This window comes from Pelagibius litoralis (assembly GCF_011683915.1).
Taxonomy (GTDB): domain Bacteria; phylum Pseudomonadota; class Alphaproteobacteria; order Kiloniellales; family Kiloniellaceae; genus Pelagibius; species Pelagibius litoralis.
The window spans coordinates 1-56,938 of record NZ_JAAQPH010000022.1 but is presented as its reverse complement, the minus strand read 5'-3'; the positions used below and the strand labels follow the sequence as shown (position 1 = coordinate 56,938).

Below are 56,938 nucleotides of genomic sequence, written 5' to 3'. Positions count from 1 at the left end.
TGAGAGGTTGAAAGGCTGGTACCGATGCCACAGGCATCGATCGGTGCAGCCTCAGCCACGAAGCGCTGTAACGCCCACTCGTCGAGGCCGCCGCTGGCGAAAATCTGAACCTGCTCAAGGCCGCCGATGTCGAGAATGGCCCGCACCCGCCGTGCATGTTCGGCAAGATCGCCGCTGTCGAGCCTCACACCTTTGAGCTTGAGCCCTTGCTGAGTCAACCTCGGCGCCAGGGCCACGACCTTCCGCGCCGCCGCCTCAGTATCGTAAGTATCAATCAGCAGGACCACCCCCTCGCGCCGAGATTCGGCGAAGTGCACGAAAGCAAGCGCCTCGCTTTCGTGAGCCTGCACGAAGGAATGTGCCATGGTGCCGGAAACCGGTACGCCAAACCGTTGAGCCGCCAAAACTGTTGCCGAACCGGCAAACCCGCTGAGATAACTGGCCCTTGCTGCCAGAAGGCCGGCCTCAGCACCATGGGCCCGCCGCAGGCCGAAATCGGACAGCTGTATATCTCCCGCTGCCAGAGCCATACGGCTCGCCTTGGACGCAACAACTGTTTGGAAGTGTAGCAGGTTGATGATCCGCGTCTCGAAGAGCTGCGCCTCCGGCAGCGGTGCAGTCACGCGCAGGATCGGCTCGTCGGCGAAGAAGATTGTGCCCTCCGGCATCGCATCGACATCGCCGGTGAAGCGCAGCGCGAGCAGGCTATCGAGGAATTCCGCGGAGAAGCCCTGATGGGCCGCGAGCCAGTCGACCTCAGCCTGCGTAAACCGCGCATCTTGGAGAAAATCGACGACCTGCTCCAAACCCGCAGCAACCAGGAAGTTACGGTTGGATGGTAGTCTGCGAACAAAGAACTCGAAAACCGCGGTCTCAGTCATGCCGGCCCGTTGGTAGGCTTGCATCATGTTCAGTTCGTATAGGTCGGTGAGAAGAAGGCTGGTTTCCGTCATGAGATCCACTGTCCATATTGGCAGTCACAACACCCGCCCCACAATGCGCTGCCCTCGCATTGAATCAAGAAGCTGATCGCCGAGTCTTGCCGGATACCCCGGGCATGGCCTCGGCAATGACAATCACCGACAGTGCAAAGGCAGCGCCGGGCACAGCAGCACATAGGCGAGGGTTATCCCCTGCAGCAGACGGTTGCCGGCGAAATCAGCCGTAACCGGGCCTGCGGCGGTGGTGAACAATCGATATCCCCTATCCGCTGCTCTTGGCGGCCAGATAGGCGATGGCACCATCGACCGTCACCAACTCGCCATAGGCGGATAATGTCCATTAGAGGCTGGCTCCGGCGGTTGCGCATCGCGGATTCCAGTTGAAGCATCATCAGGTTCCCTTGACGTCTCATCCATGACCTAAATCAAGCCCCTGCTATCGGATGGCTTCATCAGACCCGCCATTGATCCCCCTCAATGCACAACAGCGACATAATCTCCACTGTTATCGCGCCACCGGCGGCCAGAGCAAAAAACTGAGTAGCATCGCAATGACCATCGCCCCTCTTTCGGCTGACAAACTCCGCAGAGACTGCGATGCCTCACGGTTTGACTTTGAGTCCACCGACGATCTGCAAGACCTGAACGATGTGATTGGCCAGGAGCGCGCGCTGGAAGCGATCCATTTCGGTGCAACCATCGACCAGGATGGATACAACCTTTTCGTCCTGGGGCCTCCAGGAACGGGAAAACACACCACAGTCGCAGGCATCCTTGAGGCGAAGGCCGCAAAGGAAGCGCCGCCATCCGACTGGGTCTATCTGAACAACTTTGAAACGCCACATAGGCCCATAGCACTCTGCCTGCCACGAGGCCGCGGTCATGCTCTTCAGACGGAAATACGTCACCTGACTGACGAGCTCCGCACGGCGGTACCGGCCGCTTTCGAGAGCGAAGACTACCGGAACCGTCGCCAGGTACTTGTTGATGCGGCCCGCGAGCGACATGACGGCGCGTTCGAGGCGCTTCGCAAAAAGGCGGAAGAAAAGAGGATCGCCCTCGTTCGGACGCCGCTCGGGTTTGGTTTCGCACCGATAAAAGACGACGCCGTCATGGAACCACAGGAGTTCAATGCGCTGCCCGCCGAAGAACGAAAACGGATCGAAACCGAGATCGAGGCACTACAGACGGAACTGGAAGCCGTCGTCAAGCGCATCCCGACCTGGGCCATGGAACAGCGCGACGCCTTACGCGATCTGAATCGCGAAGTGACGGCTCTGACCATCGACCAGCCGATCAACAAGCTGCGGGAACGTTTCGTCGACATCCCCGGCATCCAACAGCATCTGGAAGCGGTCCGCGAAGACTTGCTTGATAACGTCCATATGCTGCTGCAAATCGAGCACGCGTCCGAGGAAAACCCCTCAGCCGAAGGTCCCAGAAATCGGCATCTTGTGAACGGTTTCAAGCGCTACGAAATAAACCTGATGGTGAGCGGCGAATGTCTCGAGGGAGCGCCGGTCATCTTCGAAGACAATCCGACACTGCAGAACCTCATCGGCCGGGTCGAGCACATCTCGGAGATGGGCGCACTGATCACCGACTTTACCCTGATCAAGGCGGGCGCCCTGCACCGCGCCAACGGCGGATATCTCATCCTCGATGTCCGCAAGGTTCTGTCTCAACCCTTCGCCTGGGAAGCGCTCAAACGCACCCTTAAAGCCGGCAAGATTCGCATCGAAGCACCCGGACAGATGTTGAGCCTCATCAGCACCGTGTCGCTGGAACCGGCCGACATACCGCTGAAAGCAAAGGTCATTCTCTGCGGCGAACCCTTTTTCTACTATCTGCTGGGCATCTACGATCCGGAGTTTCCCACCCTCTTCAAAGTTGCTGCAGACTTTGACGACTCAATGGCGCGCGACGAAGATGGCGAACTTCTCTTCGCCCGCCTGCTGGCAACCATGGTCCGGCGGGAAGGTCTGCGGCCGCTGGAGGCCTCGGCCGTAGCACGTGTCATTGAACACAGCGCCCGCATGGCACAAGATGCAGAAAAGCTCTCCGTCGACCTGCGCACCGTCGTAGATCTGCTGAAGGAAACGGATTTTTTTGCCGGAACCGCCGGCGTCCGCAAGTCCAAGTCAGTTCATGTGCAAAAGGCCATAGACGCGCAAATCCACCGCGCCGACCGCTTGCGCGACCGCAGCTACGAAGCGATCCAGCGGGGTTTCGTCCTCCTGGAAACCGAGGGTGCTGCCGTGGGCCAGATAAACGGTCTCAGCGTCCTGCAGCTCGGTAGCTTTGCCTTCGGCCGTCCGAGCCGTATTACTGCCCGAGTACGCTTGGGTGCCGGGAAGGTAGTCGATATTGAGCGCGAAGTCGAACTGGGCGGCCCGGTCCACTCCAAAGGCGTGTTAATTCTCTCCTCCTACTTGGCCGGCCACTTCGCCATCGACCAGCCGCTTTCCCTCTCCGCCAGCCTGGTCTTCGAGCAGTCCTATGGCGGTGTGGAAGGCGACAGCGCATCCAGCGCGGAGCTCTACGCCCTGCTCTCCGCCCTCGCCCAGGTGCCCTTGAACCAGGGCCTGGCGGTTACGGGTTCGGTTAATCAGAACGGCCAGGTCCAGGCCATAGGTGGCGTCAATGAAAAGATCGAGGGCTTTTTCGACATCTGCAAGCAGCGCGGCTTGACCGGCGATCAGGGCGTTATGATCCCAGCGGTCAACCAGAAGCATTTGATGCTGCGCCAGGATGTCGTCGATGCCGTTGCCGAAGGCCGCTTCGCTGTCTATCCGGTCGAAACTATTGAACAGGGCATCGAACTGCTGACAGGAATGGACGCGGGGACACGGGATGCAGACGGCACATTCCCTGAAGGGTCAGTCAATCGCTTGGTCGAAAACCGTCTGCTCGCCTTCGCCACGGCACGTCGCCGCTTCGGGCAAGCCCACAAGGACTGCGGCGAGCAGGAGGCACGGAATGGCCACTCCTGACCTCGGCGATCAGCAGATCGGCCGGTTCCGCCGTGTGCTCGTCGTTCTGGACAGCACGGCGGCCAATGATGAAGTCCTCGGTACAGCCGCGACCATTGCCTCGGCCGAAGCCTGTGAGCTGACCGGCCTGTTTATCGAGGACCAGGATTTGCTACGCCTCGCCGCCCTGCCCTTCGCCCATGAGGTCCAGCTTGCCAGGGCGATAACGCGGAGACTTGAGCCTGAGCTTGTGCGGCAAGATCTGCGTGCACTGGCTTCGCAAGCCCGTGTGGCCATTGCCAAGCACGCGGCACTACACCGGCTGACTTGGTCGTTCCAGGAGGTTCACGGACGTACTGACGAGCAAATATTGCTAGCCGCCAACGCTGGCGACATCATCGCCATGACGCGCCGTGTGGGGCCGCTGGCATCCTTCACGCATGTCAGCGGTCAGGCGAGAACGATCGCGGCCAGAGCGCCTGGCCCCCTTCTCCTCACCGGCGAACTCCAAGCCGCACGCCGAGGGACAACCGTGTTGCCCTACGATGCCTCTTTGACAGCCGACCGGATGTTGGGCCTGGCCAGCAATCTCGCCAGCGCGCGCGGGGAGCCGCTGGAGATCATACTTCTTGGCGAAACGGCGAGAGGTATCAAGGACTTCGAAGAACGTATCCGATCCGCGACGGGAAGGGTCCAGGTTCCCCCTTTGCGTCTTTTGGTCCCGCGGGACAGGGCCATAGCCGTTCGCCGGCTTTGCGAGCTAGACCGCGGTCTCCTCATGCTGCCAGCTGACATTTCCTACTTCGAGAGCGCTCAGATTGGGCAGATCATCGAGAAGGCCCGGGTGCCGATCGTCCTACAAACCGAAAAGGAGGCTTAGCCCTTCCTGCCGCGCCGATCATGCCGGTACTCCCTCAAGCGCCTGAGTGCTTCTCACGATGAAGCGCACAAGAAGTCGATGGACCCGGGTTCCCAGCCTTACCTACTCCGTCAGATGGTGCTTTCCAATGAGCTTTACGGTGCTGGCCTGTGAGCCCTTCTCGCTCTCGCCTTCGGCGAGAACCAAGCGCACCTCTTGCCCCACCTCCAGGGCATCGAAATCCGCACCCACCAGGCTGTTTCGGTGGAAATAGACCTCCTGACCGTCAGAGGTCTCTATGAAGCCGTATCCCTCATAGGGAAACAGCCGAATGACCTTTCCATGCGGCGAGACCTCGTGGACCTTCACCTTACCGGCCCTGCGCCGTGAATGGTCTTCCAGCCGGCGCCGGGCGGCATCGAAGGCATCGCGCACCGCCACATAGACGTCCTCATGGGCATGCTTTTCCTTCGGATTCCGGTTGACTACGATCTGGTTACCCGGAACCCCCACCTCTATTTGCACATGATAGAGATTGCCTTTTGAGTGCCGTCGGTTACTTGCCTCGACCAAAACCCTGCAAGTCGTTATGCGCCCAAAGAACTGCTCGAGCTTGTTCGCTTTCTCCCGGACTCGGGTGGCAACCGCCTCGGAGCGATCCATATTGCGGAAGCTGATTTCAAGTGGCTTTTGCATTTGGGTTTCAGTCCTGGCTGCGGTGCTGGATCGTGCGGCGAAACCGTGGATCAGTTCGAATGAAGCCTAACAGGCCGAGACACTTCCTGCATTGAGATCGATCAAGAAGCGTCAGGGTCATTGCAGAACAAGACGAAACTACGTGTTGCCGCGAGTGCGCCCTGCCACGAAAGCAGCGGCGAGACATCGGGCCCCTGGCAACTGTGGCGGAGCGGGATGCGTTCACCGGAAGAGAAGGCAGTGCTTGAGATTTCCATGCTGCATCCCGTGTGCCGGTCAGGAACGGGACGCAAAAATGCGACAACGCAATAGCCCATGCCTTTACATAGATCAATGCTCATGACGCCTTATGCCGCTATGGTCCGGATTGTCTCCACGCTAGTTCACCTACGCACCCCATCCGCCTGCAAGGAGAGAACCCTGATGAATTCAGCAGCCAGCTCCGACCTCACCGAGGTCCAAGCCCAGATCGCCTATAACGAAAGAATGCTGAGCGATCTCAGCCAGGTTGTTGCCGACCAGGGCAAGGCAATCGAAAAAATGAAAGCGGAGATCGAAGTGTTGGGTCGTCAGGTCCTGCAAATCACAGAGGGAGAAGTCGGCTCGCATTAGCAGACAGCAAAGGATCACCCTTGTGACAATACGCGGCTTACGGCGCCCCTTGCTTTAGGTCAATGCGCCTTGTCTCCCATAATGATGTAATGAACCGTAATGGTAATCCAGGGCCCATTGCTCGGCGATAGCCATCACCAACGGGCCGACAAGGGAGTATTCGATGAGGAAAACACTACGCATCCCATCCATTGCAGGTGGCGCCCTACTACTTCTCGGAACTGCCGGCTGTGCAACAAGCGAACAACTTGAGGCGTTGCAGGCTGATGTGGTTTCGGCTCAAGAAATGGCCAGCAACGCAATGGATCGTGCAGACGCCGCCTTTGATCTGGCGACTCAAGCCAACACCAAGGCCGACCTAGCCAGTGACGAGGCGCAAAAAGCCATGTCCGAAGCCCAAGCCGCCCGGGTCGCTGCGGCGGCGGCCGATGCCAAGGCCGAGCGCATCTTTACGGAATCGTTGCGCAAGTAATCCCAAGTCCGCCGGCGGCGACGAAAACCAACTGAATGGGAAACTCTACGGCACCGGCCGGGCCGTTTAGGCACCGACGTCAACGAGAGATTCGCACCGCCAGGCCCAACCGCTCTTGCGCGACCCGATCGACCAGCGACCAATCGACATTGACGTTGTCCGCACCGGGGTAACTCTCGATCATCCCGCGAAGATAGGGCAGCGGCTCAGGTGAGAAACGGCCGCTGCGCTCGATCTCATCGGCCTGCCTCTGGCTGGGATGGACCTCGAGGTAAAGCTGACGACCAATCCAACCGAGCTTTACCGGCTGGTCGAGGACAGCGACCCTGTTGCCGACCGCCACAAGGTCGAACAACCGTTCAATATCTTCGGGATAGAGGCGCAGGCAGCCGTGACTGACCCTGCGCCCTATCCCTTCCGGTCTGTTGGTGCCGTGGATAACATAGTTCTCCCAGCCGAGATTGAGCGCATAGGCGCCAAGCGGATTGTTCGGGCCCGGCGGAATCGCGGCCGGCAGCTCGGGTCGCGCCGCGCGGATTGAAGCGGGGGGAACCCATGTGGGATTCCGGCGCTTGCTGACGATGTGTGTCGTGCCGGTCGGAGTCTCGCAACCGGCACGACCGGTCCCGATGGGAAAACTGACCGCAGACGCGCGCGAACCAGCGAAGAAGTAGAGCCGTTGGTCGGCCAGATTGACCACGATGCCGTTGCGCTCTGCCGCGGGTTCGAGATGCAGCGACGGCAGAACTACCTGTCGTCCCTCACCCGGCAGCCAGGGATCGACCGCGGGGTTGGCCGCCCGCAGCTCGACGAAACCCAGGTCGTACTGTCTGGCAACATCCATCAATGTCTCAGCGTCAGAAACGCGATGGGTAATGAAGCTGGCCGGCTCCGCCTCGGCATGCGCCGCAGATACCGCCCATGGCAGGGTAAGCGCCCCGGCCAGCGGAATCAGAGCCAAGAGGATCCTGGCGAACCCGAGACAAGCCCATTCAGCATGAGCTTTCTCCCAGGCATTCGCCCGGCACCCGGTTGCGCGCTGCAACGGCTCGATCGCGAAAGAAGGCTTGAACTTCATCGTCACTACCATCTGGGGATCGAATCGTATCCTTACGACCCCATTCGCGTTCTTTGCGCCGCGGTCGCCTGCTTTGATGCAAGTCAAAGTAACCTTCGGCCAAGGGCGCTAACAATTACGCTGGTGCTGCAATAGCGGCAGGGATAGATACCTCGGGGGCATGCTTGTGTTTAAACATATTATGGTTCCCGTCGATGGCTCTGAACATGCCAATCGTGCCGTTGAGATTGCGAGCGACCTGGCAAAGAAAGACAACACCCAATTCATGCTGCTGCATGTGCTCACACGAACCGGCAGCTACGACGTTCCAAAGGAACTCCGGTCCTACGCGGAAATCGAGCACATCAGAATCACCGAGAAAGATCTCGTTGAATTGGCCGGGAAGGAAATCCTCTCGAATGCCGCCAATAGGGCCCGCGAACATGGCGCCATCGACACCTCGTCTCGATTGGAAAGTGGTGATCCTGCCAGCCGGATCGCTGCGATCGCCAGGGAAAACGGCGTTGACCTGATCGTCATGGGCCGACGCGGGCTCGGCGATCTCGGCGGCCTGCTTTTTGGCAGCGTCTCGCACAAGGTAGCCCAAGCAGTTGAGTGTTGCTGCCTGACCGTCAAATAACACCCCAACTGGAACGCATCTTGAGACATCTTTCCTTTCTCAAACGGTATCACCGCTGCCATAGAGGCTGGCCGGCAGTGGGTCTGTGCGCATAACACAATGACCGCATGGCTTCCGCCCTGCGAAACCACCCCAAGTCAGCTAACGTTTGCAAGCAGCACAGCAACCGCCAGCGCCCGGTCAGAAGCAGGGCATCCAATGCGTGAATGCCCGCATAGCAAACCGAGCGGAAGCACCGGCACGGTACCATCGGCAGGGTCTTTATCGGTTTCTCCAGAACTTTTTATCTCACGTTCCTCGTTGCCTGGTTGAACTTGATCCTGGTTCCAAAAAGAAGCCCTGCGACAACACTGGAGGATTCGCTTTTTTTGTGCTGACCAGATGGAAATCTCACCCGCGGCAAGGGGCTACCGAAGCATGACTATTGGTCGCCTGAAAACACTCGCGCTTGCTTCCTGTCTGCTTGCACTGTCTTTGCCTGCTGCATCGCAGGAACCCGACCTCTCCGCCCAGGTCGGCATTCTCAAGCATTTTCCGCCCCACTACCTGATCGATGAGAAGAGTGGAAAACCGACCGGTTTCGCCATCGATGTCTTAGATGCGGTCACTTCAAGAGCGGGAATCTCCGTCACATACGTTGCCTTCGAGGCGTGGCCGGACCTAAACGCTGCTTTGCAAAATGGAGAGATCGACCTCGTTGCAAATCTTGGTGTAACCGAAGATAGGAGGGCCTACGCCTCTTTCACAAAGGCCATTGAGACGATCCCCATAAACCTTATCGTCCGCAGCGATACGAGCGAGATCAGTGGCGTTGAAGACCTGTCGGGCCGCCGCGTTTCGGTCGTAGAACTCAACATCGGCGCCCAGCTTGTGGGAACATACCAAAATGCGGTTCCAGTTATGCATGAGAGCCCGGAAGAGGCTTTGCTGACGCTGTTGTCAGGTGAAAGCGATGCCTTGATCTATCCCGGCACCGTGCTGCTGCAACTCGCGCGAGAGTCGGGTCTCGACGGCCGGATCGAAATCGTCGGTAAGCCGCTTCATGAAGTCAAACGCGCCATTGCAGTCCGAAAGGATCTGCCGGAGCTTTTCCGGCGCCTGGACAGCGCCGTGACAGATTTCACAAACTCGGTCGAGTACCGAGATATCTTTGCCCGGTGGCATGGAGAGCCGGCACCCTATTGGAGTGCTACGAGGATCGGCATCTTTATGGGCACTCTGCTGCTTGTCGTAGCCGGTGCCCTTGGGGTCTGGCACTACATTTCGGTGGTTCGGTTGAATCATTCCCTCGCTGCGACGCTGAATCGCGCCCGGCGAACGGAAGAAGCACTACACCTCCGCGAGCGGGCTATCGAAGCGACGGATACAGGTGTTCTGATCACCAATCCGCGGCTCCGAGACAACCCGATTGTCTATGTCAATCCTGCGATCATGCGCATGACCGGCTATCCAGCGGAAGAGATTATCGGCCGTAATCCGCGATTCCTGCAGGGTGGCGACAAGGATCAGGCTGCCCTCGACGAGGTCCGCGCGGCCATCAATGATGAAACTCCGGTTCATGTAGTGCTGAGAAACTACCGAAAGGATGGCGCCTGCTTCCTGCTCGACTTGCAGATAGCACCTGTGCGGGATAAAGACGGAACCGTCACACACTTTGTGGGAATTCAAAACGACATCACTGATCGGGTAGCGACCGAAGATCAACTGCGCCAGGCTCAGAAAATGGAAGTGATTGGCCAGCTCACGGGCGGTGTGGCACATGATTTCAACAATCTTCTGACTGTGATTGTCGGGAACCTCGAGCGCCTCGAGGGGCGTATTAAGGACAGCGAAAAGTCCAGGTCGTTGATCAGGCACGCTCAAGAGGCCGCTGACCTTGGCGCCGGACTAACCCACCAATTACTCGCCTTCGCCCGCCTGCAGCCGCTCAGCCCTCGGGCCGTTGATTTGAATGAGTTGGTCACCGATCTGAGCGAGTTGCTGCAGAGAACTCTCGGCGAGACGATCCAGATCAGCACGCTATTGGATAGCGATCTCCGGAAAACACTCGCCGACCCTGCGCAGGTGCAAAATGCATTGCTCAATCTCGCGATAAACGCAAAAGATGCCATGCCCCGCGGCGGCCGCCTCATCATAGAAACATCCAATGTCGAGGTCGATGAGTCCTATGCGACCGGCCAGAGCGATACCTTGCCCGGCCGATACGTCATGCTGTCCGTCACTGATACTGGCGTTGGGATGTCCAACAAGGTGCAAGAGCGCGCCTTTGAACCCTTCTTCACGACGAAAAAAGTCGGATCCGGCTCCGGCATGGGACTCAGCATGGTATACGGCTTTGTAAAACAGTCGGGGGGGCATGTCCGCCTCTGCAGCGAGCCGACATGTGGCACGACTGTCGGCATGTATCTTCCGGAGCTCCGCGGAGTCGCCAAAGCGGAGGAGCAATCTCCTGCCGCACCTAATGAGCCACGAGGACAGGGCGAAACCGTCCTTGTTGTCGAAGACAATGTCCGCGTCCGCTGTATCACTACCGATCGCTTCCAAGAGCTTGGTTACAGGGTGCTGGAAGCGAAAAACAGTATCGCAGCATTGGATCTGTTAGAGAAACTCGGACCTGTGGATCTGCTTTTCACCGATATGATCATGCCAGGCAAAATGGGTGGTCGTGAGCTTGCGAAAGAAGCGCAGGGGCGTTATCCGAAGATCAAAGTTCTGTTCACTTCAGGCTATGCTGAACCTACCATAGACGAGAGCCAAGCGACCGATGCCATGTGGCTTCGCAAACCCTACAGACAAGCTGATCTCGCCCGTGCAGTACGCCGAGTCCTGGACGCCGAGCCATAGCTGGCCTGGGCGGTAGCGGTCAAACACTCTTGAGTCGCTCAACGAAGGTGTAGCCGATACCACGAACGGTCTTGATGAGCTTAGGTTGACTGGGATCAGCCTCAATCTTCTTCCGCAAACGGCCGACCAGCGTGTCTATGCTGCGGTCGTAAGGCGTCCAATCCCGTCCGCGCACGGAATCCATGAGTTGGTCGCGACTAAGCACTCGGTTTGGGTTACGGACGAAAGCTGAAAGCAGGTCGAACTCCCCCGTCGTCAAAGGAAGCAGGGACCCGTCCTTCGCGCGCAGCTCCCGCTTGACGAGATCAAACGTCCATTTGTCGAATGCCACACAGTCCGTCTCTTCATGATGGCCAAGCGGTGGCGTGGCTTCCGCCTGGACTGCAGCGGGCGCACAGCGCCGCAGCACAGTCCTGATACGGGCAAGCACTTCCCGAAGATAGAAGGGCTTTACGATGTAGTCGTCAGCACCAACCTCCAAACCGACGACGCGATCTACCATTTCGCCCTTCCCGGTCAGCATGATAATGGGAAGAGATCGCTTTTTCCTGAGTTCCCGCGCCAGTGCCAAGCCATCTTCCCCCGGCATCACAACGTCCAGAAGGATGAGGTCCACCTCGACCTCTCTCAAGCAACGCCACATGGCCCGGCCGTCCTCTGCTGCGGTCGAAAAAAAGCCTTCATCCTCCAGGTAACCGCAGAGCATCTCTCGGATGCGCGGATCATCATCGACCACAAGAATGGAGACCGGGCCTCCCGCTCCTTTGAAATCACCTCTATTCTTGGAAATCAACACCACCTCATTGGTAAATTAACGCCCTCCTCAGCTTGCACAGAAAGCCGCCGCCATTCGTCACACTCCGTTACAAAATATCACACAAAATATCGGGCTGTGAGATAAAGAGATTACCATCGCCTGTCTCAATCCACCCCACAAGCGATAACGAGCACGACGGGTCAGGAGGGAGATGAGTGTGGATTCTGTGGCCAAGCATGATTCCTCACAGCCGAGATTAAAACTTCACCATGGCACGCCGGAAACACTTCAGTCAGAAGTGCATGACCATCTGTTCTGCCTGATGTCACGGCAAGAGGTGAATGCCAACCAGGTAATTTTCTTCGAGGGCGATCCCTGCAACAGCATTTTCGAAGTCGCGAAAGGCGTTGTCCGGATCTATAAGGTTCTGCAGGACGGTCGCCGCCAGATTACCGGCTTTCTGACCAGGGGTGACTTCCTGGGTTTGTCTCTGGATGATCACTATGTCTATACGGCTGAGGGCGTGACCGATGTCACGTTGTGCCGCTACCCCCGTGACCGTCTCGAAAAGATGCTGGAAGAGAACCCCAGACTTTCGAAGAAACTCTTTGGCTTGATGAATGGAGAGCTCGTATCGGCACAGTTTCAGATGCTGTTGCTCGGACGCAAAACCGCGACCGAAAAGCTGGCCACCTTTTTCGTTCAACTCCTTCAAAGACAAGAAGGGACCGAAGGCAGTGAACACATCTTAAACCTGCCAATGCCGCGCGGCGACATCGCCGACTATCTTGGGGTCACGACTGAGACCGTAAGCCGGACGATTTTCTGGATGAAGAAAGTAAACCTCATTGAGCTCAACAAAACCAATCAAGTATCAATCGAGGATCTGAACGGGCTGTTGATGTTGGCCGGCCCCTTTTGCAGCTCGCGACTAACCGGGACAATGCTGAACCGGGAAGACCGTAAGGGAATCACGGTCAAAGGTTAGGCAAGGAGGGCCAGGCGGCGACATTGCGCCAAAGCTGCTTAGGAGAAGATCTTGGCTGCCCCACTCAAATCAGAAAGAGTCCGATACGCAGTAGGGGCCTTTGCCGATTGGGAAAACTTGCGCATCGCCCTTGATGAATTGGCGTTTGCTGCAATTCAAATAGAGGCCATCGCCATGATGACAGGCCCAACAGTCTTGAACGCATCGCCTTTATTCGCTTCAGCGCCTTCGGATCATCGAATCTTCCGGTTGACAAACAACCTGACCGAGATGGAAATCTTGCGGAACGCCAACCCCGTCGTAACGTCAGCTGGGGCATTGTTTCCGCCTCTGACGACATCAGCAACAGATACCAGTCCACGTGGCAGGTTCGCTCTGCAAGACTGGCTTCCGAAAGGGTCAGCCGTCTATCTGCAACAACAAATCGACAAAAAAGCAATCCTCCTATGGGTCTGCGTAGGCAACAGCGACGAGGAGCATCATGCTTTAAGAGTGCTGCTGAAACACTGTAAGGGCCAGGTTCAGGTACATGATCTACTACACGCCTGAGGTTTGCTTCCATACCGCCTCAAAAGGCGCTGTCAGTCTAACGCGAATCTGTCTCTGAATTCCCGCATGATGCGAGCTTCATGCCGCCAACTGACGCCACTCGGCCAGCGCGGCGGAGCGGTTCTGCTTGAAGACTTCGCGGCGGGTGCGGTGACGGTCGAGATTGAAATGGTTGTGGATCGAGGCGTGAACGAAGGCAAACTTCTGTAGGGTCTTGATGCCCCTGAACTTCGTCATCGCACCCTCTCGTCGTCGAAACGGCTGGTGTGGGTTTTCAGCCCGATTGTTGAGCCAGCGCCCACATTCCTGGCGATCCGATACACCAACGACCCTCATCGCTGCATGGTATGATCGAAGTCGATCCGTGACGATCGAATACGGCCTGCCGTAGCGCTTCATCACACGTTTCAAAAACTTGACCGCAGCTCTGCGATCCCGGCGCTTCGTGGCAAAAACCTCATGCGCCTCGCCTTCGTGGTCCACGGCGCGCGAGGGGCGTGGCGGCGTGACCTGAAGGTCGCAGGCTCAAATTCCGCCCCCGCAACCCTGTGTGGACGGCCCCCTCGACCGGCGTCTGGGTGCCATGCCAGCTAGGAACGAATCGGGAAAGTGGAAAGAGAAAATTTTCCTATCCCGTTTTCTTTTTTATTTTCAGCGGGATATGGTGCGCCCGGGAAGATTCGAACTCCCAACCTCCTGATCCGTAGTCAGAGGCAGGAGAGCCCGGAATCGATGATTTATCGTTTTACCTCAACGCATTACAAAAAAGCGGTTTCCACTCTCAGTCTCTCAATCCGTCTCAATCATTCCAATAGCTTATCAGGCGGAGTGGAAACCGATTGAGGTGATCCTGGAGCGCTTCCCACCCCGAGACAGAAGTGCAACAACGGGCTTCCCGCACAAGTTCTAACGTTTGTAGCGAACACTATAGTATCGAACACTATAGAGGCTGGGGCGAGGGTCGCCACGCTGCCGGAAGCGTTCAGCAGTGGCAGACCAATCGTATCGAACAGCGCAGCAGATACGGACGCCCCCGCCGCGGGGAAACGACCACGCTCAGCGAAGCTCCGTATGGAGAGCGGCATAGGGGCCACCGGGATGGGGGTTCAAATCCCGGGCCCGCAACCCACGTGGTCAGCAATACCTTTTCCAATCAGCGGCATAGAGCGCCAATTAGGTCCAGTCATCACTGAATTTCGATTATGTTCCGCCCCTAGCCAATTGACAATAGATCTTTGGCGGAGGCGTCAGAGTTGGTTTGATTGTAAGGATACAAAAGCTCGCACATCGTGAGATACAGTCCAGGGTTTTGTATCGTCGCCGCTATGGTTTGGTCAGCGGTATGAGAGCATCAGTCCCAGATCGCTAGCCAGAATTCGTAGTCGACATCCCCGCCGAGAAGCTGCGGCTCCTCGAACCGCTTTTGCGAGTGCCCCTGCCGATAGCCCCGATGCGCGCCTCAATGTAGTTCTCGGGCCAGTCTACGTCATTGCTGCAGACAGCCTGGGAGCCGATAGCGGAAGGTCCATTCTTGATCCCAGTAACTTGGAGAGCTGCCGTTTTGCATCCGATCCAGAAGCGGACATCAGTGCCGCGACCATTCTTGGGCGAAAATAGGACGCTTGTGTCTACCTGCAAGGCGGCCCTCCCTATACAATGCCACCATTCGCACGCAGGGTTTGTCCGTTAACCCACTTGCCGTCCGGCCCCGCCAGAAACGCCACAACATTTGCGATATCGGCGGGCGTGCCCAACCGCTCCAGCGGGGGCATTTTTGCCATCCGGTCTACAACCTCCTGCGGTTTTCCATCGAGGAAGAGTTCTGTTGCTGTCGGCCCTGGGGCAACCGCGTTCACGGTTATGGCGCGGCCGCGCAATTCCTTGGCCAATATTGACGTCATGGTCTCGATAGCGGCCTTGATACCGGCATAAATACCGTAGGTTTCAAGATTCAATCCGACGACGCTTGTGGAGAAATTGACGATCGCGCCGCCGTCTCGGAGCCGGTTGGCCGCCTCACGCAGCGTATTGAACGAGCCTTTCAGGTTCACCGCGACTTGGCTGTCAAACAGTGCATCGTCACTGTCGGCTATGGAGGCCAGCTTCATGATACCTGCATTATTGACGAGGACGTCGACACCACCGAACGCCGATTCAGCGGAAGCGAACATGCGCCTGACCGCCGCTGCGTCGGAGACATCGGCTTGTGCGGCAATGGCGCTTCCGCCCGCTGCCTCGATCTCTTGAACAACCTCTTGGGCAGCGGCTTGGCCGCCCGCGTAGTTGACAATAACGTTAAGCCCGTCGGCTGCGAGGCGCCGGGCAACGGCTGCGCCGATCCCGCGTGAGGCGCCCGTGACAACCGCTGTTTTGTTTGTTGTATTTTTCATGTTTGTATTCCTTCAATGTGCGGACCCCGCATCACCATGGCCAGCCATCGCTGATCGTCATTGCTTTGTGTCTATATTCAAACGGGCCTTCGCCAGACCAACCGGCGCCGTCTGGAAACCGTACCTCGACGCCCTGTAGATCATCGGGATTGAAGATCCTCATGTTCACGCCCATCAGATCCACCCCTTCATTCTGTTCTCTGAACGATTTTGAAAATGTCCAATGCGTCGTGGTTCCGCAGCGGGTACAGGACTGAAGTTCGGCGGCGGCATTCTCTTTATCGCGGCGCAGGAAAGAGACCGTGTCTCCGGTCGTTTTCACTATAGCCGATGGAAAGTATCCCCAGGCTCCACCGGACTTTCGGCAAAGACTGCAATTGCAAACGTGGATAAATTCGGGCTTGGCGTCGATTGTGATGCTTACTGCGCCACACAGACAATTCGCCGTCATAATTCGCTCCTTGTGGTCGTTCAGGTCTCAACGCTCGTGCACCAGACAGATCTGTTGTCGGTTACGAAATCCGACAGCGGGCGTCCGGGTCGTCCGGCGATGCGCACCACTGCGTCGGTGACGCGGTCCTCAGAGCCCGCAGCGATATTCGTGTCCATTGCTGCAAGCGTTGTCGCATAGGCTTCCGGCAAACCAGCCGCGATGTGCCGTGCCGCGAGTTCCGCCTCGCTAAGGTGATGATGTGTGATCGGGTTCTCCAAGACATCGCTCAATGTGTTTGCCACATCGTCATAACTTAGCGCCGCAGGCCCAGTCAGGATCAGGTCGCCCGACGCAAACTCGGTCTGGCTTAGCGCTTCCACCGCGACGGCAGCGATATCTTCGGCATCGATGAACCCGATCCGACCGTTATCCGTCGCTGTATAGATCGCGCCCTCATCGCGGATGGGAGCAAGAAGTTGTCCCTCAGAAAAGTTCTGCATGAACCAGGTCGGGCGCAGAACCACCCATTCCGGCGCGTGATCGCGCAGCCACGCATGCACCATTCCCATCATCGGCCCACCCGGTTCCAACGAGGATGCGCTAAGCAGCACAAAGCGTTTCACACCGGTGCTGATCGCCAGTTCCATGAACGGGATCATCGCGGGCAGCGGCTCGGCAACGCCGCTCGGCGCGACCAGATAGATGCTCGCAACACCCTCTAACGCTGCCGCCCAGCTGGCTTCGTCCGTCCAATCAAATCGAATGTCATGTTCTGCTTTGGGGTTGCGTGTTGCAGCCCGATATCGAAGACCGCGCGCCGCAAGCTGCGCGGACACGCGGCGTCCGGTGGTGCCGGTGCCGCCAGTGACAAGGATGATATCAGGCACGGGTGAATCCCTCTCCTTCGGGTTCCGGAACCGCATCGCCGGTCGCGGCGAGCGTAATCCGAGGATCCCAATAGTCGGCGTAGTGAACGATCTTTCCGCCCCGCGTCTCGATCACGGAAATCCACTTCTGATTGTAGGGCGCGCCGGTGCGCCCTTCACCGCTGCCGCGAAACTCCAACACAACTTTGTTGGGGTCGGCCATTTCGCTGACCCGCAGATCGAAGAAATCGTCGATGCGGATGAGATCGGGCAAGACCATCAGATAGCGCTCCAACGCATCGCGACCCTCAATGCGGGTGATAAACCCTGGCGGTGCGTAAGGCGCCTCAAACACGCAATCCTCCGCGAACATGTCGAGGAAGCTTTCCGCGTCCGGGTCGATCCGGGGGCCCAGCCCCTCACGCAGAATATCGGTGAGGCCTTCAAAACGGGTTTGTTCAACAGTCATTGACAAATCTCCTTTTTGGACGGAACGATACCGTATCGACCATTTAGGGATTATTTGGATGGAACGCAAGAGTATCGACGATAATTTTGCGGCCAAGCGTTCGCCAAGCGGCGCAGCAGTGATGCGCAAATCTGTCACCGACGCACTCACCCGTGCCTTCTTTGAGGAATGGGCACAGAAAGGGTACGGCGCACTCAGTCTGGAAGCTGTGGCGAAGCGAGCCGGGGTTGGAAAGGCGGCGCTCTACCGGCGTTGGTCGTCCAAGCATGAGATGGCGATTCAGCTGATTAAAACGGTAGGTTTGGACCTCACGCCAATTCCCGACAGTGGAACGCTGATTGAGGATCTGCGGCTGATCCTTCTGTCTTTACGCCGGACACTGCGCCATCGGTTGATCCGACGAATTCTGCCCGACCTTCACGCTGAAATGGCGAGATCCAGCGCTCTTAGCGCTGAGATCCGAAGCACGCTGCAATATGAGCGCCGCGAACGCGGCAAAGTGATCGTCGATCGTGCCATCACCCGCGGTGAGTTGCCCAAAGACACAGACCGTGACCTCGCCAATGATGCGCTCGCAAGCATTCTCTATTGGCGGATCATTGTCACAGGCGGTTCCGTCAGTTCAACTGAGATTGACAAGATCGCACAGTTCATCGCAGCAGGCCTTGCGTCGGATCAGACATTCGAATCGGAAAGCTCACGCCCCTGAGAATACCGGCAAAGCTGGTAGCTCCTCTGAGACGTATGCTTCCCTATGCAGCTCGGTCACGCCGCAAGTGCTACGGCGTCAGCTCCGGCGGGCAGTCGCAGCGGACAGCTCGGATCCGTTACAGCGCGCCAAATGGCTTGTACGACATCCGCGGGCTTTGTCGGCTCCTGGGCCGCAGTATCCCCGAACGCGCTCATCACCTGGGCGACGAAGGGTTTGTAGTCCTCCGGCGTGTCGTCGGCTTGCCCCATCAATGCCATTGCATTGCTACCGAAACGCGTTGCTGGAGCCTGGCCTGGCAGCACCAGACGCGTTCGGATGCCCAAAGGCGCAAGCTCCAGCGCGAGACACTCGGTATAGGCATTCACGGCGGCCTTGCTGGCAGTATAGACGGGAAGCAACGCGAGCGCTTCCAAGGTCACGCTCGACGATACATTGACGATGACACCGTCACTCTTCGCGCGCATCTGTGGCAACACGGCGCGGATCATCTCGAAACTGCCAAACGTGTTGGTCTCGAAGATCCTGCGGACAGTTTCCTCAGACGTACCTTCAAAAGTGGACAGCCAGCCAATGCCGGCATTGTTGACAAGCGCGTCGATCGGGCCTGCCGCTTCGATCGCGTGAGCGATGCTATCGTGGTCAGTTACGTCCAAAGAGAGCACGTGCAAGCGTTCCGAAGCGGGCAAGAGAGACTCATCCGGTTTGCGCATCGTTGCGGCGACGGACCAGCCTCGATCGAGAAAATGGCGCGCGGTCTCAAGCCCGAAGCCTGAGGAGCATCCGGTTATCATGACGGTATTCATAGCAATATCTCCTTCTATTGAGTGTTCCTCATTTTGACAGGAGAAGAAGAACTATCTATAACGCATTGTCTTTAATTTATTATCGAAAGTCCGAAATGGCTGATCCGCTCTCCGAGATCATATCCCTTTTGCAACCGCAAGCGCCCTTTTCGAAACTGGTGGAGGCGTCTGGCCCGTTCAGGGTGCGCCGCGATGATGTGAATGAAGTGTTTTACTGCATGCTTCTCTCGGGGCGGGCCTGTCTGAAGGTCGACGGTAAAGCGCCCATAGAGCTAAGTACCGGTGATTTCGTACTTATCCCGGCGATCTCTCCCTTCACGCTTTCCAGCCTCGATCCATCACCGTCGCCCGGTCTGGTGAGCCGCCCGATTCCCGGCGACGACGGCATCGTCCGGATCGGGCCGCCCGAGGGACCCGCGGACGTACAACAGCTTATCGGGTATTGCAGTTTTGCCAGTCCGGACGCCGAGCTGTTAGTGTCGCTTTTGCCCGACAGAGTTGTTGTGCGCGGCGTAGGTCGTCTCGCGACATTGGCCGCACTGGTGCGAGACGAAGCGCGCGCAGATCGCCCAGCCCGAAATGTCGTGGTTGAGCACCTCTTGCAGGTCTTGCTGATCGAGGCATTGCGATCGTCCACGCAGTCGGAGGCGTCTCCCGGCCTGCTGCGCGGCTTGGCCGACGCGCGGATCGGCCCAGCGTTAAGGGCGATCCATGCGGAACCTCAACAAGCGTGGAGCGTGCCCGAACTCGCGAATGAGGCGGGGCTATCGCGCTCCGCCTTCTTTACACGGTTCAGCCGGATTGTTGGAGCGGCGCCAATGGGCTATCTGTTGAGCTGGCGGATGACGCTCGCAAAGCATATGCTGCGCTCCGGTCGCCACGCGATTGCAGAGATCTCAGACAGAATCGGTTATGGTTCTGCCAGCGCTTTTAGTACAGCCTTCGCCCGTCACGTTGGCGAACCGCCCGCACGCTATGCGAAGGCCACCGCCGGGATTTGATTCAACCGGCTCAGGATCGGGCACGAATTCCATCCGGCGAGCGTCATACTAAGGGGGCCGGGAGCGGTCGGTCCGGATTGAGAAAGCCCCAGCATCAAAGCGGTCAATAAGGTCGGGACGCGAAAGCGGGCGCTCAAAGCAAGGTCGCGGAAGCTTCAAGCTTCTGTGGCGGCGGCCTGCGCAATCTCTTCGTGCAGCTGCGCAAATGCTGCCTCGATCGTCGGTGGCCCTTTTGGTCGAGCATGCATCTCTTCAACGTACTGCGTCAAGTGTGGCGCATCGTCCAACATCCCCGCCTCGCGCGCCCCTGCGGGCGCTAAGCGGCCATCCATCGCACGCTCTGACAAACGTTAGGTTCGGCCTAGTGGGCCTGAGTATGTTGCAAGTGTGATTTGAACCGGCGCTTTAAGTCATTGATCTTCCGTAAAACGAAAAAGCCGGCCCATTGGACCGCCTTGGCTTGTCTTTGATGTCATTGGATTATTTTGGCTTGAATTGGTTGCGGGGGCACGCAAACACCTTTACCGAACAAAAATATGGATGTGATCAGGGGCCTGCAACCACCGAAACCAACATTCTCTTACTGTCTCAATATGATGGCGGCTGAGGATCTATCCCCACGCGTGCGGGGGAACCGTGTTTGGCGGTGGCGCCGACGGCCCGGCCCGGGGCCTTTCCCCGCGCGTGCGGGGGAACCGATAGAGGGGATCTCGGCTCAAGCTCTCGGCCAGGAGCAGTTCGAGCGTCTCGCTCGGGCGCCCGCGCCAACGGCTGAGCCTCGAGCGCTCGTGGCCCAATCCAGTCACACCAAACATCGTCCATCTCGGCCTTCATAGTCATATCATGCAGATAGACCGTTGCCTGAAGAATAGCTTTCTTATCACTATCCGCCTCCGCCAGTCTCTGATCGAGAAAATCAAGTGCGTTTTTTGTTTGTTCCTTAATATTAGGGGTTGGTACAGGATCATACGCAACCGCATATACAAGTCCTTCATATGAGGTGGCGAGACAACGCCCCTTTGCCGGTCCATGGACCCGTTCAATAACCAATCGATTTTCCTTCACATTTTTCTCCTTTCATCTTGGTGAGCATCTCGCATTCGCTTTGTTGAGGCTTCGATCAGGTCACGCCGAACTCAGCTCTCGAAGAGTCAATAGAAGCATCTCCAAAAGCAGTGTCAGAGAAAACCGGGTTGAGGCCGACAGGTTCCGCCCATAGTTTCTGCGGATGAAAATCCCTTACGTTGTTTCAACAGTTCACCCGAGGTCATTCGGCTCGCGGTGATGATGTACATTCGTTATCCGCTGTCGTTGTGGCAGGTCGAAGACCTATTGTTCGAGCGCGGCATCGACATCTGCCACGAGACGGTGCGGTTCTGGTGGAACCGGTTCGGCCCGATGTTTGCCAGCGCGATCAGGAAATACCGAGATCGCAAGGTGGCGCTCAATTTTCTGAAGCGTGCAATGAAACGCTACGGCCAGCCTCGGTCGATCGTAACAGACCTACTTCGTTCATACCGGGCGGCAATGAAGGTGATCGGCAACTCCGCCGACCAGATTTGCGGGCGCTGGCTCCACAGCCGGGCGGAAAACTCCCACCAGCCGTTCCGAAGGAGGGAAGGAGCGATGGCCAAATTCAGGGATATCAAGACCCTGCAGAAGTTCGCCTCCGTTCACGCCTCGATTCACAACCATTTTAATCTCGATCGCCACCTAAACCGCCGCGATATCTTCAAACAGAACCGTTCCGCCGCCCTGGCCGAATGGCATCAGATGGTGGCCTGAACGCCTCAGACCGGAGTTCTTCGCAGGTCGGTTCAGATTTCTTTGACAGCGCCAGGCGGCAATCTCCATGGCCGATCCCCGGGAACTGGGTAGCGACGTTCCCACCTCCATGGGCGTTCCGGCAGACCCGCAAAGCCGCGAAAGCCGGCCAGGACAACCTCGGCGGCCGACAAAGCGGGCCGTGACCTCGCGGTCCGCAGAAGATATACTCCCCACAGGAAATCTAAGCGATCGCTTCATGGTAATTTCAAGCGCCCCAACACAAAAAAAGTCCAAGCTCCAGCAGGACGAGTCCGCGCAGGAAAAGGACTACCGCTTCATGACCGCGCTGGAGCGTGGACTCTCGGTGCTGCGAATCTTCCCGCCCGGCAACCGCCCCCTCGGCAATGCAGAGATCGCCAAAGCGGTCGGCCTGCCCAAGGCGACGGTCACCAGGATCACTTTCACGCTGACTAAACTGGGCTACTTGCGCTACGACACAGAGCGGCGCAAGTACCAGCTCGGCCCGGGGGTATTGTCGCTCGGCTACAATGTGCTGGCGCAGATGGAGATTCGCGATACGGCCCGGTCGATGATGCGCGAACTGGCCGACTATGCCGACGCGTCGATCTACCTCGCGGTGCCCGACGGCACGGATATGGTCTATGTCGAGGCCTGCCGCGCGCCGACCTCGATGGTGATCCGCCTCGGCGTCGGCTCACGCGTGCCGATGGCGCAGACCAGCATCGGGCGCTGCTATCTGGCGGCACTGCCCAAGATTGAACGCGAGAAGCTGCTGGAGCGCATCGCCAAGACCTATCCCAAGACCGCATGGACGCGCGTCCGCAAGGAAGCGCTCGGTGAGATCGCGGCAGCCGAGAAGCGCGGCTATGCGGTCACCATCGGCGGCTGGATCTCCGAGTCCAATTCCGCCGGCTGCGTCATCCGTCGCGGCGACGGCTATCCGGTCTATGCCATCAACGTCGGCGGCCTGGCGTCGTTGGTGAACGAGCGGCGCATTCATAGCGATCTCGGCCCACGCCTGGTGAAGCTGGCCCGACAGATCGAAAAGGCCGCCATCTCGCTTGATTGAGCGGCCTCTTGGATCGGCCCCTTAGATCGACATGGCCTGGCCGCCGTTGACATCCAGCGTGGCGCCGTTGACGAAGCCGGCTTCCTCCGAGGCGATGTAGGCAATTGCCGCGGCGATGTCCTCAACCTGCCCGTGGCGGCGCACCGGAATGCTCTCCAGCACCCGGCGGCGTTCCTCTTCGCTCTGTCTTTCGGCCAGCAGTCGCTCGACCCGCGGCGTCACCACGGCGCCCGGGCAGACCGAGTTGCAGGTGATGCCGTTCGGCCCGAACTCCTGGGCGATCTGCAGGGTAAAGGCCTGCATAGCGCCCTTGGACGCAACGTAATTGGCGCCGGCAAAGAGGCTGCCGAAGCGCCCGGCCTTGGAGCCCATGTTGATGATGCGGCCGTAGCCCCGCGTCACCATGCCCGGCAGCACCGCCCGCGTCGTGCGCACGCAGGCGGTGACGTTTGCCGCCATGACCAGCTCCCAATCTCCATCGCTCTGCTCCAAGAACTTGAAAGGGGTATGCAGCGAGCCGCCAATATTGTTGACCAGGACGTCGGGGCCGCCGGAATTCTCTTCCAGTTCCCGCGCCGCCGCCGCGATCGCATTGGCATCCAGCATGTCGACGATCTGGATCTCGATGGACAGGCCCTCGGCGGCGGCCTCCTTTGCCGCCGCCTCCAGCAGTTCCACATCGCGGTCCCACAGCGAGACGCGGGCGCCTTCGCGTGCCAGGCGAAAACCGACGCCGCGGCCCAGGCCACTGCCGGCGGCCGTCACCAGCGCCCGGCGTCCCTCAAAGCGGTGCATGATCGCAGGCTTCGTGGTGTCTGGCTTCGGGGTCGACTTTGGCATCGATCACCACCGGCACGTCCATGCGGTGCGCTTCCTCCAGCGCGTCACGCAACTGGTCGGGGTGGCTGACCCGCATGCCGTGGCCGCCCATCGCCTGGGCCATGCCGGCGAAGTCGACCTCGCCGAAATCGACGGCGATCTGCGTGTCGCCGAGGTTGTCGCGCACCATGCCGAGGCCGGAGTTGTTGGACACCAGGAACACCACCGGCGCCTTCTGCTGCACGCAGGTGGCGATCACCTGCAGGGTCATCATGAAGCCACCGTCGCCGGCCAGGCAGGTGACGCGCTTGTCGCGGTGGACCAGCTTACAAGCCGCCGCGGCCGGCGGTCCCCAGCCCATGATGCCGGTGCCGCCGGGCACCAGCAGGCGCTCGCGGTAAGGCATGCGCAGGCCGAAGGTCGCCCAGATGCGGTTGGCGCCGGCATCGAGGGCGAGGTAGTCCTCCGGCGTGAGGAAGCCTTGGATGGCGCGCACCAGGTCGGCGTGATGCAGGTAGCCCTGGCGGGCGGAGACCTGGGGCAGCACGCCGTAGCCGGTTTCCTTCTGCACGGCGGCGATGGCGCCCAGGCGCGAACCACGGGTCTCAACCTTCAAACCGATCTCCGTCAAGAGGTCGATGACGTCGCGTACATCGGCGGTGATGGCGAGATCGACCGGGTAGACCCAGCCGGCGTTGCGCGCGTCGATGTCCACCTGCACCAGCGTCTGGTCGCCCGGGCGCACCATCGCCGGGTCGCGGAAGCGGGTGTAGTCCGGCCCCATGCTGGCGCCCAGCATGACCACGAGATCCGCCTGAGCCACGGCCACGTTGGCGCAGCGGTGGCCCCAGTTGCCGAGCATACCGACGGAGACCGCCTGGGTTTCCTCGATCACGCCCTTGGCATTGTAGCTCGTCGCCACGGCGATGCCGGCGCGGTCGGCGAGGACTTCCAACGCCGCACCGCTGCCCGACTGCAACACGCCGTTGCCCGCCACGATGACCGGGCGCTTGGCCGCGTCGATGAGGCGCGCCAGCTCAGCGACCGCTTCCGGGTCCGGCTTGGATGGCCGATGACGCAAATAGCCCGCGCTGTCGTAGAGCCGCGGCAAGGACTCCGCCTTCATCTCCTCGCGGATGATAGAGGTCTTCATGACCACCGCAGCCGGCCCCCTGCGCGGTAGGCTGGCGTGCTTGACCGCCATCTGCACGCCGTAGACCGCCTCCTCGGGGGTGTTGGCGTAGGTCGCATACTTGGTGATCGGTTTCAGGCTGGCCATCGCGTCGGCGCCGCCGTAGTCGCCGGTCATGGTCTGGTAGACACCCATCTGGCCGTAGCCGCCGTAGTCGGAAGTCTCGGTCAGGACCACCATCGGCGAGCCGGTGAAGTGCGCTTCCAGGATGCCGGCCGCGCCGACAGTAGTCAGCCAGGGACCCTGGCCCATCAGCACGGCGGGCTTTCCGGTCAGCCGCCCAGTGGTCTGCGCCATGATCGACGCGATCCATTCCGAGCGCGTCAGCACGACGTCGAGTTCGTCGCGGCGCTCGTAGAACGCCGGCAGCGACCAGGTCACCCCCAGCCCGGGCAGGGTAAAGGCGCGGGTGATCCCCGCGTCGATCAGCGTGTCGACGACATGCTCGCTCGTCTTGACCATATGATGACCATTTCTTTTCTCTGAGGGATAAGACTGTCTGTTCGAAAGATCGGCTAGGCGCCCTTGCCGATATAGAAGTCGTTGCCGGCACGGTCCTGGCCGCGCACCAGCCACAACGGACGCTTGGCGTAGTTCATCGTCGGCGACATCTCGGCCGCGTAGGCCGTGGCCGGATGATCGGAGCGGCGGTCGTAGAGCGCATCGGCCGGCATGTAGCGGATCGCGTAGTCGGCGCGCCGCTTGCCGGAGGTGTTCGGGTTGGAGCCGTGGATCACGTAGACGTCGTGCAGCGAGACTTGGCCGGGTTCCAGGATGCAGTCCGCTGCGCGACTCTCGTCCAGGTCGACGATCTCCTGCTTGATTGCGTAGTCGTCGCGCAACTGCACCGCGTGTTCCAGCAGGGCGCGCTCCTTATGAGAGCTGGGCACGTAGCGCATACAGCCATTCTCCGGCGTCGACCCGTCGATAGCGATGCGCAGGGTCACGGTCTTCAGCGGCGTGATCGGCCAGTACTGGCCGTCTTGGTGCCACGGCACCGCCTTGCCGGCGCCACCGGGCTTGGCGAACAGCATGCTGCCCCAAAGGATGATATCGGGACCGATAAGATCCTCCACCATGTCGAGCAGTTCGGGAAACTGGCAGAACTCGAGGAACGCCTCTGTGCCGAGGATCTGCGCCGACTGCCCCCAGGGATTGTGCGGGCCGGAGAGCTGCTCGGGCGGCACGTGGGGATGCCGCTCGATCAGATCGTCGACCGCCTGGCGCATCCGGCCGAGCACAGATTCCGGCACCCGGTAGTCCGGAATGACCAGCCCTTCCTCGCGGTATTGTTCGATTTCAGCCACGCTGAGGCGCTTGCCCGCCATGGTTCGTTTCCTCCGGGTGCTTTTGCTTTCGTTAAGCGGATCGTCTCATTTTTGGAATTGAGTTTCAATATCTGACATTATAGAAATTGAAATTCGCTTTCAGAAATGCGATGGTCTGGCCATAGCATGCCGGACGGCCGGGCGGACCCGACCCTCGCGAATGCCAATAAAAAGCACCGGGCAACACCGAATCTGTCCCGGCCAAAGAAAAAAACACAATGGGAGGAATGCATGAATTTCAGAATTTTCGTCGCCGCAGCCGTCAGCGGCCTCGCCGTGCTTGGCTTGGTCCAGCCGGCCAACGCCTTTCCTGACCGGCCAGTGACGATGGTGGTTCCCTTCAGCGCCGGCGGCGGCACCGACATCACCGCGCGGACGCTGGCCGGACCGATGGCCGAGGCACTGGGCAGCGAGTTGCTGGTGAAGAACACCGCCGGCGCCGGCGGCACCATCGGCACCGCCGAGGTCGCTGCGGCCCGCACCGTCGGCTACACCATTGGCATGATGCCGGTCGGCCCGATGACCACGCAGCCGCACCTGCGCAAGCTGCCGTACTCACCGGAATCCTTCGACTACATCTGCCTCGCCTACTCCGCGCCGTCGTCGATCGTGGTGCGCAAGGACTCGCCCTTCAACAGCCTGGCCGACATGGTCGACTATGCGAAGGCCAATCCCGGCAAGCTGAACTTCGGCGTCCAGGCGATCGGCTCCATCCCGCACGTCGCCGGACTCGGCCTGGTCGATGCGACCGGGATCGATATTGCGTTCATCCCCTTCAAGGGTAGCGCGCCGACCTTCAAGGCCATGCTGGACGGCAGCGTCGACATGTTCGTCGCCCACATCTCCTTCCTCACCCAGAACGCCGACCAGGTGAAGTCGATCGCCATGCTGTCGGACGAACCGGTATCGACGGCACCGGACCTGCCGACCGCCAAGCAGCAGGGCGTGCCGTTGAACTTCCCCATCTGGGGCGGCCTGGTCGCCCCCAAGGGAATTCCCGCCGAGGCGCGAGACACCTTGGAGTCGGCCTGCGAAAAGGGTATGAACTCAAAAGCTTTCGGTGATCGTATGGCGGATCTCCGCATGCCCGTCACTTTCATGAAGGGCAGCGACTTCGAGACCTTCGTGCAGGCGGAGTTCGCACGCAACGCCAAGCTGCTGGCGAAAGCCGGTCTGTCGAACTGACCCGGCCCACCTGAGTAAACGGGGAGCGGCCGGCACAACAGCCGCTCCCCTCACTCTTTGCGTGATCGAACGAAATGGCCAGCAAGACCCCCCGCCTGCCGGTGAACGGCACCAGCCTTGTCGCCTGCGTCACGCTCGCCGCATCGACGTTCATGCTCTGGCATACCTTCGATCCGGCCTACGACACCGCTTTCGCCTCCGCGGGCCGCGGGCCGGTGTTCTTTCCCCGCATCCTCCTGGTCATCATGCTGATGCTGAGCGCCGCGGTACTCGCCCAGTCGGTAACCCGCCCGCGCGTCCCGGAGACGGAAACCGCCGCCCTCGCCTGGCGCGCCCTTCTCTCGGTGCTGCTCGCTGCCGTGGCGACCGGACTCTATCTCTATCTGATCTACGTCATCGGCTACCTGCTGGCCTCAATCGCTTTCAGCTTCGTCCTGCCCGTGGTGTTCGGCTATCGGCGCTGGGTAGTCACGGCGACCTTCGCCGCGGTCTACGCGACCGCCACCTGGTACGTCTTCGAAATGATCTTCCGCATCGTGCTGCCGAAGTCTCCCTGGTTCATTTATTTCTGAAGGTTCTCTGCCGATGGACGTCGCGCTTCTTGGGTTGGAACAGATTCTTACCTGGCAGACCATGCTGGCGGTCGTGCTGGGCACCGCTTTGGGTGTCGCCGTCGGCGTGCTGCCCGGCCTCGGCTCGGTGGTCGGCATCACCATGGTGCTGCCCTTCACGCTGACCATGGGCCAGATGCCCGCCGTCGCGGTGCTGCTGGGGATCTACTGCGGCTCGGTCTATGGCGGGTCGATCACCGCCATCATCATCAACACGCCGGGCACGCCCCAGGCGGCGGCGACCGCGCTGGACGGCTATCCCATGGCCGCGCGCGGCGAGGCCGACCTGGCGCTGGGCTGGGCCACCACCGCCTCGCTGATCGGCGGCCTCTTCTCCGTCCTGGTGCTGATGCTGGCGGCACCGCAGCTCGCCGCCTTCTCGCTGAACTTCACTTCGGTCGAATACTTCGCCCTCGGCGTCTTCGCGCTGATCTGCATTGCCCAGGTGTCTCAGGGCTCGATGCTGAGGGGTCTGCTGTCGGGCGCGATGGGCATGTTCGTCGCCACCGTCGGCGTCGACCCGGTGATCGGCGACATGCGCTTTACCTTCGATAGCTTCGCGCTCTCCGCCGGCATCTCGCTGATCCCCGCCATCGTCGGCCTCTTCGCCCTGTCTGAGATGTTCGTTCGTATCGCCGAGCGCTATACCCCCACCGTCAAGGTCGACTTCAAGGTCGGCTTCAAGATGCCGCCCCGATCAGCCTGGCGCGGGCGCCTGGTCCTGCTGCTGAAATCCTGCCTCATCGGCTCCTTCATCGGTGCGCTGCCGGGCACGGGCGCGGCGACCAGCGCCTTCATCAGCTATTCCGAGGCCAAGCGCTCCTCGCCCAACCGCGCGCGCATTGGCAAGGGCGAGCCCGACGGCATCATCGCAGCGGAGAGCGCCAACAACGCCGTCACCGGCAGCGCCCTGGTGCCGACCCTGGCGCTGGGCATTCCCGGCGATCCGGTGACCGCGGTGATGCTGGGTACACTGATCGTCCAGGGCATCACGCCGGGCCCGCGCCTCTTCATCGAGCATCTCGATGTCGTCTACGCGATCTTTTTCATTCTCATCGCCGCCAACGTCGCCATGTTCGCGATCGGGGCGGTCGGCGCCCAGGCCTTCACCCGGGTGTTGCGCGTGCCGGAATCGCTGCTGATGACGGCGGTCGTGGTGATCGCCTTGCTCGGCGCCTACGGTGTGCGCGGCAATTCTCTGGACCTGGTGATCGCCTTCGCTGCCGGGATCGTCGGCTTCGTCATGCGGCGCACCGGTTTTCCCATCGCCCCGATGGTGATCGGCATGGTGCTATCGCCGATGATCGAGAACGCGCTGCGACAGTCGCTGATGCTGACGCGGGGCAGCTTCTGGGCCTTCTTCGAACGACCGATCACCCTGGCGCTCTTCGTGGTGACCGCTGCCATCCTGCTGTGGCCGTTGGTCCGCTGGCTGCTGCGGGCGGCGAAAACGCACAACGATGCCCAGGACCGCAGGACATGAGCCTCCGGGATGACAATAGGGGACGCCCGCTGCTGCTGACCGGCGCCTCCGGATTCATCGGCGCCTGGACCCTGCGCCGCGCCGTGGAAGCCGGCCAGCCGATGGTCGCCTGCGACCTGACCGACGACCGTCGGCGCTTCACGCAGATCGCCCCCGCCCTATCCGAGAGCGATCTCATCACCTGGCGGGCGCTCGACGTCACCGATGCCGAAGCAGTCTCCCGGGCCGTCGCGCAGCATCGTCCGCGCGCCATCATCCACCTCGCCGCCCTGCAGATTCCGGACTGCGCGCGCAATCCGCGGCTCGGCGCCCTGGTCAATATCCTCGGCCACCTCAACCTGCTGGAGGCGGCACGCGAGCAGGGCGGGCTGCCGTTGGTCTATGGCAGCTCCGCCGCGGCCAAGCCGCGCGGCCCGGCCGCCGCGCCGGCCAACCTCTACGGCGTCTACAAGAAAACCGGCGAGGAGATCTCCCGTCTGTACTGGCAGGACCACGGCGTGCCGTCGATCGGCCTGCGCCCCTACATCGTCTATGGCCTCGGGCGCGACCAGGGCGAGACCTCCGCGCTCACCCAGGCGATGCGTGCCGCTGCCAGGGGCGAGCCGTACGAAATTCCTTTCAGTGGGCGATTCTGCTTCCAGTACGCAAGCGACGTAGCCGATATTTTCCTGGGCTGCGCCAGCCGCAAAATCGAAGGCGCACGGACCAGCGACCTCTCCGCCACGTTGGAGAGTGTCGAAAATGTGGTCGCCGCCATTCGGGCCACCGTGCCGAAGGCCCGCATCACCGTAGCGGACCGTTTTCGTCCCGGGCCGGAAGGTAGTTTCGAAACTGGTGCCATCGAGGCGCTGCTGGGAAGCCTGCCGAGAACGCCGCTGGCCGAAGGCGTCAGGGCCACCATCGACTCGTTCAGAGTCGCGGCCGACTGTTGATTGGATCGCTAGATCTGGAAAGTAACGTTGGTGGTGTCAGGCTAATGCGCACCGGTCTCTAAAGTGGGAGGCATCGGTGCCATTAGGCTGCCAATTGACGCCATTCGGCCAGGGCGGCTGAGCGGTTCTGCTTGAAGATGTCGCGGCGGTTGAGGTGACGTTCCAGGTTGAAATGGTTATGGATCAAGGCGTGAACGGAAGCGAACTTCTGCAGGGTCTTGATGTCCCTAAATTTTGCCATCCCTCCCTCTCGTCTTCGAAATGGCTGATGCGAGTTTTCCACTCGGTTGTTGAACCAACGTCCACATTCCTGACGCTGGCATTGACATTTATGGACGCCCCCCTGATTGCAAGTGGTTTTGATGATTAGAAGCGGGCTGGGTTTGCAGTCATCTAATCCGGCCTTTCAGTGCAGCATAGTCTTTGCCGCGGGCCCTGATGGAATCCGAGGATCGACGCCCCATCACGTTAGCGAGCTCAAAGCTCGGACAATGCCTCGGGTTTGGCCGGTCCCGGTCACCCTGTTTCGCCATCAAGTCATCGTCACCCTCGCAATAGAGTTCGTTCCACTGTCCGTTATGCGGCCGCGCGAGCCTCGGCCCGGAATGTTTCGCCTCGGCTGAGCATTGCCCACACAACACGGGCCGTCTTGTTGGCCATAGCCACCAGAACGACATTTGTGGGCCGGCGCGCGCGCAGGGCTTCCTGCCATCGCGACCGTCCCTCCTTTTTACGCCTGGACCACAGCAGAACTGTTCGCGCGCCATGAACCAGGAGCTTTCCCAGATAGTCGTCTCCACGTTTCGATATTCGCCCGATCCGTTCCTTGCCGCCGCTGGAATACTGTCGGGGGACCAACCCAAGCCAGGCTGCATCGTCGGGCAGCGGCAGACCGGAGAGGTTGAAGGTGCGGGTCTCGGCACCGAAGCGACGAAGGATTCGCGCTGCTTCTTCGGTCACCAGCCGGCTGAAGGAGCGATTCCGGAGCGAGCCGTGGAGCAGCAGAATTCGCGGCCAGTTCGTGTTCGACGCCGAGGGTAGGAGACGCCCCCTTTCGACCTGGCGGAAGCTGGCGTCGTCGAGGTTCGGGAGAGTTTCGATCGGATCAGGCAACGCGCCGCCCCTCCGCGTCGACGATGAGCTCACCGTCTTCCTTGGCAAAAGGGCCCGGCGGAAGCTGCTCGAGCAGATCCAGCACCGCCTCGCTGGGCCGGCAGAGACGCACGCCTTTCGGGGAGCAGACGATGGGGCGGTTGACCAGCACCGGGTACTAGATCATGGCAGCCAGCAGTGTTTCGTCATCGACGGCGGGATCGAGCAGGCCGAGTTCCTCCGCCGGCGACTTGGTCGTGCGCAGGGCCGAGCGCGGAGTCAGATCCGCCGCGGCGAAGAGTCCGAGCAGTTGCACCCTCGTCCAGCCTTCCTTGAGGTACTCGATAACCACGGGATCATAGCCAGCCGCCCGGATGATCTGAAGTGTGTTGCGGAAGGTCCCGCAATCCGGGTTGTGATAGACGACGATCATCTGTTTCCCTTCCCTACAATCGTTCGAGCCCGACAGCCGAAAGCAACGCCACCTTCAGGCCGCCGCCGGCTCCGTGCCGGGGACCAGGAACACCGGCATCTCGTCCACCGGCTTAACGGCCAGTTCGGCCTCGGTCAGGCGCGCGTAGATCTCGATCAGCGTGCCGTCCGGGTCGTTCAGCCACAGCTCATGCAGCGGCGTGCCCTTCCAGGTCGTCCGTGGCGGCTTCTCCACCTGGGCGCCGAAAGCGATGGCGCTGTGATAGGCGTCGATCACCGCATCGCGGTCCGCCATGCCGATGCCGAGATGGTAGAGCGTGTCGTAATGCAGTTCTTTACCGTCCGACACCAGCAGGACGAAGTTCAGATTGAGATCCGGGCGGATGAAGGTGGCGTAGCGATGCGTCCACTCTTTCGGCCAGGTGCCGAGCAGCCAGGCATAGAAGCGCACGCTGGCCGGCAGATCGGCGACGCGGACGCTGCCGTGGAATTCGTTCGACGGCGGCCCCTGCGGCACGTCGAGCAGGCTTTTCAGGATCTCGATCCGCCCCTTGATCTGGTCGCGCGCGGTGCGGAAGCGCCGGCGCATTTCCTCTGGCGCAATCGAGCTGTCTTTCGAGGCGGGATCGGAGATCGGCCAGTGCAGGCGCCGGACCCGGCCCGGCAGCACCGGGCAGACCTCCTCGGCGCAGAGCGTGACGACGAGATCGACACTCCCCGGATCGATGTCATCGACCGACTTCGAATGCTGGCCCGAGATGTCGACGCCGATCTCGGCCATGGCCTCGACCACGTAGGGGTTGACCTGGGAGGGCGCCGAGCCGGCGCTGCTCACCCTTGCCTGCCCGCCGAGCAGGTGGCGCGCCAGCCCCTCGGCCATCTGGCTGCGTGCGGAATTGGCGACACAGAGGAAAAGGATGTTTATCGACGCTTCTCCTGAGCGTGCAGAGCGATGGGCGCTGATCCCGACGAGGCCTCGTGCTGAACGGGGAAATATCTCGTTGTGCGGTTGGCCAAGGCGACCAGGGACAACATCACGGGCACCTCGACGAGAACGCCCACCACCGTCACCAGCGCCGCGCCGGAGTTGAGGCCGAAGAGGCCGATCGCCACGGCGACCGCCAACTCGAAGAAGTTCGAGGTGCCGATCAGTGCGCAGGGCGCCGCGACATTGTGCGGCACGCGCCAGGCCCAGGCCGCGGCGTAGGCAATAACGAAAATTCCATAGGACTGGATCAGCAGCGGCACGGCGATCAGCGCGATCAGCAGCGGCCGCTCCAGGATTACTTGCCCCTGGAAGCCGAACAGCAGCACCACGGTGGCCAAGAGACCCAGGATCGAGAATGGCTTCACCCCGGCCGTGAAGCGGCTGACCGCCGCCTCCCCGCCGGCGCCGTTGGCATGCCGGACCAGGGCGGTCCGCGTTATGGCCCCCGCAGTCAGCGGAATGACCACGTAGAGAACGACCGAGAGCAGCAGCGTCTGCCACGGGACCTGCAGGTCGGTGACGCCAAGAAGAAGGGCGACGATCGGCGCGAAGGCGAAGACCATGATGATGTCGTTCAGCGACACCTGGACCAGGGTGTAGTTAGCGTCTCCCCGGGTCAGCTGCGACCAGACAAAGACCATCGCCGTGCAGGGCGCCGCGCCCAGCAGAATCAGGCCGGCGATGTATTGGCCGGCGTCAGCCGGGTCGATCAGGCCGGCGAAGATGTGCTCGAAAAAGAGCACGCCGAGCGCCGCCATGGTGAAGGGCTTGATGAGCCAGTTCACCACCACCGTGATGACGAGCCCCTTGGGGCGCCGGTGGACGTTCTTGAGACTCCCGAAGTCGACCGCCACCATCATGGGGTAGACCATGGCCCAGATCAGGACCGCGACGACGAGGTTGACCGAGGCGTACTCCCAACTCGAGACGACCTCGAAGACGCCGGGGAGGAGATTTCCCAGGATGATGCCCGCGACAATGCAGAGGGCAACCCACAGGGAGAGATAACGTTCAAAGGCGGACATGCAAATCTACTCCGAAAAGGCCGGTGCAGGCGCGGCCTCGACAAGCTGCAGGAACGCACGCAGCGGTGCGACGGCCTCGGGATTTAGGGAATAGCAGACCCGCGGCCGGGCGATCTCGCCGACGATCAGGCCGGCTTCCTTCAGGATACGCAGGTGCTCCGAGGTGGTAGAGGCGGCCAGGCCGATCTCCTCGACAATGTCGCAGCCGATGCAGCTGCGGCGGCGCAGCAGCGTATCCACGACCTTGACCCGGGCGGGGTGCGCCAGGGCCTTGGCCAGCATTGCAATACCCTCGGCGTCGAGGGAGTCCGTCTCACCGGAGGACCCTGCCGGCAGCTTTCGCGCGGGTTTGACAGCCATTCGGCGCTCCTGCTATTCGTTATTCGTCGAATTACGAATAGCAGGGCGGAAATCTTGGCGCAAGGGCATTGGAAAGCCGGTCTGAAGGAAGGATTTCTCGGCGCGGGGATCTTCCTCGCGGCGCTGCTCGGGGTCGGCATCGCCGGCGCGCTGGAATGGCGCTGGCCCCTGTTGCTCGCAATGGTCGCCACCCTGCTTCTGGTGGGCAGCGGCCTCTCACTGGGGCGCCGATTGCCATGGGAGCACAGCCTGTTTCGACGAGCCTCCTGGGTAAGGCCGGCCGTCGAGGTCGCCGCCTCGGCCGCAGGGCTCAGCCTTGCCGCCGCCTTCCTGCCGCAGATCCAGGCCTTTGTCTGCAGCCCTCTGGTGCCCTGGAAGATCTCCATAGCCCTTCTCGGCGCCTTCGCCACCTCCTGGCTCACAGCGACAGCCAACCGGGCGCCACGGATGAGAGAAGCCGCCCCCTATCTAATCGTGGCCGCCCTGTTCTGGATCGCGCCCTTCTACGGGTTCTTCCACGGCCCCTGGCTGCTGGGCCAGGGACTCGCCCTTGCCTGCGACGGAAGACCCTTGGCTTCGGTCATCCTTGCCGCTGCCGGCATGCTCATTGCGGCCGAGGCCGGCCGGTCATCGGCCCGCTGGCTTTGGGGCCAGAATCAGTGAAGCAGCCTTCGCCGGCGGCGCCCTGGCGGCTCACTCCCATTCCATCTCCGAGAACACCTGCTGGGCATTGCGGCCCGCCAGGGCGTCGAACTGCTCCAGGTGGGCGAAGGCCGACTGGTCAACCTCGACTGAGCCGATCATGTCGCCGCCGGCATCGATGTAGGCCCGCATCCGGTCCCGCAGGTTGACGAGGTAGTCGTAGGTCTCCGCCCGGGCCTGCCCCAGGGTGGCCAGGTGGCCGTGGCCGGGCACGACATGCAAGGGATCGAGGGCGGCCACCGCCTCGAAAGCCTGCAGCCAGAGCCGGGAACTGGACTGCGGGCCGACCCCGAGCAGGCGCTCCACATAGACGATGTCGCCAGTGAAGACGACCCGCCGCCCGGGCAGCCAGACATAGCTGTCGCCCGGGGTGTGCGCGGGGCCGGCGTGCTTCAGTTCGAAGCGCTCACCGCCGAGGGTGAAGGCATAGGTGTCCTCGAACACCTCATCGGCAAAGGCTTGCTCGGTACCCTCCAGAGCAGCTCCGAGCAGCTCGCGCAGGACTGTCATCTGCATCGAGGCCCGCTCGCGCTGATCGGCCACCGCGGCCGCGGAAGCGATGACCCTGGCACCCTTCGCCCGCCAATAGCCGTTGCCGAGCCAGCGGTGATCCTGTCCCCCGGTGTTGATGACGACCTTCACCGGCTGATCCGTCAGGCCCAGAATGACCCGGTCGATCTCCTCAGCGCCGCGCCGGCTGCCGCCCGGGTCGACCAGCACCACGCCCTCGTCGGTCACCACCACGCCAAAGGTCGCGTTGTTGGCGAGATTTTCTGAAGAACGCTGCTCCTTCTCACCGACCAGCGCATAGACGCCTTCAGCGACCGGCTGCACCTCCAACGCCAGGGCCGGCGTCGCGAACAGCAATAATAGGCCGCCGCCCCAGGCCAGCAGTTGGATCGATCTTCTCGTCATTCTCATTGTATTCCCGCCCCCCGATCCGTACTCCGCTTCTATGAAGCCCGCCGGCAGCACCGTCGTTGATCCGGGTCAATCCACCGATAAAGGAAACAGGCTGGATCGACGATGATCCCTTACTGTCAAAGGCGGAACTCAAGACCGAAGCGGAAGAGGTCAGCTATAGGCCATTGAGTCGACGAATCGGTCGCTGTCGACCGTTGGATGACGTTGGTTTAGGTTGGATTCAGGGGCACGCAACCACCTTTACCGAACAAGAATATGGATGTGATCAGGGGCCCACAACCATAGAAAACGACATTCTCTTGCAACATCAATCTGATGATTTTTGAGTGCTTAAGAAATCAGCGAATCCAGTTATTTAGGCCTGTCGGGATGGCCATTGCGTCTCATCCCCGGCAAGCAACCTAGGACCGCAGCCAGAACAAAAAACTCAACGGCACCGATTCCCTCTCAAATTGACCATGATCGACCGGATATCTGCCACTTGCTATGTTCCGATCCAGCCGGTCTCAGCACCCAAGGGGCCGTTGGAGAATCTTCCTCAAGGTAACGAGATCTCCTTCTCGCAATCGTCCGACAGCGTCGAGCAGGTCCTGTTGCTGCCTCGAAGTCATCATCCGCCGCGATGCATGCCGAAACTTGCCTTGGAGATCTTGCCAGGACAGTGGATTCGACGCTTCGCCGCGCGGCGCCGTCAGCGGCGATTCGAAACTGGCTGTCGCCGTTTTCACGACCACGCGGGCGAGACTTTCGGCCGGGAAGCGGTTGTCGATCTCCGGGTCCAGGTGAAGGCTCACTTTCCTGGCAAAGGCTGTCACCTCAAGTCGATTCAGCACTGCTTCCTCCAACGGTAAGAAGGCGTCACTCCCAACCAGGGCCGCTAAGCCCAGGCAGTAGGGTATGCTGTACTGCACATCGATCAGGTTTTCCGGCTCGGGGCGATTCGAAAGCCGCAAGGCGCCCCCGTAGGTGTACACCTCGACCGCCACGATTTCCCGCGGCGACAGCGCGTTCCCCAGGATCAAGGCTTCAAGAGCATCGACGGGCGCGTGGACATGCCGGCAACAGCAGAACGGCTTGAAGTAGGTCGAGCATATTGCCGGCGATCCTGCCAAGCTGTCCGCTATCTTTTGGCGCGCATAGTGAGGGGCATGGTCGAGCATATCCAAGGGACCGGTCAGGCCGGCCTCGGCCAGGCAGAGCGCCGTAACGGCATTGGCCGTCGCCCAGGCGATGCCCTCCTTCACATCGTTGCCCAGCGGCGCCGGAAAAGACGACCCATCGCCAACGCTCAGGAGGTTGGGGGCCGTCATCCCAGCGATCGCCAGCGCATGGGAGAGCTGCTCCGGTGGCGTATGCCGCAGATACCCGGCGGCGGCAACCGCCCCGAAGCCGCACCACATGCCGGAACGCGCATAGGAGCCGCGCGCCGCGGCAACCCCGACAGCGACCTGATAGCCCACAGCGATGGCGCCCAGCAGTTGATCCGCCGTCGCATCGGTCTCCGCTGCCACCGCAAAGGCAGCCGGAATCACGGCGGCGCCGGGATGCCCCCGCGCCAGCCGATGTCCATCATCGAGATCGAGTGCAGAGGCGGCGGCGGCATTGCAAAACACCGCCCCCGGCAGCGTCGTCTTGAGATCGGACAACCAGATCGCGGCTGTCCCCTCGCCGAAAAGCATAGGGGCCACCTGTCGCGCCCGGGCGGTACTCTGCACCGGAAACCCGGCAACCGCCGCCGCCATCAGATCGAGGATGCAGCGCAACGCCCCTTCCCGCGCCTCCGGTGACAAAGCCTCCCTGGTCTGGCTCTGTACGTAGTCCGCGAGAACCTGGGTAATGTACACCTGCCCTGACCTTCAATCGAAGAGGTGGCAGGCGACTTTGCGCCCCGGCGCCTGGGCCTTGAGTTCCGGCAACCGCTCGCCGCAAACCGGCATCCGGTGCGGACAGCGGGTATGGAAAGCACAGCCCCTCGGAGGGTCTGCAGGCGAAGGAATCTCGCCCTCGTTCTTGATAAGGGTCAAACGCCGGGTGGGATCCGGCACCGGTGAAGATTCACGCAGCAGCTGCGTGTAGGGATGTGCCGGCGCATCCAGCACCTCCTTCGTCGGCCCGGTCTCGACGATACGGCCGAGATACATGACGCAGACCGAGCCGCAGAAATGGCGAACCACACCAAGGTCATGAGAGACGAAAAGAAAGGAGAGGCCGCGCTGCGCCTTCAGCTTGTCCAGGAGGGTCAGGATCTGCGCCTGTACAGAAACGTCGAGGGCCGAGACCGGCTCATCGGCGACAACCAGTTCAGGATTGAGCACCAGCGCCCTGGCGATCCCGATGCGTTGGCGCTGACCACCGGAGAATTCATGCGGATAGCGGTCCAAGGCCTCCAGCGGAAGGCCGACTTCGGCGATCGCCGCCTCGGCCTTCTCGCGAATCTCGGCCCGGGTGCCGAGGCGGTGGACCCTCAGCGGTTCCTCCAGCGTTTTGCGGATGCTGCGCCTTTGGTTCAGCGAGGAATAGGGGTCTTGAAAAATGAACTGCAGGCGCTGCCGTAACTTGCGCAAGGCTGCACGCGACGCCTGGCGGATATCAACACCGTCGAAGACCACCTCACCCGCGTCCGGTTCCGTAAGGCGCAGAATGGCCCGTGACACGGTCGATTTTCCGCAACCGGATTCACCGACCAGGCCGACACTTTCCCCCGGCGGGACATCGAGAGAAACATCCGTCACGGCCTGGATTACCTGCCGCTTCCCGCTCAAAAGGCCGCCAAGCCGGAAGTGCTTGGTGAGATGGCGGACCGCAAGCCCCCCTGCAGATTCATCGCTCATACGGCTGCCTCCTGCCCGGCGCGGACAACACAACGTACTACGTGATCGGCCTCCGCGGCCAAGGGCGCCAGGGCCGGGTGGCGATCGCAGTCCGGTTGCCGCAACGGGCAGCGCGGCGCAAAGGCGCAGCCCACGGGCAGCGCCGTGATGCCCGGCACCTGGCCGGTGATCGGCTCCAGCCCGGCACTGTCCCGGTCGACCCGCGGCATCGCCTTCAAGAGCACTTCGGTATAGGGATGGGACGGCTGCTCGAAGATCTTGTTCACACTGGCAAACTCGACGATCTCCCCCGCATACATAACCGCCACACGGTCCGCCATCTGCGCGACCACCCCGAGATTGTGGGTGATGAAAAGGATCGACATGCCATAGCTCTGCTTCAGTTCGTTCAACAGCGCCAGGACTTGCCCCTGGATCGTCACATCGAGCGCCGTGGTCGGCTCGTCGGCCAGCAACAGCTTGGGCCGGCAAGCCAAGGCCATGGCGATCATCACCCGTTGGCGCATGCCGCCGGAAAACTGATGCGGGTAGTCGTTCAAACGTTGGCGCGCAGCCGGTATGCGCACCTCCTCCAAAAGGCGCAGCGCCTCTGCCATGGCGGAACGACGCGTACTGCCCCGATGGATCTCGATGACCTCGGCAATCTGCGCCCCAACGGTCATGGTCGGATTGAGAGAGGTCATCGGCTCCTGAAAGATCATGGCAATGGCCTCGCCGCGCAGGCGGATCATCTCCGCCTCCGACAGACGCGCCAGATCCTGCCCGGCAAACATCACGGAGCCCTTGGCGATCCGTGCGCCAACCGCCGGCAACAGGCGCAGAATCGAAAGCGCCGTGGCGCTCTTACCGCTCCCTGACTCGCCGACAAGGGCGACGGTCTCGTTGGCCTCTACCGCCAGCGTGAAGTCGCGCACCGCAGGATACCAGCGCCCGGCAATCCGGAATTCGCTTTGCAGCCCCCGCACGTCAAGCACCGGATCGGTCATGCCGCGTTCTCCGAGCGCAGCTTCGGGTCAATGGCATCGCGCAGCGCATCGCCGAGAATATTGAGCGCAAGCACCGTGACAAGAATGGCCAGGCTGGGGAAAATCGCCAACCACCAAGCAGTCAGGATGTTCTCGAAGCCCTCGCGGATCATACCGCCCCAGGTCGGCGTCGGCGGCTGCACCCCCAGGCCGATGAAACTGAGCGAGGCCTCCATGCGGATCGCACTGGCCATCCAGAGAGATCCCATGACCACCACATCGGAGGCCATGTTGGGCAGGATATGAACCCCCATGATGCGCAGGGGACCGAAGCCGAGGGCCCGCCCGGCCTCGACGAAATCACGTTCTTTCAGGCCGATGGTCGGTGCTCGTGCCACACGGGCGAAGGGCGCCATCTCGGTAAAGGCAATGGCGATGATGAGGTTCTCCAGATTAGCCCCCAGCATGGCGGCGATCATCAGGCCGAGAAGCAACGTCGGAAAAGCCAACATGACGTCGACGATGCCCATGACGATCTGGTCGAACAGCCCGCCGATGTAACCCGCCAGAATGCCGATGGTCGAACCCACGAACATGGCGATGGCGACGGCAACGAAACCGACCATCAGCGAAATACGCGCGCCGTAGATAAGCCGCGACAACACGTCCCGCCCGAAAGAGTCGGTGCCCAGGAGAAACTCGGCCGAAGGCGGCTCGAGGCGATGGATGATATTTTGTTGCAGCGGATCGTGAGGTGCCAAGAGCGGTGCGAAAACGGCCATGAAGACGATGGCGGCGAGCAGCGCAAGACCGACCCATGACAATTTATTCTGCCGCAGGGTCGCAAGGATCGCGTTGGAGCGTCGCGGCGCGGAAAGGGTGGTGGTATCAGCCATCAGTCGTAGGTCACACGGGGATCGATCAGGCCATAAGCCAGATCCGTCAGGGTGTTGACGGTGATGATGAAGGCGGCGAAAACAACCATCAAGCCCTGCAGCAGGGTGTAGTCGCGCGATGTCAGGGCGCCGAGGATGAGTTTGCCGAGGCCGGGCCGGGTGAAGACGATTTCCGTCAGCACGGAATTGCCGATCAACGTGCCGAAATAAAGCCCTACCACGGTGACTACAGGGACCAGCGCGTTCCTGAGTGCATGACGCAGGACCAGCCGGGTTTGGCTGACGCCCTTGGCGCGCGCCGTGCGAATGTAGTCCTCGCCCAGCACGTTCAGCATCGACGAGCGGGTGACGCGGGTTATGTAGGCAGCCATGATGATACCCAGGTTTAAGGCAGGAAGCGCCAGATTGCGCAGATGATCGACAGGGTCGCTGGCAGCAGCGCTCATGACCGGCAGCCAGCGAAGGTGAACGGCAAAGACCAGCAGCAGCAGAATGGCGGAAACGAAGCCCGGCAGAGAAAGGCCGGTCAGTGAGATAATCCGGCTTGCGTAGTCCGGCCAGGCATTGCGCCGAAGCGCCGCCCAGGTACCCAGCGGCAGACCCAGGAGCGCCCCGATGAAAAGAGCCGCCGCCGTCAGCTCCAGGGTGTAGGGCAACACCTGCAGCACCTCCTCAAGGACCGTGCGGCCGCTGGTCATGGAGCGGCCGAAGTCGCCGCTCAGCGCCCTGGCGAGAAAGTCGACATACTGCACGTGGATCGGCTCGTTGAGACCGAGCTGGCTGCGCATCGCCTGCAGCGAGGCCTCGGTCGCCTGGTCGCCGAGCATGGCAATGGCCGGATCGCCGGGCACCAAGCGCACCAGCACGAAGATCACGGTCAGCATGGCGAGCAGGGTCGGCACGGCAAGCAGCAAGCGCTTGATGACGTGGCGGATCATGCCGCGGCCTCCTTGGCCATCAGGCGGCGCGCGTCAAAGGCGGCAATCGGACGATTGGTGCCACCGTGCAGCACCAACTCGGCAATCGCCGCACCGACCACCGGCACGAGCTGGAAACCATGACCGGAAAATCCAAAGGCATGGGCGACGCCCGGCGCATTCGGCGAGAGGCCGATAACCGGCAAGAGATCGACCGTCTTGGCCTCCAGCCCGGCCCAGGCGCGTACAATCCGCACGTCGCGAACGACCGGGAAGAGCTCACTCACCGTCCGCGCGGCCTTCGACAGAGCTGCGAAATCAACCGTGGCCTCCTCTTTCTTAAGGTCAAAGCGCCCCTGAACACCACCGCCGATCAACAGCGTTCCCTGGTCTGTCTGCTTGAGAGAAAGCGGGCGGCCAACAGAACTGACCACCGGTTTGACCAAGGGGTTCATACGTTCGGTCACGATCATCATAGAGGCCTTGGTGCCCAGCGGGATGCGATCACCGACCAGGGCCGCCACCTCTCCCGCCCAGGCGCCGGCAGCATTTACCAGGTTCGGCGCCTCAAACACCCCGCAGGCGGTGCGCAGGCGCCAGCATTCTCCCGCCCGTTCGATCGCTTCGACCCCGCAGTTCTCGCGCAGCGTGACGCCAGCGGCTTCCGCGGCGCGACGAAAAGCCCGCAGCGTGCGGTGGGGATCGGCGGCACCGTTGTCCCGCGCCACGGCAGCACCGATACAATGGGGCGCGACATGGGGCAGCAGGCGCTTCAGTTCCCGGGCATCGACGATCTCCTCGTGATCGTAACCAAGGCTTCGCAGCGCGCTGTGACGTTGCTCCAGCACCTGCAGCTCCGCCCGGTTCTCGGCGACCCTGACTTGACCGTGGGCGTGAAACCCGCAGTCGTCCCCGACCAGGGCCGAAATCTCGTGCCACATGGTCATGGCTTCCAGCGCAAGCGGCACCTCGGCGAAGTCGCGGCCAAGGGTGCGCACACCGGCCGCCGAAGCGCCCGAGGCATGGCGGCCCAGCCAGGAGCGCTCCAGCAGGGTCACACGCGCGCCACCACGAGCGAGGTGCAGCGCCGCCGAAAGCCCATGCAGGCCGCCGCCGATGACCACGGCATCGTAAACCGAGGCAATCATAGCGCCGACTCCTCGACATGCAGGGCTGCCAGGTCGCCGAGCGACACCGGCTTTAACGGCGGGCGGATATGGAAGAAACCGACGTCACCAACGCTCTTGTCCTGCTGGCGTGCCAGCAGGTGCGAAACCGTGTATCCGCATTGACGCCCCTGACAGGGTCCCATGCCGGCTCTGGTGAAGGCCTTCACCTGGTTGGGACCGCTGCCGCCCAGCCTTGCCGCATCAAGGATCTGTTTGGCGGTTACCTCCTCGCAGCGGCAGACGACCGTCTCCGCCGCCGGCACGAAGATCTCAGGCCGGGGCCGGTAGAGCGCATCGAGGAAGGGGCGCGTTGCAAGGGCGCGGGCCAGTTCGCGGCGCGGCGATTTGGCGAGGCGCGCTGCTTCGCTTTCTGACGACTTGCCAAGACGGCGGGCAATCCCGATAGCGGTGATTTCACCGCGAAGGCGGGCCGCCTCCGCCCCACCGATACCCGCGCCATCGCCGGCAACAAAGAGGCCTTCGCGGCTGGTTTCACCCCAATCGTCAAGCCGCGGCGCAAAGCAAAGCTGATCGTCGCGCCAATCGTGTTCGCAACCCAGCGCCAGGGTGAAGTGAACGCCGGGCACCACGCCTTCATGCGCCAAGAGGACTTCAGCGGGCATCGAAATCCACTCGCCGCCACGGCGGCGGTACGCGATCGTCTCTAGCCGGTCGTTGCCCTTGGCTTCGATCTCGGCCACATCGCTGATGACCGGGATGCCGGTACGGCGCAACTGCCACAGCCATCGGGCGCCCTTGTACAAATCACGCCAGCCGGTAAGCGCAGCGGGAAAATGCGGTAAAGCCTTTGAGAAATTCTCGCGCGGCGCGGTGTCGAGATACCCGGCCAGGCGGCCACCCAGCGCCAGGAGCTGCGTCATGTAGAGCAAAGGCAGTGGGCCTGAACCGGCCACCCAGACCGGATTCTCAGGGACTTGGCCGGAGGTCTTCAGCATGATCTGCGCACCGCCGACGCTGACCACGCCCGGCAGCGTCCAACCGGGAAAAGGGTTGGGACGCTCCTGCGCCCCGCTGGCCAGCAGCAGAATCGGCGCAGTTACCATTCCGACGGCATCGCCGGTCTTCACAAAGACGCGCCAACCCTCTTCGATCTGCCAGACCTGCGCCGCAAGACGCAATTCGGCGCCGCTGGCCCGCAACACCGCCGCAGGGCCGGCACCGGCCCGGTAGTCCTTGCCAAGCGCATTTTCCAGAGGGCCGTTGTGGCTGGTTTCTATGCCCCGCCAGATTTGTCCGCCAAGTGCCGGTTGCTCGTCGATCAGCGTGACAGCGACCCCGCAGTCACGAAGCCGGGTCGCCGCGGCCATGCCCGCGGGGCCGGCACCGAGGATGATCACATCGGGGCCAGGGCTCACAGCGGCACCTCGCGCCGGCCGTGCTGGCGCTCCACCCGCATCCCGGCACGCACGGGAACCAGACAGGTCTGCACCGAAGCGACTCCATCGACGACAGCCAGGCAGTCAAAACACACACCCATCAGGCAATAAGGCGCGCGCCGGCTCTCACTGACCGGTGTGGTCCTGGTATAGAAAGGCACCGTGCGCAGCAGCACGGAGGCGAGCATTTCACCTTCGGCCGCCATGACGGTCTCCCCGTCGATGACAACCGGGACCGCCTTCTGCTGGGAATCAAATGGCCTGACGAACATCACGGGAAAAGCGCTGGTGGTGAAAGGGTTCAAGGTTTGCCGGTAAAACGCCTCTGTCGATGGCCTCGGCCAGGCGCTCCGCGTGGCAGGCAGCGAGCGTGACGCCGGAATGACAGAGCAAGGCGAAAGCGCCGGGATGACTCTGCGATTGCGCATAGACAGGAAAACTGTCGGGGGTCATGACCCGCAGACCCGACCACTGGCGCACCAGACGGGCGCCGGCCAGCCTGGGAACGACCTGCAGCGCCTTATCAGCCAGGTAGGCGGCCGAGCTCATGGTCGTGCCGGCATCAAGGCCGACCTCTTCCTTCGTCGCACCGATCATCACCGTCCCTTCGGCGGTTTGGCGCAGCCCGCTTGCAGGCAGCGGCAGAAACGGCGCCATGCGCTCTGTCACCAGAACCTGCCCGCGCTGCGGCCGCAGCGGCACGTCGAGGCCGACCTGCAGCGCGAGGCCCTTGGTGGCAACGCCCGCGGCAATGACAACCTTGTCGGCGCCAAAGACCTGATTGGCCGTGGCAACCCGGAACCCCTGTTCCCCGCGCTCGATCTGCGAAACCTCGCAAGCCGCCAGTACACGGCCACCAAGCCGTTCGATCCCGGCATGCATTGCCTGCAGCAACCGCAGCGGATTCACCTGGCCATCCCGCCAGCAGTAGCTGGCGCCGCTGACATTGTTGCCGAATTCAACCCGCGGCAGCCGTTTCTCAAGCGCGACCCGGTCGAGCATTTCGCAATCCTGTTCCGCCGCGCTGAGTTGATTGTGCAGTCGATGCAGCGCCAGCCCGCGCGCCTCGAAATCCCTGTCGCCGAGACAAAAGGCCAAACCGCCCTTGCGCTCGTAGTCGACCGGCACGCCGGCAACCTCCGCCAGTTCTCCGGCGAACTGGGGCCAGAGGTCCGAGCTGTCGCGCGTCAGAACCTGATAAGCCGGCATGTCCGCGCCCTTGCCCTGAACCCAGACCAAACCGAAATTGGCCCGGGCAGCCCTGAAGTCCCCATCGCCGCCGTCCAGCACGAGCACGCGGCGACCGGCCCGCGCCAGCCCGTAGGCGACGGCCGAACCAACCATTCCGGCTCCAACAATGATCACTTCAGCGGACTGCAAGGGCTTCGTTCCTGTTGCTTGTTGCCATGCTATCAACAGCGTGAGTAGAATTTCAAAAGCATATTTTGGCCATGTGTATTCGAAAAGGTTATACCGATGCGCGCCCCGAACCTCCGCCAGATCGAGGCTTTCAAAGCCGTCATTGAGACCGGAACAGTCAGCCGGGCGGCAGAACTGCTCCACGTTTCCCAGCCGGCGGCGAGCAAGTTACTGACCCACCTGGAAGAGGATACCGGTCTCCAGCTCTTTGACCGCAGGCGTGGCCGGCTGGTCCCGACGGAACGCGGTATGCGGCTCTATGAGGAGATCGATCGGATCTTTGCCGGCGTAAAACAGATCGAGCGCGCCGTTGAGTCGATCCGCCGCGAAGACAATGAGCGCCTGCTCATCGGCGTGATGCCCGGGCTGGCCGGCCCCTTTATCCGCCAAGCCGTGGCCGGCTTCCTCAAGCGCCACCCCAACGCCTATGTCTCCGTGGCGGCACGCTCGTCGCAGTTCATCGCCGACTGGCTGATCGCCCGTCAACTGGACGTCGGCGTTATCTCCATGAAAGTCGATCATCAGCATTTCGAAGCCGAACCACTTATCAGCCAACCCCTTGTGTGCGCCATGCCCATCGGCCACCGCCTGGCGAAGAAACGCAAGGTCACGCCGGCCGACCTGGTGGAGGAGCGCTTTATCTCCTTTTCCCCGGGCAGCCACACCCAACTGCGTATCGACGCGGTATTCAGGAAATTCGGGCTGACACCAACCGTCGGGCTCGACGCGTCCATGGCGCCGACGGTTTGCGAGTTGGTCGCCGCCGGCCTTGGCGTAACGCTCGTACATCCCCTGCTTTTGGAATCGGTGCGCGGCCGGGTGGTGGTGCGTCCCTTCGACCCGCCGACACCCCTCGATTTCCTCCTCTGCCGTCCACGCGAGGCCCGCAACATGGACCTGGTGGACGCCTTTGTGGACGAAACGCGAAAGGCGGCGGCGGAGATCTCCCGGAACCTTCTTAGCGACTGATGGTCGTCGCTTCGGTGATCGGCGGCGCCAGGTTCATCGAACCTTTAAGCGCGTAGCCATAGTCCAGGCCGTCATCACGCAGCCAGACCTGTAGCAAACTGAACAGCGGCACGCTGCAAACCGCGTCGTGGATTTTCTGCTGTGCCTGGGCCCAGAGCTTCATGCGCTCTGCCTCGTCGGCAGTTTGACGCGCTGCCTCGATCTCGGCATCCGCCACATCGCAGTGCGAGAAGTTGGTGATCGCGGTCGGTGTGCCGACGGTCGCGGCAGAGTGGTAGAACTGCGTCAGGTAGCTGTCGGCCATCGGGAAGCGCGCGGCGCCATAAAACGTAATGGCGCTGGCGTCCTGACGGATCTGCTGATGATAGGTCGGATGATCCACCACGTTCATGTTCATCTTGATGCCGACTGCCGCCAACTGTGACTGGATAACCTCCATGATCGGCAACTGCGAGGCGTTGCTCGACACCACCGAGGTGATCTCGAAGCCGTCGGGATGACCGGCCTGCGCCAACAAAGCCTTGGCCTTCTCAAGATCATATTCGTAGCCCCAGGAGCAGTCTTCGCCGAGATAGCCTGTCGGCACGACCGAGCAGCCCTTGGGGCCGACGTCGGCACCGACATAAGCGACGATGTCGTCGATCTTTATGGCGTGAGCAATCGCCTTGCGCACCTTGATGTCGTCCAGCGGCTTCACCGAGCGATTCAGATGCACCGTGCGGAACTCGCCGGGCAGGAAGATATCGACTTCGGCTTCATCGTTCCTTCGCGTCGTCTCGACCCAGCGCTGCTCGCGTTTGCCGTAGATGATATCCAGCTCACCCGAGGTGAAAGCCAGCTCCCGGCTCGAATCCGAAGGAATGAAACGGTACATGATGGTTTCGATCTTCGGGGTTCCGCGGAAATAGCCCCCATGAGCATCGAGGCGCACATGCTGTTGGGTGACCCGCTCGGTGAGCGCAAAGGGTCCGGTGCCGATCGGCTTGCTGTTGAAATCTGCACCCAGAGAATCGGCTGCTGCTTTGCTGACGATGTTGCCACCGTGATAGTTGGCCACCAGACCCAGGAAACCCGGCACCGGATAGGACAGTTCGACACGTACGGTTCGGGGGTCGACGGCGGTGATCTCTTCGAAACCATCGTAGGTGCCGGCAAAGGAAGATCGCTCCGGGTCCGCCGCGCGCTTCAACGAGTAGACCACGTCCTCGGCACTCAGTTCGCCCCAGTCGCCGTGAAACCTGACGCCTTCACGCAGCTTGAAAGTCCAGACCAGGCCATCATCGGAAACGCTCCAGCTCTCTGCCAGATCGGGCTCGATTTCCGCGGGGTTGGAACTGCCGGGCGGAAAGCGGACCAAGGCGTTGAACATCCACCCGACCAGGCCTTTGTCGGCGGTCGCGGTGGCGCGATGCGGATCCAGATTGGCGACGTCGGAGGTGTTAACCGCGACCCGCAGTGTCTCAGCCTGCGCGGTATCGACCTGAGGTACAGCCAGCGCCGCGACGGCCAGACCCAATATCCCAAAGACCCTGTTCCCCGTTCTCATTGCTTTGTTCTCCTTTTGACGGTCAACAAAGCTAGGGAGCCATCAGGCTATATGTCAAAGTCGTAAATCAGCCGATCGTATTCTGAAAAGTTATATAGAACTATTTGGGCAGAGGAAGCCAATCTTTAGAGAGCCTAATGGATACGACCAACGATCCAATTTGGAGACGGGGGACCGCGATACAAACGCCGTGGAACTTGGAGGACAATAGCGAATTGGGCGAGCTGATTGAGCAACTGACAATCAAAGGAGTGACTACTTTGAACTCGAAAACATCTGCTTGTCGGTCGCTGGGCAGACAAAGGTAGAGGTCGATTATTGGAACCATAGTTGGTGGATCCTCCGCTCTTTGATCATGGCTGGAATTGCCATCGCCGCCATCCGTTATTGACGCCCATCAAGGGCGAATCATCAACCCGGCGCGTGTCCGCTTTTGTCGCCTCGACCGATGTCGATGCAAGCTCAGAAGTTGCTGTGAACGCCGAGTTCGACAAGGACGACCTTACGGTTGAAGATCTGACCGTAGGTGCCAGCGAAGTCGAGGGTCCACGGTTGTTGATCCCCTGATACTCTGATTGGGGCTGAGTCGTTGAGTACGAGGGATGCCGGCGGGAGAACCGCCAAATCGGGCTCCGATTTGAACCTATAACACGCCGCAAGCTGTAGATTGCCTCACCTATATTTGGATTAGTCATTGGTATAGATAAGACTCTAGAGGTCTATGGACTTTTGTCGTAGACCACGACGATCACGATGTTGAGCACAGTCTCGTGAATTCTGGCACCACTTTTTCGGGTTGGATGCGGGGATAGGATTTGAACCTACGCAGACTGCGCTCCGGCTGTTCGCCGGTGCTCGCCCTTCGGTCTAGAAACGCTCCCCCGGAGCGTTTCCTTGACGCCCTCAGCCTTCAAGTTATGAGGGGGCACCTACCCACAGGAGGGCATGGCTTCAAGATCTGTCACCAGTAACCACAGAGGCCGACACTCGCTTATAATACCAGTCTGATGATCGGCAGGTATCCAAAAAAATCATCCAAATTCAGTCCCCCAAGACATCAACAGATTGCCGATACCATCTGCAAGGAGCCGCTTTGCGAATAGCAACGGCGTAGGATTTTAGCTTGTCCGTGGTGATCCGCTTCGGCGCGAAGTCCTGCTTCTTCAGCAAGTTCCGGAGCAATCGTCTCGCCGATTTGGCGCAGCGCTGTGGCTGCATCAGAAAGTCCAGCACCTCGCCTTCGTCGTCGACCGCGCGCCACAGCCAATGTCTCCGGCCGCGGATTTGATGACGATCTCATCGATATGCCAATGTGCTCTAACGCGCGGACGACTGCGGCGAAGGTTGACGGCGACCAGCCGCCCGAATTTCAGGAACCAGCGCCGCACCGTTTCGTTGGATACATCGATGCCACGTTCGGCCAGCAGATCCACGACATTACGAAACGACAGGGTAAACCGGGTGTAGAGCCAGACTGCGTATTGAATGATCACCGGTGAAAAACGACGACGCTTGAAGAGAATCGGGGTCACCCGGAGACCGTAGCGACCTCAGCCCGCCTCGCCCTCCGACTTAACGTGTCAATGCCCGCCGGCGCGATGCTGCCGGAACCGATCTATCGCATTCGCATAGACACGCCTGGGCCAATCGCAACCCTTGCTGATCGATCCAAAGCACCCCTGTACCACAAGCCTGAACCGGCGGCGACCACAGCCGAGAGCCCCGAAGTCGGTGACGCATTCAGGGAATCATCAATTGCAGAAAAAGTTGAGGCAGAACGAGCGTCATTGGGCGAGAACGACTTGCTCGAGCCCACCGCACCCCGGGAGTAACCGCGACCGACGATCCTGCCGACATCGTATCGGGGAGACATCGGCAAATCGTGGAATCCAAGCCTGGCGTTGCGTGCTCAGCCTTTACTATCCTTTGATCGGCCGGACGGGGCACCACCTAGGGGTCTATAGTGAAAGCGCCCCGGTCTGGACGACAGGACGGCGCGCTTGCATGGCATGGCCCTTATCGAAAGGCTGAGTCTCGCGCGTCAGTCACAGTCCCGCTGCAGTGACTGGAACTCTTCACCTGCGCAGATGTTGATCCAGCGAAGGAATCGATTGGTTGCGTCGCGCCGGCGGATCTAATGCCTGGGCGGGCCGGGAAAATTACCCGGAAGCGCAACTATTTTGGGGAGAAACGGCCCAAAAGCAGCTAGATTTCAGCTTCTCGGCTGGACCAGAGATCGGGCAGATGTCAGCCAAAGCAACAGTGGTTCGGGCGAAGGGATAGAATCAATAGCCTTGGGACGACAAATAACGGCGCGGAATCGGCTCCGCAGCCTGCAAACGGCCGCGCTTGCCGCCCTCCTCTGCGCCAAGCTTACCGGCTTTGCGGGTCCGGCGGCGGCACAGCAGGCACCGGAGTTCTTCAATGAACCGGACGCCCCGGCAGCGGCGGGGGCCGAAGAAGCAGCTGTTGACTACACGGTCAAGTTGACCGGAATCGAAGACGGCGATCTACAGTCGATCCTGGAGGCTTCTTCCCAACTGATCAGCCTGACCGACAACCCTCCGGCGACAACCATCGGTCTGCGTCGACGCGCCAAGGCGGATGTCGAGCGGCTGCAGGCCGCCCTGCGCTCGGAAGGATTTTATGCTTCACAGATCGACCTCGACATCGATACCCAGGCCCAGCCGGCAGTCGTTGACCTGATCATCCTGACGGGTCCGCGCTACAGCCTCAGATCCTATGAAATCAGCTACGTGGAAAACACCCCGCCGCCAGAGGACGTGCAGCCGATGCTTGGCGACATCGATATCCGGATCGGCATGCCGGCGCGGGCCCCGGCCATTGTGGCCGCCGAGCAGAACCTGGTTAACCTGCTGCTGGAACGGGGCCACCCCTTCGCCCACGTGGCCGAGCGAAAGACCTTCGTCGATAACGAGAAGATGGAGATGACCGTGCGGCTCGCCGTCGCTGCGGGCCCCAGGGCTACCTTCGGGCCGCTTTCCTTCGAGGGGCAGGAGCAGGTCCGAGCAGATTACCTGCAGCGCATCGCCGAGTGGCCGGAAGGCACCCTCTACGACCGCAGGATTGTCCGTCAGATGCAAAGAAAGATCTCGGAAACCGGCCTCTTTTCAACGGTCAACGCCGAAACGGACACGGCGCCCAAGGCCGATGGCTCGCTGCCGGTGACGGTCACTCTTGTCGAACGCGAACACCGCTCCATCGGCATCGGGGCTTCGATCTCGTCGGATATCGGGGCGGGCGGCGAGGTTTTCTGGGAACACCGCAACTTCTTTGGGGAGAACGAAAGGCTGCGCGTCAGCGGCACCGGTTCCCTTATCGAACAAACCGGCAGGATTGATTTTCGCAAGCCTGCCTTTCTCAGGCCCGATCAGGCGCTGCTGGCAGACCTCACCGGCGGTTTCCAGGACAATGACGCCTTCGAGCGCCAATCGATCGAAGGACTGGTCGCGCTGGAGCGCTCGGTGCTGGAAAACTGGCGTGTTTCGGCGGGTGTTTCGGCCGGCTATGAGATCGTCGACGAGAATGCTAACGGACAGACCGGCGAGCGCCAGTTCACGCTTTTCGGCCTGCCCCTGACCGCCGCCCGGGACACCACCGACGACCCTCTCGACCCCGCCAGTGGAACTCGCTTGCTGTTCTCCCTCACCCCCACGACCGGCGTTGGCGACGAATCCCTGCTCTTTCTTACGGCCGTGGTCGGCGGCTCGGCGTACTATGCGATCGACGAAGCGGAGCGTTTCGTGCTGGCCGGCCGAGCAAGGGTCGGCTCGATCGTCGGGGAGGAAACCGAGGTCCTGCCGGCGAATCGGCGGTTCTATGCCGGTGGCGGCGGATCGATCCGCGGCTACGAGTACCAACTTGTGGGCCCGCTTGACGATGACGACGATCCCTTCGGCGGCTCTTCCCTCGTCGAATTGGGCGCCGAAATTCGGGTTCGGGTGACCGATGAGATCGGCGTGGTGCCTTTCATCGATGGCGGTACGGTCTATGATGACCCCTGGTTCAACGGTGATGACCCGCTGCGCTGGGCAGCGGGCCTGGGTCTCAGGTACTTTACCGGCTTCGGTCCGGTCCGCCTGGACGTCGCCTTTCCCCTCAACCGGCGCGACGACGTCGATGACGCATTCCAGTTCTACGTAAGTTTCGGACAGGCCTTCTGAGATGAACAGGGCAAGAATGGTGCTGAAAAGGCTGGCCATCGGGTTCAGCGGTCTGGTGCTGTTCACCGCTGCCGGCGCTGGCCTGGGCTACGGCTGGCTGCAAAGCGACGGCGGGCGTGACTGGCTGGTCCGCCAGATCGAAGCAGCCGTCAGCACCCCCGGCGAAACAGAAGTCTCGATCGGCCGGATTGACGGCGATCTGCTGGGATCGTTGAGCGCCCACGATTTGGTATTGAGTGATGCGGCCGGCCCCTGGCTTACCGTCTCTATGCTGGAGATCGACTGGCGGCCCTGGCGGCTGTTGGGCCAAACCCTGGACGTCGAGGCCTTGTCGTTGACCGCCATCGACATCCCCCGCCCGCCGGTCAGGCCGGAGGGGATTCCCGATGACAGCACGGGGACCGGCGATCTCCGCGATCTGGTGGATTTTCCGCTGAACGTCAGGATTGGACGACTCGCCGCCGACAAGATTTCTCTCGGCCCGTCGGTTCTGGGGCAGACCGCAAGCTTCACCCTGACCGGCGAGGCCCAGGGCGCAGACAGCGGCCCGCTCTCTGCGGCGCTCGACCTGCGCCGCCTCGATGGGCCGGAGATGCGGGTGCGGGCAGATCTACGCTACGATCCCAAGAATGATTCCCTGACCGCTGAAGTCGATGCTGCAGAGGCTCCCGGCGGCATCCTCCCCAGCCTGCTGGGCACGCCGGACCTGCCCGGCACCGAACTGACGCTGGCCGGCAGCGGCCCCCTCACCGCCTGGGACGGCGACTTCGCCTTTTCCCTCGGCAAGGTCGTGCAGGCGCAGGCCGATATCGCGCTGCGGCGAACCGATAACGGCGACCTCGGCTTTCTGCTGAAAGGGCACAGCGAGGTCCAGCCGGTGCAGCAGACCGCCGCCCTGGACCTGATCACCGGACGCAGCGAAATTATCTTCGACGGCAGCTGGCAGGAAGCCCGGCGCCTGCAACTCGACCGCCTGGCGGTGACGAACGATACCTTCCGCCTGTCGACTGATGGCAAGATAGACATGGCATCGGACATCCTCGACCTGGCCCTGAAAGTTGAAGCCGGCGAAAGCATGGCGCTTGCCACGCTGCTGGGCCTGGACCGCCTCGACCAGTTGTCCGCCGACATTCTGCTGAGCGGCACGCTCAACCGGCCGCAAGCGGAAATCAAGCTGCAGACCGGTGGCATCGGTAACCCCGATTTCGAAGCCGGCACCGCAGAGGCAAGCGGCCGGCTGACGGCGGAGAGCGATTTCCTCAACGAGGTTCCAGTCGTTGCACTGGCACTGCAAGGACAGCTGGAGGCGCTGCGCCTGCCCGGCCAGGACGCCGTCAACCAGCTGCTCGGCCCCCGGCTCACCTGGGTTTTGGATGCGCAAGTCGATACCGGCAGCCTGTCTCTCGACATCGACAGACTGGAAGCCACGACCGAGGCAGCAACGGTTTCGGGCAGCGGGCAGGCCAGCGCCGAGGCGGGGACGGCGACGCTCGAAGTTGCCGTTGAAGTGACCGAGTTGGCCGCTCTGCAACCGCTGACCAGTATCTCACTTGGCGGCGCCGCGCGCCTTGCCGGGCCGCTGACGGTAGAGGACTTCGGCAATCGTCTTGCCGCCGAGCTGCGGGGCCGCTGGGATCGGCCATCCAGCGACATAGCCTTGATCGCCGCCGCCGCCGGCAGGGGCATGGGCCTGACGACCCGCTTGACGTTCGACGGCAGCAGCCTGCGCATTGAGGAGGTGACCGGACGGTCGAACGCCGCCGACGTCACAGCCAGCTTGGCGATCACAGCCGACGCGGAACTCCGCGACGCCCGCTACAGTCTTCGTCTGCCCGATGCGGCTGTGCTCGCAGAAGCGCTGGGCATCGACACCGCCGGCGTGGCGACGGTCGAAGGGCAAGCGGCAGGACCTTTCGATACACTTGATGTCAGTGGCGAGGCGCAGCTCGAGGGGCTGACGGTCGAAGGGCAGACATTGAGGCAGTTGGCCGCGACCTACCGGCTGCGTATCGCCGGTGCGGAAATTGACGGGCCGGTGACCCTGGCCCTGACGAGCCCCCTGGGTCCGCTTGAAGGGCGCAGCGAACTGCGGCTGCGCGATGACAGCCTGACCCTGGCCAACTTGGCGGCCACCCTGCCGGAGACCGCCATAAACGGTGAACTTGTCGTGCCGCTTGATGGCGGCGATCCGGTCGCGGCACTGCAGGTCATGTTTGACGACCTTGGCCCCTGGCTCAGCCTGGCCGAGCTTTCGGGCGGCGGCCGGGGAAAACTGGATGTCAGACTGAACCGCAGCGGTGAAGCCGCGCCGGTGATGGTGAGCGCCGCGCTTTCCGGGGTTACGCTGCAGCCGGGGGAAGATGCTGCAGCAGTCAGTGCCGAAAGCCTCACTTTCAAGCTGCAGGCCCAGGACCTGGCCTTGGCGCAGCCGGCAGGTTTCGCGATCACAGCCGATACTCTGCGCTGGCAGGGTCTCGATGCCCGGCGTGTCGACCTCGACGGCAAGGGCACAATCAGCGACCTTGAATTCAGACTCTCCGGCGCCGGTGACTGGATCGAGCCCTTCGAACTCTCCGCCGCGGGCCGCGTAGCGCAGCAGGCCGGCACAGTGACCCTGGCGCTCAACCAGGCGGCAGGCCGGCTGTTCGGCGAAGCGCTCACCCTGCGCGATACGGCCACCCTCACCCTGGCACCGACCGAGACGCGGCTGACCGGTCTCGACATCACCTCCGGCAAGACCCGGCTGACCGCAGAGGTCCGGTTGGGGGATCGTGACATCGCCCTGGCGGCGAGGCTGGATGCACTGCCGCTGCGACGCGTCGATGCCTTCTGGGAGTCCGGCGTCGACGGCCTGGTCACTGCCGAGGTCAACCTGCAGGGCCCTCTCGACGATCCGACCGGCACGGCCAGCCTGAGCGCCAGGGAACTGCATCCGCGCGGCAGCACGGACATTCCCACGCTCGACCTGACGGCAAAGGCTGACTGGCGCGGCGGGCGTGTGAAGCTGGACGGGCAGCTTGGCGGGGCCGATGTCGCTGCCGCTGGCTTCAGCGCCGATGCGCCGCTCAACCTGAGCGCCGAAGGCGCCATCGAGGTTCCGCCCCAGGCGCCGCTTTCCGGTCAGATTGAATGGTCCGGCGATATCACCGCGCTGCTTCTTTTCGTGCCCCTGCCACAGCATCGGCTGAAGGGCGAGGCTGCCATGGCCCTGAAGGTCAGTGGCACAGCGGGCGCACCGACGGTGAACGGTACCGTCATGCTGGACCAGGGACGCTATGAAAACGTGGAAACCGGGACAATTCTGAATGACATCACTCTGCGCGCCGAGGTCGCCGACGACCGGATGACGCTCGCGAGCCTCACCGCCAATGACGGGGCCGGTGGTCAGGTAACCGGCAAGGGCCGGCTGGCTATCGATCCCGCCCAGCAATTCCCCTTCGAGATTGCGGTCCAGCTTGAGAAGCTGAATGCCCTACGCCGCGATGACGTAACCGCTGTCGCCAGCGGCAGCGTGGAAATCGACGGCACGGTGGAGGCCCCCCGTGTGGTCGCCCGGCTGACGACGGAGACCGTCGAAGTCAGCCTGCTCAACAACCTGCCGCCCAACGTTGTCAGTCTCGACGTCATCGAGATAAAAGACGGCGTGGTTCAGACCAACCCGGAGCAGGAAGATGCGGCGCCGGCAGTCGATGCCGCTCTCGACATCGTCATCGACATGCCACGGCGGGTTTTTGTGCGCGGGCGTGGGCTGGACTCAGAATGGGCCGGCCGCATTTCCGTGCAGGGCAGCGCCGCCGACCCCGTTGTCACCGGCGACCTGTCGATCGTTCGCGGCCGCCTCGACGTGATCGGTAAGGCTTTCGATCTGCAGGCCGGCAGAGTGGTTCTGCCGCAATCCACGTCCAGCGAGCCGACCCTGGATGTGACCGCCGTCCACAAAGGCCAGGAACTGGAGGTTACCGCGCGGCTCAGCGGCCCCCTGACCAAGCCGGAGCTGACGCTGACATCCTCCCCCGAGGTGCCGCGCGACGAAATCATTTCCCGCATTCTGTTCAACAAGTCAGCCGCCAGCCTGACCGCTGCCGAGGCGGCCCAGCTTGCCATCGCGTTAAGGGACCTGACGGGCAACGGCGGGGGCACAGACATCCTTGGCTTTGCCCGCCGCACCCTCGGCGTCGATGTCCTGCGGGTGGAAACGGCCGGGGGCGGCCCTGCCCTTGAAGCCGGAAAGTACCTGACCGATGGCGTCTATGTCGGCGTCAAGCAGGGCGCGTCATCGCAATCCAGCGCCGCCGGCGTGGAGGTCGAGCTGACGCCCAACATCACGGTGGAGAGCGAAGTTACCGGCTCCGGAGCCAGTAAATCCGGTGTGCGCTTCAAGTGGGACTACTAGAGCAGATCTCTGTCGGATGGAATCGCCGAAGGCGATCCATCGACCGGGTGAATCTGCTCTAACTGTTTGATGGCGATCGGATTCACATGTTTTGGCGCAACCACGAAGTGGTTCCGTCAAAACATGATCCGATCTAGCAGGCTGCTGAAAAAGGGCTCGCCGAAGTCTTTTGGTCGTGATTCTCTATGGCGTTTGGTTTGCGATCATGGAGGGCGCGATGCGGGGCGAGGATCGGGAGAGCGGAGCACTATTTTCGTATGT

56 protein-coding genes (1 of these 56 cut by a window edge) are annotated in these 56,938 nt (G+C 61.6%); 21 read left to right on the top strand and 35 right to left on the bottom strand.

The window, feature by feature from the left end:
• A protein-coding gene (locus tag HBA54_RS22950) for a nicotinate phosphoribosyltransferase (protein ID WP_167229102.1) crosses the window boundary here: on the bottom strand, positions 1-953 show its 5' portion. The gene continues 397 nt to the left of window position 1, outside the view; only the first 953 of its 1,350 coding nucleotides appear in the window; its start codon is at positions 951-953; its stop codon lies beyond the left edge, outside the window.
• Between the two features lie 431 nt (positions 954-1,384).
• On the opposite strand from HBA54_RS22950, the gene HBA54_RS22945 reads away from it, so the two are divergent.
• Positions 1,385-3,934, top strand: a complete 2,550-nt coding sequence (locus HBA54_RS22945) for an ATP-binding protein (RefSeq protein WP_205944854.1) — start codon at positions 1,385-1,387, stop codon at positions 3,932-3,934.
• Complete coding sequence (locus HBA54_RS22940) at positions 3,921-4,793, top strand: hypothetical protein (RefSeq protein ID WP_167229100.1); 873 nt, start codon at positions 3,921-3,923, stop codon at positions 4,791-4,793. The genes HBA54_RS22945 and HBA54_RS22940 overlap by 14 nt, the downstream gene beginning before the upstream one ends.
• Before the next feature lie 102 nt (positions 4,794-4,895).
• Here HBA54_RS22940 and HBA54_RS22935 read toward each other — a convergent pair whose 3' ends face one another.
• Together HBA54_RS22935 and HBA54_RS29765 are read right to left on the bottom strand one after the other, a co-directional pair.
• Positions 4,896-5,468 (bottom strand): HPF/RaiA family ribosome-associated protein, encoded by a 573-nt coding sequence (locus tag HBA54_RS22935; protein ID WP_167229098.1) that lies wholly within the window; start codon positions 5,466-5,468, stop codon positions 4,896-4,898.
• A gap of 101 nt (positions 5,469-5,569) precedes the next feature.
• Complete coding sequence (locus tag HBA54_RS29765; protein WP_322096099.1) at positions 5,570-5,725, bottom strand: YbhB/YbcL family Raf kinase inhibitor-like protein; 156 nt, start codon at positions 5,723-5,725, stop codon at positions 5,570-5,572.
• Between the two features lie 166 nt (positions 5,726-5,891).
• On the opposite strand from HBA54_RS29765, the gene HBA54_RS22925 reads away from it, so the two are divergent.
• Both HBA54_RS22925 and HBA54_RS22920 read left to right on the top strand, forming a co-directional pair.
• Complete coding sequence (locus HBA54_RS22925; RefSeq protein WP_167229094.1) at positions 5,892-6,080, top strand: SlyX family protein; 189 nt, start codon at positions 5,892-5,894, stop codon at positions 6,078-6,080.
• A 163-nt stretch (positions 6,081-6,243) separates the two neighbouring features.
• Positions 6,244-6,552: an Lpp/OprI family alanine-zipper lipoprotein gene (locus HBA54_RS22920; RefSeq protein ID WP_167229092.1), complete on the top strand. Its 309-nt coding sequence runs from the start codon at positions 6,244-6,246 to the stop codon at positions 6,550-6,552.
• A gap of 79 nt (positions 6,553-6,631) precedes the next feature.
• Here the strand turns inward: HBA54_RS22920 and HBA54_RS22915 are convergent, their stop codons facing one another.
• On the bottom strand, positions 6,632-7,513 hold the full coding sequence (locus tag HBA54_RS22915; protein WP_167229090.1) for a L,D-transpeptidase family protein: 882 nt from the start codon (positions 7,511-7,513) through the stop codon (positions 6,632-6,634).
• A 277-nt stretch (positions 7,514-7,790) separates the two neighbouring features.
• Here HBA54_RS22915 and HBA54_RS22910 point away from each other — a divergent pair, with 277 nt between their 5' ends.
• Both HBA54_RS22910 and HBA54_RS22905 read left to right on the top strand, forming a co-directional pair.
• Positions 7,791-8,249, top strand: a complete 459-nt coding sequence (locus tag HBA54_RS22910) for a universal stress protein (protein ID WP_167229088.1) — start codon at positions 7,791-7,793, stop codon at positions 8,247-8,249.
• A gap of 417 nt (positions 8,250-8,666) precedes the next feature.
• On the top strand, positions 8,667-11,093 hold the full coding sequence (locus HBA54_RS22905; RefSeq protein WP_167229086.1) for a transporter substrate-binding domain-containing protein: 2,427 nt from the start codon (positions 8,667-8,669) through the stop codon (positions 11,091-11,093).
• Between the two features lie 19 nt (positions 11,094-11,112).
• Here the strand turns inward: HBA54_RS22905 and HBA54_RS22900 are convergent, their stop codons facing one another.
• Positions 11,113-11,886, bottom strand: coding sequence for a response regulator (locus HBA54_RS22900; RefSeq protein ID WP_277345418.1), 774 nt, complete (start codon positions 11,884-11,886; stop codon positions 11,113-11,115).
• A gap of 181 nt (positions 11,887-12,067) precedes the next feature.
• On the opposite strand from HBA54_RS22900, the gene HBA54_RS22895 reads away from it, so the two are divergent.
• Positions 12,068-12,838: a Crp/Fnr family transcriptional regulator gene (locus HBA54_RS22895; protein ID WP_167229084.1), complete on the top strand. Its 771-nt coding sequence runs from the start codon at positions 12,068-12,070 to the stop codon at positions 12,836-12,838.
• A gap of 51 nt (positions 12,839-12,889) precedes the next feature.
• A complete protein-coding gene (locus HBA54_RS22890) occupies positions 12,890-13,387 on the top strand; it encodes a hypothetical protein (RefSeq protein WP_167229082.1) in 498 nt (165 codons plus the stop codon).
• 78 nt (positions 13,388-13,465) lie between these two features.
• Here the strand turns inward: HBA54_RS22890 and HBA54_RS22885 are convergent, their stop codons facing one another.
• From HBA54_RS22885 to HBA54_RS22865, 5 genes are all read right to left on the bottom strand, one after another.
• Positions 13,466-13,870, bottom strand: coding sequence for a DDE-type integrase/transposase/recombinase (locus HBA54_RS22885; protein ID WP_322096095.1), 405 nt, complete (start codon positions 13,868-13,870; stop codon positions 13,466-13,468).
• Between the two features lie 1,166 nt (positions 13,871-15,036).
• Positions 15,037-15,777, bottom strand: coding sequence for an SDR family oxidoreductase (locus tag HBA54_RS22880; RefSeq protein WP_167229080.1), 741 nt, complete (start codon positions 15,775-15,777; stop codon positions 15,037-15,039).
• Between the two features lie 31 nt (positions 15,778-15,808).
• Complete coding sequence (locus HBA54_RS22875) at positions 15,809-16,228, bottom strand: GFA family protein (RefSeq protein WP_167229078.1); 420 nt, start codon at positions 16,226-16,228, stop codon at positions 15,809-15,811.
• 20 nt (positions 16,229-16,248) lie between these two features.
• The gene (locus tag HBA54_RS22870) at positions 16,249-17,097 is read right to left on the bottom strand and encodes an ergot alkaloid biosynthesis protein (RefSeq protein WP_205944853.1); all 849 of its coding nucleotides are present in this window, start codon (positions 17,095-17,097) and stop codon (positions 16,249-16,251) included.
• The gene (locus tag HBA54_RS22865; protein WP_167229074.1) at positions 17,090-17,545 is read right to left on the bottom strand and encodes a nuclear transport factor 2 family protein; all 456 of its coding nucleotides are present in this window, start codon (positions 17,543-17,545) and stop codon (positions 17,090-17,092) included. Before HBA54_RS22865 ends, HBA54_RS22870 begins: the two co-directional genes overlap by 8 nt.
• A 58-nt stretch (positions 17,546-17,603) precedes the next feature.
• Here HBA54_RS22865 and HBA54_RS22860 point away from each other — a divergent pair, with 58 nt between their 5' ends.
• Positions 17,604-18,254, top strand: a complete 651-nt coding sequence (locus tag HBA54_RS22860; protein WP_167229072.1) for a TetR/AcrR family transcriptional regulator — start codon at positions 17,604-17,606, stop codon at positions 18,252-18,254.
• 56 nt (positions 18,255-18,310) lie between these two features.
• Here HBA54_RS22860 and HBA54_RS22855 read toward each other — a convergent pair whose 3' ends face one another.
• Positions 18,311-19,060, bottom strand: coding sequence for an SDR family oxidoreductase (locus tag HBA54_RS22855; protein ID WP_167229070.1), 750 nt, complete (start codon positions 19,058-19,060; stop codon positions 18,311-18,313).
• 95 nt (positions 19,061-19,155) lie between these two features.
• On the opposite strand from HBA54_RS22855, the gene HBA54_RS22850 reads away from it, so the two are divergent.
• On the top strand, positions 19,156-20,061 hold the full coding sequence (locus tag HBA54_RS22850; protein ID WP_167229067.1) for an AraC family transcriptional regulator: 906 nt from the start codon (positions 19,156-19,158) through the stop codon (positions 20,059-20,061).
• Between the two features lie 588 nt (positions 20,062-20,649).
• On the opposite strand, the gene HBA54_RS29955 is transcribed toward HBA54_RS22850, so the two are convergent.
• A complete protein-coding gene (locus tag HBA54_RS29955) occupies positions 20,650-21,126 on the bottom strand; it encodes a Rid family hydrolase (protein ID WP_167229065.1) in 477 nt (158 codons plus the stop codon).
• A gap of 219 nt (positions 21,127-21,345) precedes the next feature.
• Between HBA54_RS29955 and HBA54_RS22840 the strand changes: the two genes are divergently transcribed.
• Together HBA54_RS22840 and HBA54_RS22835 are read left to right on the top strand one after the other, a co-directional pair.
• Positions 21,346-21,846 carry a DDE-type integrase/transposase/recombinase gene (locus HBA54_RS22840; protein ID WP_205944852.1) on the top strand — a complete coding sequence of 167 codons (501 nt, stop codon included), beginning with the start codon at positions 21,346-21,348 and terminating at the stop codon, positions 21,844-21,846.
• A 238-nt stretch (positions 21,847-22,084) separates the two neighbouring features.
• Complete coding sequence (locus HBA54_RS22835; protein WP_167229063.1) at positions 22,085-22,918, top strand: IclR family transcriptional regulator; 834 nt, start codon at positions 22,085-22,087, stop codon at positions 22,916-22,918.
• 21 nt (positions 22,919-22,939) lie between these two features.
• Here HBA54_RS22835 and HBA54_RS22830 read toward each other — a convergent pair whose 3' ends face one another.
• Genes HBA54_RS22830 through HBA54_RS22820 form a run of 3 tightly spaced genes read right to left on the bottom strand, consistent with a single transcriptional unit; the run spans position 22,940 to position 26,236 of the window.
• Positions 22,940-23,713: an SDR family NAD(P)-dependent oxidoreductase gene (locus tag HBA54_RS22830; RefSeq protein ID WP_167229061.1), complete on the bottom strand. Its 774-nt coding sequence runs from the start codon at positions 23,711-23,713 to the stop codon at positions 22,940-22,942.
• A complete protein-coding gene (locus tag HBA54_RS22825) occupies positions 23,700-25,391 on the bottom strand; it encodes a thiamine pyrophosphate-binding protein (RefSeq protein ID WP_167229059.1) in 1,692 nt (563 codons plus the stop codon). Before HBA54_RS22825 ends, HBA54_RS22830 begins: the two co-directional genes overlap by 14 nt.
• 53 nt (positions 25,392-25,444) lie before the next feature.
• Entirely contained in the window at positions 25,445-26,236 is a 792-nt protein-coding gene (locus HBA54_RS22820) for a phytanoyl-CoA dioxygenase family protein (protein ID WP_167229056.1), read from the bottom strand.
• A 252-nt stretch (positions 26,237-26,488) separates the two neighbouring features.
• Here HBA54_RS22820 and HBA54_RS22815 point away from each other — a divergent pair, with 252 nt between their 5' ends.
• The 4 genes from HBA54_RS22815 (at position 26,489) to HBA54_RS22800 (ending at position 30,468) form a co-directional block, all read left to right on the top strand.
• Positions 26,489-27,442, top strand: a complete 954-nt coding sequence (locus HBA54_RS22815; RefSeq protein WP_167229054.1) for a Bug family tripartite tricarboxylate transporter substrate binding protein — start codon at positions 26,489-26,491, stop codon at positions 27,440-27,442.
• Between the two features lie 74 nt (positions 27,443-27,516).
• The gene (locus HBA54_RS22810) at positions 27,517-28,014 is read left to right on the top strand and encodes a tripartite tricarboxylate transporter TctB family protein (protein ID WP_167229052.1); all 498 of its coding nucleotides are present in this window, start codon (positions 27,517-27,519) and stop codon (positions 28,012-28,014) included.
• A gap of 13 nt (positions 28,015-28,027) precedes the next feature.
• Positions 28,028-29,536, top strand: coding sequence for a tripartite tricarboxylate transporter permease (locus HBA54_RS22805; RefSeq protein WP_167229050.1), 1,509 nt, complete (start codon positions 28,028-28,030; stop codon positions 29,534-29,536).
• Complete coding sequence (locus HBA54_RS22800) at positions 29,533-30,468, top strand: NAD-dependent epimerase/dehydratase family protein (RefSeq protein WP_167229048.1); 936 nt, start codon at positions 29,533-29,535, stop codon at positions 30,466-30,468. Before HBA54_RS22805 ends, HBA54_RS22800 begins: the two co-directional genes overlap by 4 nt.
• Positions 30,469-30,550: 82 nt before the next feature.
• Here the strand turns inward: HBA54_RS22800 and HBA54_RS22795 are convergent, their stop codons facing one another.
• The 7 genes from HBA54_RS22795 to HBA54_RS22770 form a co-directional block, all read right to left on the bottom strand.
• A complete protein-coding gene (locus tag HBA54_RS22795; protein WP_322096098.1) occupies positions 30,551-30,832 on the bottom strand; it encodes a DDE-type integrase/transposase/recombinase in 282 nt (93 codons plus the stop codon).
• A gap of 212 nt (positions 30,833-31,044) precedes the next feature.
• Complete coding sequence (locus HBA54_RS30035; protein ID WP_437126245.1) at positions 31,045-31,614, bottom strand: NADPH-dependent FMN reductase; 570 nt, start codon at positions 31,612-31,614, stop codon at positions 31,045-31,047.
• A complete protein-coding gene (locus HBA54_RS30030) occupies positions 31,574-31,732 on the bottom strand; it encodes a thioredoxin domain-containing protein (protein ID WP_437126244.1) in 159 nt (52 codons plus the stop codon). Before HBA54_RS30030 ends, HBA54_RS30035 begins: the two co-directional genes overlap by 41 nt.
• Before the next feature lie 6 nt (positions 31,733-31,738).
• Entirely contained in the window at positions 31,739-31,993 is a 255-nt protein-coding gene (locus HBA54_RS30025) for a thioredoxin domain-containing protein (RefSeq protein ID WP_437126243.1), read from the bottom strand.
• 54 nt (positions 31,994-32,047) lie between these two features.
• Positions 32,048-32,911, bottom strand: a complete 864-nt coding sequence (locus HBA54_RS29760) for a VOC family protein (protein WP_322096097.1) — start codon at positions 32,909-32,911, stop codon at positions 32,048-32,050.
• Between the two features lie 2 nt (positions 32,912-32,913).
• Positions 32,914-34,005 (bottom strand): ACR3 family arsenite efflux transporter, encoded by a 1,092-nt coding sequence (arsB, locus tag HBA54_RS22775; RefSeq protein ID WP_167229043.1) that lies wholly within the window; start codon positions 34,003-34,005, stop codon positions 32,914-32,916.
• Between the two features lie 6 nt (positions 34,006-34,011).
• Positions 34,012-34,365, bottom strand: coding sequence for an ArsR/SmtB family transcription factor (locus HBA54_RS22770; RefSeq protein ID WP_167229041.1), 354 nt, complete (start codon positions 34,363-34,365; stop codon positions 34,012-34,014).
• Positions 34,366-34,419: 54 nt separating this feature from the next.
• Between HBA54_RS22770 and HBA54_RS22765 the strand changes: the two genes are divergently transcribed.
• Positions 34,420-35,028, top strand: a complete 609-nt coding sequence (locus HBA54_RS22765) for a hypothetical protein (RefSeq protein ID WP_167229039.1) — start codon at positions 34,420-34,422, stop codon at positions 35,026-35,028.
• Positions 35,029-35,058: 30 nt separating this feature from the next.
• On the opposite strand, the gene HBA54_RS22760 is transcribed toward HBA54_RS22765, so the two are convergent.
• The 10 genes from HBA54_RS22760 to HBA54_RS22715 all read right to left on the bottom strand — a co-directional run bounded on the left by HBA54_RS22760 (position 35,059) and on the right by HBA54_RS22715 (position 45,531).
• Positions 35,059-35,982 carry an MBL fold metallo-hydrolase gene (locus HBA54_RS22760; protein WP_167229037.1) on the bottom strand — a complete coding sequence of 308 codons (924 nt, stop codon included), beginning with the start codon at positions 35,980-35,982 and terminating at the stop codon, positions 35,059-35,061.
• A 515-nt stretch (positions 35,983-36,497) separates the two neighbouring features.
• Positions 36,498-37,835, bottom strand: a complete 1,338-nt coding sequence (locus HBA54_RS29755) for an MmgE/PrpD family protein (protein ID WP_167229035.1) — start codon at positions 37,833-37,835, stop codon at positions 36,498-36,500.
• Positions 37,836-37,847: 12 nt separating this feature from the next.
• Positions 37,848-38,822, bottom strand: a complete 975-nt coding sequence (locus HBA54_RS22750; protein ID WP_167229033.1) for an ABC transporter ATP-binding protein — start codon at positions 38,820-38,822, stop codon at positions 37,848-37,850.
• On the bottom strand, positions 38,819-39,808 hold the full coding sequence (locus HBA54_RS22745) for an ABC transporter ATP-binding protein (RefSeq protein ID WP_167229031.1): 990 nt from the start codon (positions 39,806-39,808) through the stop codon (positions 38,819-38,821). Before HBA54_RS22745 ends, HBA54_RS22750 begins: the two co-directional genes overlap by 4 nt.
• Positions 39,805-40,683, bottom strand: coding sequence for an ABC transporter permease (locus HBA54_RS22740; protein ID WP_167229029.1), 879 nt, complete (start codon positions 40,681-40,683; stop codon positions 39,805-39,807). The genes HBA54_RS22745 and HBA54_RS22740 overlap by 4 nt, the downstream gene beginning before the upstream one ends.
• A complete protein-coding gene (locus HBA54_RS22735) occupies positions 40,683-41,621 on the bottom strand; it encodes an ABC transporter permease (protein ID WP_167229027.1) in 939 nt (312 codons plus the stop codon). Before HBA54_RS22735 ends, HBA54_RS22740 begins: the two co-directional genes overlap by 1 nt.
• Positions 41,618-42,748 (bottom strand): NAD(P)/FAD-dependent oxidoreductase, encoded by a 1,131-nt coding sequence (locus HBA54_RS22730; protein ID WP_167229025.1) that lies wholly within the window; start codon positions 42,746-42,748, stop codon positions 41,618-41,620. Before HBA54_RS22730 ends, HBA54_RS22735 begins: the two co-directional genes overlap by 4 nt.
• Positions 42,745-44,145: an FAD-dependent oxidoreductase gene (locus tag HBA54_RS22725; RefSeq protein ID WP_167229023.1), complete on the bottom strand. Its 1,401-nt coding sequence runs from the start codon at positions 44,143-44,145 to the stop codon at positions 42,745-42,747. Before HBA54_RS22725 ends, HBA54_RS22730 begins: the two co-directional genes overlap by 4 nt.
• A complete protein-coding gene (locus tag HBA54_RS22720) occupies positions 44,142-44,438 on the bottom strand; it encodes a (2Fe-2S)-binding protein (protein WP_167229021.1) in 297 nt (98 codons plus the stop codon). Before HBA54_RS22720 ends, HBA54_RS22725 begins: the two co-directional genes overlap by 4 nt.
• Positions 44,419-45,531 (bottom strand): NAD(P)/FAD-dependent oxidoreductase, encoded by a 1,113-nt coding sequence (locus tag HBA54_RS22715; RefSeq protein ID WP_322096096.1) that lies wholly within the window; start codon positions 45,529-45,531, stop codon positions 44,419-44,421. The genes HBA54_RS22720 and HBA54_RS22715 overlap by 20 nt, the downstream gene beginning before the upstream one ends.
• 111 nt (positions 45,532-45,642) lie before the next feature.
• Here HBA54_RS22715 and HBA54_RS22710 point away from each other — a divergent pair, with 111 nt between their 5' ends.
• Complete coding sequence (locus HBA54_RS22710) at positions 45,643-46,554, top strand: LysR substrate-binding domain-containing protein (RefSeq protein ID WP_167229017.1); 912 nt, start codon at positions 45,643-45,645, stop codon at positions 46,552-46,554.
• Here HBA54_RS22710 and HBA54_RS22705 read toward each other — a convergent pair.
• Positions 46,544-48,100 (bottom strand): ABC transporter substrate-binding protein, encoded by a 1,557-nt coding sequence (locus HBA54_RS22705; RefSeq protein WP_167229015.1) that lies wholly within the window; start codon positions 48,098-48,100, stop codon positions 46,544-46,546. The two genes, HBA54_RS22710 and HBA54_RS22705, sit on opposite strands and share 11 nt — an antisense overlap.
• Positions 48,101-48,430: 330 nt before the next feature.
• Here HBA54_RS22705 and HBA54_RS22700 point away from each other — a divergent pair, with 330 nt between their 5' ends.
• Positions 48,431-48,667, top strand: a complete 237-nt coding sequence (locus tag HBA54_RS22700) for a hypothetical protein (RefSeq protein ID WP_167229013.1) — start codon at positions 48,431-48,433, stop codon at positions 48,665-48,667.
• Positions 48,668-49,141: 474 nt separating this feature from the next.
• Here the strand turns inward: HBA54_RS22700 and HBA54_RS29950 are convergent, their stop codons facing one another.
• The gene (locus tag HBA54_RS29950) at positions 49,142-49,333 is read right to left on the bottom strand and encodes a DDE-type integrase/transposase/recombinase (protein WP_367575720.1); all 192 of its coding nucleotides are present in this window, start codon (positions 49,331-49,333) and stop codon (positions 49,142-49,144) included.
• A complete protein-coding gene (locus HBA54_RS22690) occupies positions 49,318-49,632 on the bottom strand; it encodes an IS6 family transposase (protein WP_167229011.1) in 315 nt (104 codons plus the stop codon). The genes HBA54_RS29950 and HBA54_RS22690 overlap by 16 nt, the downstream gene beginning before the upstream one ends.
• Positions 49,633-50,394: 762 nt before the next feature.
• On the opposite strand from HBA54_RS22690, the gene HBA54_RS22685 reads away from it, so the two are divergent.
• Together HBA54_RS22685 and HBA54_RS22680 are read left to right on the top strand one after the other, a co-directional pair.
• Positions 50,395-52,284 (top strand): autotransporter assembly complex protein TamA, encoded by a 1,890-nt coding sequence (locus HBA54_RS22685; protein ID WP_167229009.1) that lies wholly within the window; start codon positions 50,395-50,397, stop codon positions 52,282-52,284.
• 1 nt (position 52,285) lies between these two features.
• On the top strand, positions 52,286-56,677 hold the full coding sequence (locus tag HBA54_RS22680) for a translocation/assembly module TamB domain-containing protein (protein ID WP_167229007.1): 4,392 nt from the start codon (positions 52,286-52,288) through the stop codon (positions 56,675-56,677).
• Positions 56,678-56,938 lie beyond the last annotated feature (261 nt).

Bases quoted from the DNA above. Each gene is read 5' to 3' on its own strand.
- HBA54_RS22945 (WP_205944854.1), top strand. From the start codon at position 1,385: ATGGCTTCATCAGACCCGCCATTGATCCCCCTCAATGCACAACAGCGA.
- HBA54_RS22940 (WP_167229100.1), top strand. From the start codon at position 3,921: ATGGCCACTCCTGACCTCGGCGATCAGCAGATCGGCCGGTTCCGCCGT.
- HBA54_RS22935 (WP_167229098.1), bottom strand. From the start codon at position 5,468: ATGCAAAAGCCACTTGAAATCAGCTTCCGCAATATGGATCGCTCCGAG.
- HBA54_RS29765 (WP_322096099.1), bottom strand. From the start codon at position 5,725: ATGGAAATCTCAAGCACTGCCTTCTCTTCCGGTGAACGCATCCCGCTC.
- HBA54_RS22925 (WP_167229094.1), top strand. From the start codon at position 5,892: ATGAATTCAGCAGCCAGCTCCGACCTCACCGAGGTCCAAGCCCAGATC.
- HBA54_RS22920 (WP_167229092.1), top strand. From the start codon at position 6,244: ATGAGGAAAACACTACGCATCCCATCCATTGCAGGTGGCGCCCTACTA.
- HBA54_RS22910 (WP_167229088.1), top strand. From the start codon at position 7,791: ATGCTTGTGTTTAAACATATTATGGTTCCCGTCGATGGCTCTGAACAT.
- HBA54_RS22905 (WP_167229086.1), top strand. From the start codon at position 8,667: ATGACTATTGGTCGCCTGAAAACACTCGCGCTTGCTTCCTGTCTGCTT.
- HBA54_RS22880 (WP_167229080.1), bottom strand. From the start codon at position 15,777: ATGAAAAATACAACAAACAAAACAGCGGTTGTCACGGGCGCCTCACGC.
- HBA54_RS22875 (WP_167229078.1), bottom strand. From the start codon at position 16,228: ATGACGGCGAATTGTCTGTGTGGCGCAGTAAGCATCACAATCGACGCC.
- HBA54_RS22865 (WP_167229074.1), bottom strand. From the start codon at position 17,545: ATGACTGTTGAACAAACCCGTTTTGAAGGCCTCACCGATATTCTGCGT.
- HBA54_RS22860 (WP_167229072.1), top strand. From the start codon at position 17,604: ATGGAACGCAAGAGTATCGACGATAATTTTGCGGCCAAGCGTTCGCCA.
- HBA54_RS22855 (WP_167229070.1), bottom strand. From the start codon at position 19,060: ATGAATACCGTCATGATAACCGGATGCTCCTCAGGCTTCGGGCTTGAG.
- HBA54_RS22850 (WP_167229067.1), top strand. From the start codon at position 19,156: ATGGCTGATCCGCTCTCCGAGATCATATCCCTTTTGCAACCGCAAGCG.
- HBA54_RS22840 (WP_205944852.1), top strand. From the start codon at position 21,346: ATGATGTACATTCGTTATCCGCTGTCGTTGTGGCAGGTCGAAGACCTA.
- HBA54_RS22835 (WP_167229063.1), top strand. From the start codon at position 22,085: ATGGTAATTTCAAGCGCCCCAACACAAAAAAAGTCCAAGCTCCAGCAG.
- HBA54_RS22830 (WP_167229061.1), bottom strand. From the start codon at position 23,713: ATGCACCGCTTTGAGGGACGCCGGGCGCTGGTGACGGCCGCCGGCAGT.
- HBA54_RS22825 (WP_167229059.1), bottom strand. From the start codon at position 25,391: ATGGTCAAGACGAGCGAGCATGTCGTCGACACGCTGATCGACGCGGGG.
- HBA54_RS22815 (WP_167229054.1), top strand. From the start codon at position 26,489: ATGAATTTCAGAATTTTCGTCGCCGCAGCCGTCAGCGGCCTCGCCGTG.
- HBA54_RS22810 (WP_167229052.1), top strand. From the start codon at position 27,517: ATGGCCAGCAAGACCCCCCGCCTGCCGGTGAACGGCACCAGCCTTGTC.
- HBA54_RS22805 (WP_167229050.1), top strand. From the start codon at position 28,028: ATGGACGTCGCGCTTCTTGGGTTGGAACAGATTCTTACCTGGCAGACC.
- HBA54_RS22800 (WP_167229048.1), top strand. From the start codon at position 29,533: ATGAGCCTCCGGGATGACAATAGGGGACGCCCGCTGCTGCTGACCGGC.
- HBA54_RS30025 (WP_437126243.1), bottom strand. From the start codon at position 31,993: ATGATCGTCGTCTATCACAACCCGGATTGCGGGACCTTCCGCAACACA.
- arsB (WP_167229043.1), bottom strand. From the start codon at position 34,005: ATGTCCGCCTTTGAACGTTATCTCTCCCTGTGGGTTGCCCTCTGCATT.
- HBA54_RS22770 (WP_167229041.1), bottom strand. From the start codon at position 34,365: ATGGCTGTCAAACCCGCGCGAAAGCTGCCGGCAGGGTCCTCCGGTGAG.
- HBA54_RS22760 (WP_167229037.1), bottom strand. From the start codon at position 35,982: ATGACGAGAAGATCGATCCAACTGCTGGCCTGGGGCGGCGGCCTATTA.
- HBA54_RS22750 (WP_167229033.1), bottom strand. From the start codon at position 38,822: ATGAGCGATGAATCTGCAGGGGGGCTTGCGGTCCGCCATCTCACCAAG.
- HBA54_RS22745 (WP_167229031.1), bottom strand. From the start codon at position 39,808: ATGACCGATCCGGTGCTTGACGTGCGGGGGCTGCAAAGCGAATTCCGG.
- HBA54_RS22740 (WP_167229029.1), bottom strand. From the start codon at position 40,683: ATGGCTGATACCACCACCCTTTCCGCGCCGCGACGCTCCAACGCGATC.
- HBA54_RS22735 (WP_167229027.1), bottom strand. From the start codon at position 41,621: ATGATCCGCCACGTCATCAAGCGCTTGCTGCTTGCCGTGCCGACCCTG.
- HBA54_RS22730 (WP_167229025.1), bottom strand. From the start codon at position 42,748: ATGATTGCCTCGGTTTACGATGCCGTGGTCATCGGCGGCGGCCTGCAT.
- HBA54_RS22720 (WP_167229021.1), bottom strand. From the start codon at position 44,438: ATGTTCGTCAGGCCATTTGATTCCCAGCAGAAGGCGGTCCCGGTTGTC.
- HBA54_RS22710 (WP_167229017.1), top strand. From the start codon at position 45,643: ATGCGCGCCCCGAACCTCCGCCAGATCGAGGCTTTCAAAGCCGTCATT.
- HBA54_RS22705 (WP_167229015.1), bottom strand. From the start codon at position 48,100: ATGAGAACGGGGAACAGGGTCTTTGGGATATTGGGTCTGGCCGTCGCG.
- HBA54_RS22680 (WP_167229007.1), top strand. From the start codon at position 52,286: ATGAACAGGGCAAGAATGGTGCTGAAAAGGCTGGCCATCGGGTTCAGC.